This window comes from Bacillota bacterium (assembly GCA_023511455.1).
Taxonomy (GTDB): domain Bacteria; phylum Armatimonadota; class HRBIN16; order HRBIN16; family HRBIN16; genus HRBIN16.
The window spans coordinates 1-57,671 of sequence record JAIMBJ010000011.1 but is presented as its reverse complement, the minus strand read 5'-3'; the positions used below and the strand labels follow the sequence as shown (position 1 = coordinate 57,671).

Here is a 57,671-nt window from a genome sequence, read left to right as displayed (position 1 = left end):
GGTGGTGTGCTGGTGAACCAGGCGCCTCATGCACTGGACATGTTCTGCTGGCTGGCAGGGCTACCAGCGAAGGTCACGGCGTCCACGCGCACGCGCCTGCATGAGATCGAGGTAGAAGATGAGGCATTCGCCGTGCTGGAGTACGCCAACGGCGCGCACGGTTACCTGTATACCACCACCAACGAGGCTCCGGGCACCACGCGCTTTGAAATCGCTGGCGACAAGGGCAAGGTGGTGTATCAGGACGGACAGGTTACCATCCGGCGAGTCGTGCCGCCCATCCGCGAGTTTACCTTCACCGCGACCGATATGTGGTCGGGACCGCAGGTAGAGCCGGTAGAGGTGCAGGTAGAAGAGATGCCCGCCGGTCATGCGCAGATTACTCGCAACTTCGCACGGGCTATCCTCTATGGTGAACCGCTGATCGCGCCCGGAGAGGAAGGTATCTGGTGTGTGGAGCTTGCCAGCGCCATCATCCTTTCCAGCAAGCGGGGTAAGACGGTCACTCTGCCGGTAGACCGTGCCGAGTACGATGCCCTGCTCCGGGAGCTGAAAGCCAGCTCCAAACCCAAGAGCAGAGTGCTTGGTCAACGGGTATCCGACCCGAACATCGTCAGGTAGTGGTCTTCATGCAACGGGTGCGCTTTGGCGTCATTGGGGTGGGTGGTATGGGTGTGGCGCATGCCACCCTTGTCCAGCGTATCGAAGAGACCGAGCTCACCGCGGTCTGCTCCGCTTCGGCAGAACGCACCCGGCAGGTGGCACAACAGTTTGGCGTACCCGGCTTTACCGACTATCGGCAACTGCTGGGCAGTGGGCTGGTAGACGCGGTGCTTATCGCCACACCGCACCCGTTGCACGCGGAAATCGCCGAGTGCGCCTTCGAACACGGCGTGCATGTGCTCTGCGAAAAACCACTGGCGGTCAGTACTTCCGAAGGTCGCCGTATGGTGGAGTCGGCGCGTCAGCGCGGATGCCTGCTCGGTGCCATGCTGCAGATGCGCACCGAAAGGCACTATCGCATCGCGAGGCAAGCGGTGGAAGAGGGTATCGTGGGCAACCTGTTGCGAGCGCACACCATCGCCACCTGGTGCCGCAATGAGGCATATTACCGCTCAGCTGCATGGCGGGGCACGTGGGCAGGGGAAGGCGGAGGGGTGCTGATGAATCAAGCACCGCACCATCTGGATATCTTCTGCTGGCTGGCGGGAATGCCGTGCCGGGTGAACGCACAGATACGCACCCGTTACCACCAGATAGAGGTGGAAGATGAGGCATTCGCCCTGCTGGAGTACCCGAACGGAGCGCATGGCTACCTCTACGTGAATGTGAACGAGGTACCCCCTACCCGCTACTTTGAAATCGTCGGTGAGGCAGGCAAGGTGGTGATCGACGGCGAGCAGGTGACGGTCACGCGCATTGTTCCTCCCATCCCGCAATATATGCATGAGGCACAGGATATGTGGGAGCTCCCCGCAGCGCAACCTGTCGCTACCGAGTTGCCGGAAGCGGTTACCGGGCACGAAGCGGTCATCCGCAACTTCGCGCGGGTGCTGACGGGAACAGAACATCGTCTGATCGCCCCGGGAGAGGAGGCTTTGCGGAGCCTTGAGCTGGCAAACGCTATCATTCTCTCCGCAAAGAGAGAGAAGCCGGTGTCCCTGCCTCTAGATGGCGAGGAATACGACTCACTCCTTGCCGAGCTGCGCTCCGCCTCGCAGGCGAAGCCGGTGGCGCAAGAGATACGCCGCACCGACCCCAATATCGCCAGAGCCGTCTGCCTGGAGCAAAGCGTGCAGGAATGAGCAACGATACGCCTGTTGTCGTGCACATGGAAAATATCTGCAAGCGGTTTGGAGCGGTGCAGGCGAACAACCACATCACCGTCTCCGTCCGACAGGGCACTATCCATGCGATTGTGGGCGAAAACGGCGCGGGCAAAACCACCCTGATGAACATCCTGTACGGCGTCTTCCCACCGGATAGCGGCACGGTGTACCTGTATGCACAACCTGTGCGCTTCCGTTCGCCTGCGGAGGCATTGCAGGCAGGCGTGGGCATGGTCAGCCAGCACTATGCGCTCATCCCCCGACTGAGTGTGCTGGAGAACCTGATGCTCAGCGGCGAAGGAGCCTTGTTTTCTCGCCTGCCTCGCTCACAGGTGCGGGCGCGGGCGAAGGAGCTGGCTGAGGTCATTGGGCTGCAGGCGGACTGGGATGCTCCCGCAGGCTCACTATCGGTATCGCAGCAGCAGAAGGTGGAGATACTGAAGCTGCTGTTGCGCGACGCGCGCGTGCTTGTCTTCGATGAGCCAACCGCTGTTTTGCCTCCTGCCGACGCTGAGGCGTTCTTCGCGCTGTTGCACCGTTTCGCCGAGGAGGGACGCACGGTGCTGCTGGTCACGCACAAGCTGCAGGAGGTTCTGGAACATGCGGACGAGGTGACCGTATTGCGGGCTGGCGAGGTAGTTGCCACCATGACGGTGCGTGAAAAGCCGGGTGCGCCGCCGCAGGTCGACGCCCGCACGCTGGCAAGGCTCATCGTCGGCGAGGAGGGGGTGTTGCCCGAGGAAGAGATGCTGCAGGGCAAAAGGCTGAGCGACCAGCCTCGCTTGCGGGTAGAGGGGCTAACCGTGCCTCCCGTGCGCAGTCGGGCAGGGCTGAAAGGTGTCTCTTTGCAGGTCTACCCGGGCGAGGTGTTCGGTATCGCTGGCGTAGATGGTAGCGGTCAGGCTGAACTCATCGATGCCCTGATGGGGCTGGTATCCCCAACACAGGGGCGCATCTGGCTGGACGGTGAAGACATCACACACGCGCCTCCTGCCGTGCGCCTGCACAAAGGCGTACGCTACATCGCCGAGGACCGCCATCTGCGCGGGGCGATTCTGGAATGGTCGGTCGCAGAGAACGCGGCGCTGGGTCTTCAGCGAGAGGGCAGGTTCGGTTCGAGGTTTTCCCTGTCGTTTGCGCGCATGAAAGAGTTCGCTCAGAAGATTATCCACAGGTTCGCGGTGCGCGCGCCTGCCGCCGATGCGCCGTTCTCCGCCCTGTCCGGAGGCAACCAGCAGAAGGTGGTGGTCGGACGTGCGCTGATGGAACCCCCTGCCCTGCTCATCGCGGGACAACCGACGCGGGGACTGGATGCCGCCAGCACGCGAGCCGTTCACCATGCCATCCGCGACGCCTGTGGACAGGGAGCCTGCGCACTGGTGGTGTCGTTTGACCTGGACGAACTGCTTACCCTGTGTGACCGCGTGGGCGTGCTTTTTGATGGGCGCATGGTGGACGTGGTGGAAGGCGAGCGCAAACGGCGCGAGGAGATTGGCGCGTTGATGGTCGGCGCGGTCAAAGGAGGGGGCGCATGAGAACCGCGTGGCGCGCCGTTGTGCTCCCCGCCGTTGTGTTTGTGGTAGCGGTCATCGTCGCGGCGGTGGTCATCGCGCTGTCAGGCAGTCCTCCCCTACCCGCGCTGGCCGCATGGTGGGAAGGCGCGGTGTCTGCCCCGGGCGCTCTGCCCGAAAGCCTGCTGAACACCACTCCACTACTGTTTACCGGTCTGGCGGTGGCGGTCGGACTGCTGGCGGGACAGTTCAACATCGGCGTCGAGGGGCAACTGCTGGTAGGCGCGCTGGCGTCGGCATGGGTGGGGTTTGCGATATCGGGTCTGCCTGCGCCTTTGCATGTGGTGCTGGCGTTGCTGGCTGGCGCGCTGGCGGGCGCAATCTGGGGCTGGATACCGGGCATCCTGAAGGCGTGGCGAGGCGCGCACGAAGTCATCACCACCATCATGATGAACTACATTGCGATTTATCTCACGCAGTATCTGGTCACCAGGGTCTGGAAAGACCCCAATTCCATGTCGCCGCAGACACCTGAAGTGTTGCCCTCGGCGTGGCTGCCCACCCTGGTAGAAGGCACCCGGCTCAGTGTTGGACTGCTGATAGCGCTGGCGACCGCGCTGATACTGTGGTATTTGCTGAAGCGTACGGTGTGGGGCTATGAACTGCGGGCGGTGGGGGCAAACCCCGAGGCGGCGCGAGCGGCTGGCATCCAGGTCTCGCGCGTGATATGGACAAGCATGGCAATCAGCGGGGCGATAGGCGGTCTAGCGGGAGCGGTCGAGGTGCTGGGCGTGCACCATCGCTATTACGACCAGTTCTCGCCCGGCTACGGCTTCGACGGGATTGCGGTCGCCCTGCTGGGCAATAACCATCCGCTGGGTGCGGTGCTTGCTGCTTTTGTCTTTGGCGCGATGAAGAACGGCGCGGTGTATATGCAGTCGGTAACCGTTCCCGCCGTGCCCCGAGAGATTACCACCGTGGTGCAGGCGGTAATTATCTTCTTTCTGGCGGCGATGCGCTTCCGGCAGAGGAGTAGCTGATGGGCGAGGTGTTCGATATCGAACTGTTTCGCAGTGCGCTTCGGCTGGCAACCCCGCTTGCGCTGGCAGCGATGGGTGGCATCCTGTCCGAACGCAGCGGCGTGGTCAACATCGGCCTCGAGGGGCAGATGTTGATGGGCGCGTTCGTGGGCTGGGCAGCAGCGGTTGCACTGGGTAACGGCTGGCTGGGCGTGCTGTGCGGTATGCTGGCTGGTGCGCTACTGGGCTTTTTGCACGCCCTGCTCACCCAGAGGTTCCGCGCCAACCACGTGGTGGGCGGTATGGCGGTGAATCTCCTTGCAGCGGGGTTGACCGTGTTTCTGTTGCGCCGCTTCTTCGCCATGCCTCCGGGCGCAAGTGGTGTGCCCGAATGGAGTCTGCAATGGCTCCAGCCGATACCACTGCTGGGCGGCTTGCTATCCCGTCAAAGCCCGTTTGTGGTGCTGATGCTCGTCCTGCCGTTCGTGTTACACGGTTTGCTCTACCACACCATGTGGGGACTGCGCGTGCGAGCGGCGGGCGAAAGCGCACGCAAGAGCCGACTGGCAGGCATCGATGTCGCCGCCATCCGATACCGTTGCGTGATGTGGAGCGGTGCGCTGGCGGCGCTGGCGGGCACTTACCTCTCTTTGAGCCAGCTGAACGTCTTCACCGAAGGCATGAGCGCAGGTAAAGGCTTCATTGCACTGGCAGCGGTCATCTTCGGTAGATGGACTCCGCTGGGTGCTACCGCTGCCGCGCTGGGCTTCGGCTTTCTGGATGCACTGCAACAGCGATTGCAGGGCGAAACGCTGTTCGGGGTGCGCGTCCCTTCGGAAGTGCTGCTCTCCCTGCCCTACCTGCTCACCATCATCGCTTTAGCGGGACTGGTTGGTCGTTCCACCCCGCCGGAGGATTTGGGCAAGCAGGAAGAAGGAGAGTAACCGTCTTCCGTTGCCGAAACTACATGATTTGCACGTCGTGACTGCCGCGCTGCACTTCACCGATTAACGCCGCCTCCTCGCCCTGCACCTGCAGGAACTCCACCAGCGCGAGGCTCTGCTCGCGCGGCACAATCACCACCATGCCGATGCCCATGTTGAACGTGCGGAACATCTCGGGGTCGGGCACGTTGCCCTTCTCCTGAATCAGTCGGAAGATGAACGGCACCTCCCACGAACGGCGGTCGATAATCACCCGGCAGTCGCTGGGAAGCACGCGCGGGATATTATCATAGAAACCGCCGCCGGTGATGTGTGCCATCGCGTGGATGTCAAACTGTTGCAACGCCGCCGTGATGGGGCGCAGGTAGCATCGGTGCGGGCGTAACAGCTCCTCACCCAGCGAGGTTCCCAGCTCGGGCACATAACTATCCACGCGCATACCCGCCAGTTCGAACAGCACATACCGTGCCAGCGAGTAGCCGTTGGTGTGCAAGCCGTTCGAAGCCAGTCCAATCACGGCATCGCCGGGCTGCACGCGGCTACCGTCGATAATGGCATCCCGTTCGACAATACCCACAATCGTTCCGGCGAGGTCGTACTCCCCGTCCGCATACATGCCGGGCATCTCGGCGGTCTCACCGCCCAGCAGGGCACAGCCTGCTTCCTGACACGCCTCGGACAACCCCTTCGCGACCTCCACCAGCACCTCCGGCTGCAGTTTGCCGGTAGCGAAGTAGTCCAGAAAGAAAAGCGGTTGCGCCCCCTGCACGAGGATATCGTTCACACAATGGTTCACCAGGTCATGCCCGACGGTGTCATGACGTCCCATCATGAACGCCACCTTCAGCTTGGTGCCCACGCCATCCACGCTGGAAACCAGTACCGGTTGGCGGTAGCGGCTGATGTCCAGCTGAAACATCCCACCAAATGCGCCTACATCTGCCAGCACCTGCGGCGTTTGGGTGGCGCGAATCAGTTCCTTCATGCGCAGCAGTGCAGCATGTGCGGCGTCGATATCCACACCTGCCTGGCGGTAAGTCACCGGTTCCTCTGGCATCTCTATCGCCTCCCTGCAAATCGCTACGGGCACATTATAACCGCTGAAGCACGAGGCGTCAAATGGCGACGGGCAGGACATTGCCGGCTCTATGAGAGAAAGTAATGTCGAGGAGGTTACAGAACATGGCACTGTGTCAACTGCGCTTTTTCAGCCAGTCGCTGGGGAAAGCATCGGAGATGGTGGTCGTACTGCCGGACAGCGGCGAAGGACCTTTTCCAGTGCTTTACCTGTTGCACGGGTTATCCGACGATGCTTCTATCTGGCTTCGTCGCAGTCGGATTGAGTGGTATGTGCGCGACTTGCCATTGATTGTGGTGATGCCCGACGGGGGGAGAGGCTGGTACACCAACGCGGTGAACGGTGATTCCTGCGAGGACCATATCATGAAGGACGTGGTGGGACAAACGGAGCGGCTTTTCCCTGCCGCCCGAGACCGCCAGCACCGCGCCATCGCGGGGCTATCGATGGGTGGCTATGGCGCGATGAGCCTTGCCCTGCATCACCCCGAGAGTTTCGTCGCGGCTGCCAGTCTCTCGGGAGCAGTCGCCGTTGGACACAAGCCCATCACCGATGAGATGCCGCCAGACTTCAAGCGCATCTTCGGAGAGAACCCGCAGGGCTCCGACAAAGACCTTTTTGCGCTAATAGAGAAGGTGGACAGGTCACAGCTGCCCAAACTGTGGCTGGACTGCGGGGTAGAAGACTTTCTGATTGAGGACAATCGCGCCTTCCATGCACATCTGGAGTCACTGGGCATCCCGCATGTCTACCACGAGTTTCCGGGCGCGCACACGTGGGACTACTGGGACGAACATATTCAGCAGGTGTTACAGTTCGTGATGGAAGCGATGGGACAGTGAACCTTCCGCCGATATCGTCAGACGTTCGGCAGGAGCTGCTGGACATCACCTCCGGCGTAGAGGGGTGGTTGACCGCTGAAGAGGGCGAACTGCTGTACCGACTGGCGCGGGCTTGCACCGGCGAAGGAGTGATTGTGGAAATAGGCTCCTTCAAGGGCAAGTCCACCATCTGGCTGGCAAAGGGGTCGCTGGCAGGGGCACGAACCCGAGTGGTGGCTATCGACCCGCACACCGGCTCGACGGAACACCGGCACGGCGGCGCGCCGGTGTGGACGTATGACGAATTTCTGGCTAATCTGCGTCGGGCGGGGGTGGAAGCGGTGGTAGAACCCATCGTGGCTACCTCGGCCGAAGCGGCGGCATACTTCGACCAGCCGGTGGAACTGCTCTTCATCGATGGCGACCACCGCTACGAGATGGTGCGTCAGGATTTCGACCTGTGGTTCCCCAAACTGATGGAGCGCGGCTACCTGTTGATGCACGATACCATCCGGTGGGCAGGCCCCCGCCGGGTGGCACGGGAGTCGATCTACCGGTCGGAGAGCTTCCGACACGTGGGCTTTGTCCATTCCATCACTTTCGGGCAGAAGGTGACGCGGAACGCCCCCGCCGACCGCTGGCGCAACCGCTACCTGCTGCTGTTGCACACCGTGTATGACCGTTTGAGCTATGTTCCTGTTCCCTCAGCCCTCAAACGGTTAGCGAAGGCGGTCTTCGCGCGGTTGCAGGGGTGAGGCGGTGCCGACCTTTTATGCCTCACAGGGGGTATAACATAACGTCGCAGTGAAGCCGATATTTCACCGGGCAATGGGAGGCTTGAATAAGGTAGGAGTTGCGCCGTTGAAAGACTGTTCAGAAGCTTGCGGTATAAAGCATCGTAATGTGTCATTCTGAGCAAAGCGAAGAATCTCTTTTGAGGCTCTGAGATGCTTCGTTGACGCTCAGCATGACAGGAAGTTGTCTTTGCAGTTGGTGAAAAAGCATGACCTGCTACGTGTCCACCGCAACTGCGTAACTCCTATTAAAAAAAGTTGCGAGGTGACTGATGGGTTTCGACGTTTTCGGTATGTGCAATGCACTGGTAGACCTGCAGGCGCAGGCGGATGAGGCGTTGCTGGCGCAGCTGGCACTGGAGAAAGGAGGCATGTTCCTGATTGACGAGATGCAACGTCAGGAACTGCTGCAACGCCTATCGGGTCGGGTCATCCATTCGGAAGCGGGCGGTTCCGGCGCGAACACGATGATAGGGGTCGCGCTGCTGGGCGGCACGGCATGCTACACCAGTAAGGTCGCCGATGATGAGTATGGCGCGATTTACCGACGCAGTCTCAGCAACAAGGGGGTCAAGCCCAATCTTGCCGTCGGTGCGGGTAGCACAGGCGTATCCTTCATCCTGCTGACACCCGATGCTCAGCGCACCATGTGTACCTATCTGGGAGCCAGTCAGCTGCTGCGTCCCGAAGAGGTGAACATCGACGACCTGCGCCAGAGCCGTTATCTGTACATCACGGGTTACATGTGGGACACGGAAACCCAGAAGCAATCGGTGCTGCACGCCATGCACGAAGCCAACCGCGCGGGGGTGCGCGTGGTATTCAGCCTGTCGGACATCTTCTGCGTGCGCCGGCACAAAGCCGACTTTCAGCACCTGCTGGAGCAACACGTGGACGTGCTGATTGGCAACGCCGCAGAGGCGCAGGAGCTGAGCGACACCGACAACCCACACGACGCCGCGCGTCGACTGGCACAATATTGCGACGTCGCCGTGGTCACGATGGATAGCCGCGGCGCACTGATTCGACAGGGAAGCACGGCGGATGAGATCCCGGCGTTCCGCGTGCAGGCGGTAGACGCTACCGGCGCGGGCGACATGTACGCAGCGGGACTGCTGTATGGGTTGTGCCAGGGCTGGGCGCTGGACGTCGCAGGCAGGCTGGCGGCATACACGGCGGCGCAGGTGGTCACCAAGCTCGGCGCACGGCTGGACAGCATCGAGATACCATCGCACCTGCTTCCCTAGCGCGACTGTACGTGCTATAATGCAGGCAGAACGGTGCTGTCAGGTTCTGAAGGGATTTACCACAGCAGTGTGCTGGAAGGGTTGTGGCTGAAAGTAGAGTGGCTGTGGCAACAGCCAGAACCAGGCTTACTGGATATCATGCGAAAGTGGGAAATGCTCCCTGAACAAGACCCCGGAAGGAGATGAACATGCAAGAGCGACTGAGGGAGGTTCGGGTTACCGACTTCGGTGCCGTTCCTGACGACGGTAAGGACGATACGCAGGCAATCCTCGCCGCACTGGAAGAGTGCAAGCGGCGCGCCCCCTGTGTACTCGTTTTCCCCAAAGGACGGTATGACGTACACGCAGGCAGTAATCGGCGCAACCAGTGGGTGCTGTTCCCCGTGAGCGGCATCAACGGGCTGACGGTGGACGGCAAAGGCTCCACATTAATGGTTCACGGCATCACGGGACTGTTCTGGTTCGAAAAGTGCGATGACCTGACGCTGAGGAACCTGACGGTGGATTGCGCCCGCCCCGCCTTCTCGCAGGGAAAGGTCATCGCGGTGGACGGCAACCGATTCGACGTGGAGATACCGGCGGAGTATCCCGTCAAGGGCGGTGAGCCGGTCGGCGCATATATGGACTATGACCCCCAGACGCGCCTGCCGCTGCGCCACGGGCTGGACGAGTACGGCACCGTAGAGCGCACGGAGTTGATTCGTCCACAGGTGCTGCGCGTTCACCTGAGGCAACCTGCTCGCGTCAAGCCGGGCGTGCTGGTGGTGCTGCGCCATCAGGTGTACAGCTACAACGCCTTCGTGTGCGACCGTTGCACCGACGTGCGGGTGCAGGATGTCACCATCCACACGATACCGGGCATGGGGCTGGTGGCGACTGTCTGCACCAACTCACGGTCGAGCGGATGCGCGTCGTCCCAAAGCCGGGTTCCGGGCGCATCATGTCCACCACTGCCGATGCCACGCACTTCGGCGGCTGCAAGGGAACGATTCGCCTGAGCGACTGCCTGTTCGAGGCGATGGGCGACGACGGGGTAAACATCAAGTCCGGACTGTATCTGACGCTATTGCGCCGGCTCAATGCGAATACCATTGAGGCAAGGCACAATCTGCGCATGATGGATACCCCCGACCCGGGCGACGTGATGGAGATTTCGCATGTAGACGACCTGTTACCCTACGCCAAAGCCACCGTCAAGCGGGTGCAGGTGCTGGAGGACAGTGTGGTGCGCGTGGTCTTCGAGTCTGCCCTGCCCGCCGGGCTGCGCACGGGCGATGTGTTCGGCAATGCCACTCGCGTTCCCAAAGTGCGAATCAGTGACTGCGAAGTGCGCAATAACCGTGCGCGGGGAATGCTGATTCAGACGCGCGACGTGGTGATCGAAAACTGTCGTTTCCGCGGCTGCTCGAGCGCTGGCATCATCGTTCTAACGGAAGTGGCGCACTTTTTCGAGTCCATCGGCACGCGCGATGTGACGGTGCGCAATTGCCTGTTTGAGGGGGTGAACTACGGCGCGGCGATAGTGCCCGGCGCGCTGTGCGCGATGGCGTGGATGAAAGACTTTACCTACCCGCCCAAACCCGGCATCCACCGTAACGTGACCTTTGAAGAGAATACCATCCGGCAGACCGATAACTCCGCTATCTTCGTGGCTGGCGTGGACGGCATCACCCTGCGCAACAACCGCATCGAGCGTGCCTGCGACCGTCCCACCGAGGACACTGGCAGATACGCCATCTACGTGATGAGCAGCCGAAACGTGCGCCTGCAGGACAACCGCATCGCTGCGCCGCAGGGAGCAGGGTTCAAAGAAGCGGTCGGCTGGGGAGCGGGGGTGGAGAGGTAGTCTTCGAATGCTTTCATGAACCGCTGCTGCACTTCAGCGGTTATAGCAAGATACCCTCTTCCAGCGCAGTGCGCTTCTGGGTTGCACCAGCACGGTTCCTGTCTGTACAATAAAAGGCGTCATGGAGGTGGTACAGTGCAGGACGCAGTGAATCAGGCGAACGTGCTTGTTCAGGCGCTGCCGTACATGCAACGCTACAGTGGCAGGACCTTTGTGGTGAAGTACGGCGGCGCGGCGATGGTGGATGAACGTCTCAAGGCGCAGGTGATGCAGGACATCGTGCTGCTGCGCACGGTGGGTATCAAACCGGTGCTGGTGCACGGTGGTGGCAAAGAGGTCAGCGAGGTGATGCAGCGCATGGGCTTGCAGCCGCGCTTTGCAGGCGGGCTGCGTGTGACCGACGCCCAGACGATGGAGATTGTGGAGATGGTGCTGGCGGGTACCACCAACAAGGGCATCGTGTCGCTCATCCACCGTGCGGGCGGTAAAGCGGTGGGGCTGAGCGGCAAGGATGGCAACCTGTTAGTAGCACGCAAGCTGACCCCGGGCGGCAACGACATCGGTTACGTGGGCGAGGTAACGCAGGTGAACGCGGAGGTCATCGAGGTGCTTGCCGCCGCCGGATACATTCCCGTCATCTCCTCCGTTGCCATCGGCGAGGATGGCAAGAGCTACAACGTCAACGCCGACCACGCTGCCGGAGCCATCGCGGCCGCGCTATGTGCGGAGAAGCTGATTGTGCTGACAGACGTGCCCGGCGTGCTGGCAAACCTGAACGACCCGACCTCGCTGATTTCGGAGATGAGTGTCGGGCAGGCGGAGGAACTGCTGCGCAACGGCAAGGCGGAGAGCGGTATGGCGCCCAAGCTGGAAGCTTGTATCACCGCGCTGCGCAGCGGTGTGCAACGGGCACACATCATCGACGGACGGCAGCCCCATGCTATTCTCATGGAAGTGTTCACCGACCACGGCGTGGGCACGATGATTAAGCCGTGAGACGGTTTCCGCTTGCCATAGCCATCCTGCTCAGCCTGACCGCCGCGGCTCTCGCCCAACCGCCGACCACAGCTCTGGTCATCGTAGAGGGACTGACGTGGCAGCAGGTGGAGCGTGGAGAGATTGGCGGGCTGTATGTGCTATCGCAATACGGTGCGACAGGGCTGATGAGCATTGGTGCGTCCGGTAACGACGCCGCCAGCCGATTTGCCCTCACCCTGCAGACGGGAAGACGGCTTGTCCTGCCGCGCGAAGGCACTGTCGAGGCAGTGCGTCGGCGCTATCCGAAGGTACGCTGGCTGACGGATGAACTGGCGCGCGCGGGTGTGACGGTAACACTGCATCTGGAGACATCGCAACAGCAGGTGCGTGCGCTGCTGGCTCCGTCCTTTTCGCCTCCATCTCCTTCTGCGCAGCTGCAGATATGGTGGATAGCGGGGGAACCGGCTACCATCAGCCGCGCTCTGGAGCGCGCTATCAGCCCACTCAACCCCGAACGCGACCGCCTGCTCATCATCGGACTACCTCCTGCTGGCGAGCGATTGGCGCCTGTCATCGCGGCAGGTGGCGAATTGCGAACCGGCGTGCTGACTTCCCAAACCACGCGAACCGAAGGGCTGGTCTCGGATGTGGACATCGCCCCGACCCTTCTGCGCTGGCACGGGCTTGGCCCGCACGTGGGCGAACACCCGATGCGTGTGGTGGCTCAAGAGCCGTTGGTCACGGTCAAGCATCTCGCCCGCCTGAGCCGCTGGAACGCGCAGGGGCTGATTCCGCTCGGCGCTCTGCAGGTTGGGGGCGGGCTGCTGGCGGTGCTGGCGGCACTGCAGTTGATTCGGCAAAGACGTGTCCCCCAACGCGCCAGTTTAGTGCTGTCCGTGGCGATAGGAACCCTGCTGTCGCTGCCTGCGGGCACAGTGATTGCCCCTTACCTGCCCGCCGGTCGCTTCGCACAATATGCGGCGCATGTGCTGCTGTCGGCATGGGGGCTTTCCCTGCTGGCGCATTGGGGAGCATGGCACGAGCCGTTTCGCGCCTATGTGCGCGCCTGCGCGCTGAGCGTGCTGGTGGTTGTGGTAGATGCCGTGAGCGGGCAGCACGGGGTTCAGTCATCCGTATATAGTGCCTATGCCCTGTCTGGTATCCGCTTCTACGGCATCGGCAACGAGATGATGGGAGTGCTGGTGGGTTGCGCGCTGGCCTGGGGGCTATTCGGTCTGAAGGCGACATGGCGGGCAGTGGTCTGGTTCATCTCGGCACTGGTGCTGGCAACGCCTGTGTGGGGAGCGAATCTGGGCGGTCTGCTCACCGCGGCGACAGGGTTGGGCTGCACATGGGAATGGAGTCGGAAGCGCAGGATGCCCCGCCCGCAGCGATGTGCGCAGTGGCTGCTGATGGGTATGCTGGCGGCTTTCGGGATGATGTGGGTAGATAGCCTCAGTGCATCCCCCTCACACATCGGGGAAACATGGCTACGCTGGCAGGCGGAAGGCTTCACCGCCATCGTGGACACCCTGCTCTCCAAGCTGGCACTGATGAGCCGTGTGTTACTCAGTCCGTTTGCATGGGGAGTGTTGCTGGTTATCGGCGTGGCGTTATGGGCGATGGGGCGTTCGGGTACACTGACCGCCTGGCGCAACGGCTGGCGCGGAGAGTATCTACCGTGGCTGGTGTGCATGGGAGCCGCGTTCGTGTTCAACGACTCCGGCTTTGTGCCCGCGGCAGCCATTCTGGGCGTGGGTGTGGGCGCATTGCTCACGCGGAGACTGCAGGAGGTGCAACATGGTTCGTCTGCCTGACCTGGTGGGCTATCTGGATGATTATCTCGCCATCCGGGACATCCCCGACTATCCCAACGCCTTCAACGGTTTGCAGGTAGAGGGCAAGGAGGCGATTCACCGCGTGATGACGGCAGTGGACGTTTCGGTAGCGTCCGTGGAGGAGGCGGCAGCGTGGGGTGCCGATTTGCTTGTCGTGCATCACGGACTGTTCTGGGGCGGTTTACAGCCGGTGGTGGGACGCTATCGGCGGCGATTGCAGCCGCTATTGTGCGAGGGCATCAGTTTATACTCGGCACATCTGCCGCTGGACGTGCATCCCGAAGTGGGCAACAACGTGCAGCTGGCGCGCACGCTGGGGCTATCCCCTGTGGAACGGTTCGGGGATTATCAGGGCACGCCGATTGGGGTGCTTTGCGAAACCGAGCTTCCGCTTCAGGAACTGGTGTCCCGTCTGGAAGCAAGCCTGCACACACAGGTGAAAGCCCTCTGTTTCGGCAATGCAGTGGCACGGCGGGTGGGCGTCATCACCGGCAGCGCAGGGCAGACGCGCACCCTGATCGAGGCGCATCGGACGGGTATCGACACGCTCATCACGGGCGAAGGCGCGCACCATACCTATCTGGATGCTGAAGAGCTGGGCATCAACCTGCTATACGCCGGGCACTACGCCACCGAGACACTGGGCGTGCGCGCGCTGGGCGAACATCTGCAGCGGATGTTCGGTCTGGAACATCGCTTCTTTGACCACCCGACCGGTCTATGACTCCGCTTCCCGCTGCGCCACACGCCATGCCCACCACCACGTCAGCATCGACGCCGCAGCCACCACGCCGGAGTCGTTCAACACCAGCAGCAAAATCGCCCCTGCCCAAACCGGCGCGGGCGCGCCCCTCAAACCACACAATCCAAACAACAGGAGCGGCGTCCATGCACTGCTCAGCAGGAGGCTCAGATTCATCTGCGCTTTGCGTGCTATCGTGGGTAACCACAGCGACGGGTCTTGCAGGAACCTGCCCAGATGCGACGGATTGGGCGAGAGGAACTCCCAGAGCACCACAACCGCCAGTGCGCACAATAGCATCCCTGCTCCCCACCAGCGCCATCGGCGCAGGGCGTGGAGCATCGCCACACCAAATGCCGACAACATTGCTCCCGTATTCGCACCCCAGAACGGCGCGCCCATTGCCACGGCGGTCAGCGTCCAGCGCAACAGGCTCCAGGTCCCGCTCTCCGCGAGCAGAAACCCGCTCTGCGCCCCGAACAGGCTACCCGCCATCTCATTGCCCACACCGTAGAAACGCGCCCCTTCCTGCAGCACATAGCCGTAGCCGCTCCAGCGCAGCAGATTCCCGCCGTGCAGCAGGTCTACCCCTGCAAACACCAGGAGAACCGTGCCCAGACCACGCAGGCTCTGACTCAACGGCAAGCGCGACAGCGCAATGAGCAACCCTCCCGCGCTGATAAGCCAGATTGCCACTCGCGCCTGCCACGAGATGCCCCCCAGAGGCAGGCAGATGAGCACCGGTACCAGCGATATCCCCAGCACAGGCACTACGCAGGGAAACAACCACAACGAACGCACCACTCGCCGCCGCCACCACCACAACCATGCCACTACCAGCGCGACCAGCTGCACCGTCGGCAACGCGCCTATCGTATGGTTCCACCACGCCTGCCGCACCAGCGAGTCATACAGGCGTTGCATCGTCTGAGCAGGGCTGTCGTCGGGCGACACGCGAGCGGGCAACCCCACCGCCCCGGCAGGCATCTTTGTACAGCCAAAGTGCGACAGCCACGTTGCGGTAAGGTCAGGCAGGGTGATGTAGCCCGGCAGACGAGACGAACCTGAGACCAGCAAGCCCTCACCGTCTCTGCCCAGTCGCAGCACCCACCCCAGCTGGGAGCCTCTCGCCGCCTCGGAAGGGGATGGAATCGGCATCAGCAGATAGAGCACGTCGGTGGGTTGGGTGAGGACGGTTTGCAAACGCCGCACCAGCGGCTCCAGCTGAGCAGGCTCCACCGTGTCCGCATCTATCCATAGCATCAACCGCGAGTGCCCGCGCAAGACGAATTGCGCCACGGCAAACAGGGTTGCTGAATCCATAACGACGCGGGCATCCACCTCGGGAAAGGGCGCACCTGCCAGCAGCATCGGTGAGTCGCGACGGGTAGTCAGGTAGTGCAACCGTACTCCCCTTGCCTTCAGTTCCTCCGGAAGCAGTCCCACGACCACGGGATATCCCCAGCAACAGTTTATCTGCTCCAGCTGCCGCAGCCGTTCCATTCCGTTTGGTGAGAGGCTTTCGGTTACCCGAGCGCGCGTGCCCGCATTGAGGGTGAGGTATGCGCTGCGCTCCCATTGCTCACGAGACAGGAGGGAAGATGGTCGCCACGGCGAGGAAGCCACGCGACTGAGCAACAACGCCTGCGCGCCTGGCATTGTCGCAGTGTGACGAATCAGCAAGGGCACTTCAGTCGACCGCAGGCAAACCACCGCGACCCGCTGTGCTCCCGCTGGCAGCACACAAAACAACCAGCCTGTCAAACCCAGGCAGAACAGGACAAGCCTTATGCGCCGCATGTAAACCGGAAAAATAGCCTTTTGAGATAAGCACGTAAGGTAGCTGGTCATTTTGAGCGGACCAGGAACCTTGAAGACCCCGCGTTATCCTGCATTGCTCCGCTGAGCGACAGATTCGCCACCAGGAAGGACAGCACCTTTGGCGCGGGTGTTTGCATGGGATGCGCCGGTCAATCGAAATCGAAAAGGTCTTCCAGAAAGGATTTCAGCCGCTTGCGCTTCCGGCGTGGTTTGCCCTCATAGGAGTCATCGTCATACTCGTATGGCGGGTGCTGGGGAGAGGGAGGTACTCGGATTTCGCGTCCGCCTGCTCGCGCCAGAATCTTGTCCAGCTCCCCCCGGTCCAGCCACACGCCGCGGCAGTGCGGGCAGTAATCCAATTCCACCCCGTCTCTATCCACAGGAACCAGTATCTCCTGACACTTTGGACACAACAGCCTGCCTGATATAGGCATCGTCATCGTGCGTTCCTCCGTCGTTGCTTCATGGATATTGTACCAGAAACCGGGGTGTTATTGGGAGGGCAAACCTGCGCGTGAGCCGACACAACATACCAACCGGCCCGGCAGGAGCATCGCCCTCCAGATGATGTCCGTGCCAGCGTATCGGGCAACATCAGGCGTGTTATCAGCTAACCCCGAAGCAACGGATAATGGTTAACGCTCATCGATGGGCACGTAGTGCAGCCCATCGGGTCCGACATACCTGGCGCGGGGGCGTATCAACCGGTTGCTCGCCCACTGTTCCAGAATGTGCGCGGTCCACCCAACGACCCGACTGACAGCGAAGATGGGCGTGAACAGCTCGGACGGAATGTTCATCGCTTGATAGCAGATACCCGAATAGAGGTCTACGTTCGGGTAGACCTTGCTGTTCTCGCGCATGGTACGCTCTACCTCGACGCAGGTCTGGTAGAGCCACTCGTGCTGGGTACCTCGCGTGAGCTGCTCGGCGTAGCGACGCAAGATGCCTGCGCGAGGGTCATCGGTGCGATACACACGGTGTCCGAATCCGGGTACCTTTACTTTGTTTGCCAGTGCGTTCTTCACCCAAGCTTCTGCCTTGCCCGGATCGCCGATTTCGTGCAGCATCCGGATGACCTGCTCGTTGGCGCCGCCGTGCAGGGGTCCTTTCAATGCGCCGATAGCACCGGTTACCGCCGAGTACATGTCCGACATCGTCGCGGCAACCACACGTGCTGCGAATGTGGAAGCATTCAGCTCATGGTCCGCATGAAGGATGAGCGACACGTCAAAGGCGTGTACCCACTCTTCAGGTGGTTCCTCTCCGTGCAGAGTATAGAGGAAGTTATAAGCGATGCTCCTGCCGGGGATGGGATGAATGGGTTCCATACCCTGCCGCAGTCGCTGGTGTGCGGTCACCAGCTGGGGGATGCGTTCGGTCAGGCGGATTGCCTTGCGCAGGCAAGCATCCAGGCGGGTGTTACCGCTATCCGGGTCCCAGTGCCCCAACGACGATACCGACGTGCGCAACATCTCCATCGGGGTTGCCGTTTTGGGAAACATGCGCAGTATCATCACTGTTTCGATCGGCAGTTCCATGCTACCGGTGAAGCTATCGAGGAACGCCTCGAACTCCACTTTGCCGGGCAGTCGGCCGTACCACAGCAGGTAAGCAACCTCTTCGAAAGTGGACTTCTCGGCAAGCTCGACCACATCATAGCCCCGGTAGAGCAGTCTGCCTTTTTGCCCATCGATGAAGCAGATGCTGGACTCGGTGGCGATAACGTCCTGCAGTCCCATGTGCACTACCTGTTCTTCCGTTTTCTCACTCATGTAATCCACCTCCTGAGATAAACAAAAAGGCGACAACAAATTTGTTGCCGCCTTTGGCACAGGTTGCAATCTCTTCTACACCGCAGACGGAAGCCTGCGATGATAGATTGCGGCTGCGCGGGCTACTTCGCCAGCGCTTTCTTCGCGTATTCGCGAGCCGACTCGAGCTGTCCCGCTGAGCCGAGCAGTTCGTTGCGGCTGGCGATGAACTTGGCGTATTCCGCCATGAAGATTTTACCCGGCTCGCGCAGGTCGAATTTATCGCAGTGGTCGCGGAAGAACTCGCGATGCACACGGCACCAGACGAGGCGTCCGTCGGTGTCGATGTTAATCTTGCACACACCCAGTTTGGCAGCGGGCAGATACTGCGAGGGGTCCACGCCTTTGGTGCCTTTCAGGCAGCCGCCCGCGGCGTTGATACGCTCGACCTCCTCCTGCGGCACCGAGGACGAACCGTGCATCACCAGCGGGAAGCCGGGCAGACGCTTCTGAATCGCCTCCACGCGGTCCAGATGGATCCGCTGGGAGCCGCTGAACTTGTACGCGCCGTGGCTGGTGCCGATAGCCACTGCCAGACTATCGCACCCAGTGCGCTTGACGAACTCCTCCGCCTCAGCGGGGTCGGTCAGGCGGGCGTCCTTCTCGTCTACGGAGATGTGCTCTTCCACACCGCCCAGCATACCCAGCTCCGCCTCCACGCTGATGCCTTTGGCGTGTGCGGCTTCCACGACACGCTTCGTCACCGCGATGTTCTCCTCGAAGGGCAGGTGCGAGCCGTCGATCATCACCGACGAGTAGAACCCGCTCTCGATGCAGTCGTAGCATGTCTGCTCATCACCATGGTCCAGATGCACTGCGAACAGCGCGTCCGGCCATATCTGCTCCGCCGTGCGGATAATCGCTTCCAGCATCCGTTTATCGGTGTAGGAGCGTGCGCCTTTGCTAATCTGAATGATGAAAGGCGCCTGCGACTCCATGTTACCCCTGAACAGCCCCATTGCCTGCTCGAGGTTGTTGATGTTGTACGCGCCGAGCGCATACTTGCCGTATGCGTGCTCGAACAGAATACGGGTTGGAACAATCATCGTTCGGTCTCCTTATTCCTCCCTGGCAGGTTACACTACCCGGTGGTATGTTCGCCGGCGCTTGCGGTTTTTCCTGTGGACAGGACAACCAGCGCCTTGTGGCTTTTGCTTACCACGTGTATTATATCACGTTTGTGCCCGGCACAGGGAAACGGGTTATTGGGGCGGACGGGAGATTTCAGAACGGCGTCTTGTACTCGAGCGCGCCCGCCAGCTCATTGCGCGAAAGACCGTGCGGCACGCGGTGCTGGTAGTTGGTCAGGCGCAGGCTCAAGTTGAGGAAATGGTCATCGTCCAGTTGCCAGCCGTAGCGCAGGTGGAAGGAATGCGCTGTTCCCTTGTTGCCCTGGTAGTTCACCGAGTCCAGGCTGTAACCCACCTCACCACTGGAGAGGGCAGAGAGCCTGCCAGCCACGCTCAACAGCGCACGGCGGATAATCTGGCGTTTGGCGTAGTCGGTTTCGATTCGGTACTCCCCGTTCAGCACCTGGCGACTGTTCAGGCGCGTGCTCATTTTCCACACGTCCAGCCCTATCGGCTGCACGCGGTTATTGCCCTGCTCAGGCAGGGTCAGGAACTGATGGCTGATCGAGGTGTTCGGATTCAGCTGCCAGTCTAACGCGTAGCGGCGCACGTGCCATGTCCCCATATTCGGCTGTTCAATCATGCGGTAGTATATTTCCCCTTTGAAGTTGCTCATGGGGGCGACGGTGAACTGATACGTGCGCATCACCAAACGGTCGGCTGCCTGCGGGATAAAGGCGGAGGTGTATTCCGCCAGCAGGCTGTGCTTGCCCAGATTCGCGGTGATGCGCCCACTGCGCGTCTCTTTTTGCCAGGTTGCCCTGTCTGCCAGCGCAGCGTATGCACCGGTGAACTGGATGTTGGTCAAGCCCAGTGCGTTGAACGGCTTCAGCGACGAGACGGATATCTCGCTCTGCGCTTTGGTGTTCACGCGGTCCACGCGCAGTTCGTCGTACTTGCCTGTGACGTTGGCAAAGTTCAGCACCGGACCCGACAGCGCAAAGCTCTTCAGCAGGCTGCCGGTATCGGCGCTGGTGGTGCGGCGCGACAGGCTCATGGCAAAGGTCAGGTCTTTGCGCAGCAGCCACTGGGAGGATACCGTGCGTATCAACTCGGAAGGGCGATCGCTGCGCCCGAACCTCTGCTCGGTGAACTGCATGACAGCGCTCCTGGAGACGGGCGTTTGCACCTGCACGGTATCGGCGGTATCGTAGTAGCCGTCGGTGCGGCGCAGGTGTTTCTGCTCCACCACAAACCATACCGGTCGGCTCTTGTCGGATTCCACGCGCCAGAAGTTGGTCAACGAGGTGGTGGGTTCGAGCAGTACGCCCTCTTCCTCCACCCGATCGCGATACGCGGAGAACTTCAGCCCTTTTCCGAGCGCGTGGTCGATGGCGGTGGTCTCACGCCACTGGCGATGCAGTACTTCCGTTGCGCCATCGCGGTTGGTACGGTCGTTCAGGTGTGTAATGCGTGTGGTCGCCGCGGGTTGATACTGGAAGTACAGGCGCTGGCGTCGGTGCATCTGTTGCACCTGGGCGTTGTGCGAGTCGATCCAGAAGCCCTCAAACCACAGCGTTTTACTGACCTGCCATTGCGCCGCCATGTCGAAGTACTTGAAGCCCAGCAAACCGCTCAGGTCGTTGCGGTCGGTCTCGGTCAGGTCGCCAATGCGCGAGAAGGTGGGGTCTACCTGCTTGATATTGGCAAACAACGACAGGCGCGGCGTGCGCAGGGCGTAAGACTGTTTGATAATCGAACCCTGCGAATCGCGGATATTGCCGAACAGTGCGCTGATGGCGGTGTTCTTGTCCAGTGCGAGGCGCGTGCTGATGAGCCTCCGCGCGATACCCGTCTCCGCAGCGTACAGCTTGCGCTCGGGGTCGGTCAGGTCTCCCAGTCGGTTGAAACCTTCGCTGATGCTCTGCTGCTGATAAGCTACCTCGAACTTGGGGCTGGTGTAAGCGACCTGCATGCGCTTCACGTCACCACTGGCGTCTTCTACCGTTGTTTTCATGACGCTGACCTGTGTGTTGGCGGCTGCAGTCATGTTCATGCGCAGGGTCTCTCGCTGCAACCCCGCCTCGCGCAGAACCTGCTGCCTGTCTTTGTCGGTGACGGCGTTCGCGCCGGGTTCCACCTGCTGACGCGCCAGCAGTGCCATCTGGTTTATCTCTTCCGGCGTGAGGTTTGCCACCGCGAAACTGGGGTCGGTGCCGAGTCGGGTATAGTCCACCTGCACCGTCTGGGTGTTCAGCGATATCTGACGCAAGTTCAGGTTACCCGTCTCGGTACGGATGGTTTGCTGCATAAACAGGTTGGGCAGGTTCGTGCCTTTGAACGGAGGCAGCTCTGCCCTCAAGAAAGAGCGCACCCAGCCTCGCTCCTTCGCCCACTGTGCCCGCTGTCCCTCGGCAAGGTCGTTGAAGCGGGTGAACTCTTTATCGATGTCCTGTGTGCTGTAAGTGAGCTTCAGTCCGGCGGTTTGCAGCGCGTAGTTTGTCAGCTCGATGCTACTACCCGAATCGAGGATGCGCTGACGCTCAAAACCCAGCTGTGAGTTGCCGCTCAGGCGAAACAGGGCGGAGAGGGTGTCGCGCGTTAGTCCGCGCTCCTTCGCCCACTGTGCTCGCTGGTCTTCACGCAGGTCATTGAAGCGCTGGAATTGGGGATCGATCTTGGTCTCGCTGAAGCGCAGCTCCATCTGTTTGGTCTGCACGCTGTAATGCGTCTGTCGGATATCCCCCTTGCCATCGGTGATGCGGCTGACATCGGTCTGCAGGTTCATCCCGCCAGCCACGTAGCCCAGCCCGTAGCTCATGCGGCGCATCCCCCGCTCTTTCTCCAGCCAGCCGAGCAGCTGGTCGGGGGCAGCTTTTTGCTCGCGCAGAGCGGCGAAACCCGCGAAGCGCTGCCCTACGTCCTGATACATGCCTCGCAGCTGCAGCCCGCCCACGCTCCAGTTCAGGTTCTGCAGAATGAGCCGGTCGGAGCCGGCGGCGGCTTGCGTATTCGGACGTGAAGGCGCACCCGGTTGCAGGGTGGGGTCTGCCACCGCCTGTATTGCCCGCTGCGAGGAGAAGAACAGCAAGCCTTCCACAGCACTGTTGCTATTCAGATTCAGGCGGGTCTGCATACCGTAGGTATCGGTCTGCAGGGTGGTACCGTCCTCGCGGCGCAGGAACGCGCTGGAGCTGTACATCATGTTCAGCTGGCTCTGTCCGAACTGCAGCCTCATCGAGGGAGCCTGCAGCAATCCACGCTGTTCACTGGAGCCGGGCACGTAGCGGTAATACACCCGTATCGTCTGCGAGGTGCGCACCGGCTCGGTGAAGAAGATAGTGCCTGTCGTATAGTCAATGGTATAGTCCTGATTGCGCTGCAGGGTACGAGCGTCTACCATCACACGCTCGCTTTCGGGCACGATATTGCCGTAGCGCAGCAGGTAGCCGGCTCGCGTGCCATTGCCGCGCAGCAGGTCGGCGTTTGCCTGTCCCACCTGAGAACCAGCCGACGGCGATTTGGAGGCAGTAATACGCCCTTCCGCGAGGGGTATGGTGGGAGGTGTGTTATCCTGTCCCCACGCGGTCGCCATGACTGCGAAGGCGGCAGCCGCCAGCAATATGTAACGAACCGATAACCTCATCAGAACCGAACTTTGATAACGTCCAATTCGACCTGTTTGCGCTCGATCTTACGCTCCAGCTGCCCTTTCAGTTGTTCCGCACCCCGAATGCGGATTTGCTCCCGTAAAGACTCCAGTCCCTGCGTTGGAGAGGGCACGACTTCTGCCGGAAGAGTGAAGCGCGTCGCGACGGTTTTGCTGTCCTCCATCTCTTCCGGTTGTTCGGCAATCACATTGTCCGTACCCGCAGGCGGACTATTGACGTCGATGTGGGGCACGTCCTCTTCCATGACCGGCTCGCCCTGCAACGCATCGGTCGGAGCAGGAGCAGGGGTGATTCGCGCACGAGTCACTGCAGACCATTTTGCCTCGTTTTTCACCGACGGTGTCTTCGCAGGAGCTGCAGGTTGCTGTGCTACCGAACGCCGCACCGCACGAGTCCCCATATTCAACGAAGCCACACCGCCTTGCTTTTGGGCAGATAGAGAACCACTGAACCGCTGAGGCATGGCGGATGGCTGGCTCTGCGGGTTACGCAATGCGAGGGTGCTCACCATCTGAGGCACCTGTCGGGGGATAAACTGCCACACAAACATCGCTATCAATACCACGGCGGTCGTCAGCGCGGCACGCCATGCCATCCGTCGCCAGCCCATTGCCAGTCGTTCTGTCCATGTAGGTTGGTCCACCGTCGCCGACAGAATGCGTGCCTTCAGCATCGGCGGAGGCTCTTGTGGAGGCAAAAGGCTTACTACCCGTCGCAGTGACTGCAGATGCACCACCGCCTCCTGACATCCCGCGCACTGCTCCAGATGCGCTTCCACCTGCTCGCGTTCATCTGGCGGCAGGGCATTATCCACATACGCCGACAGCGCTGTCCACCACTCTACGCAGACCTTCATCGTCCCATCCCCCGGCTTGCTGTGAAATGGAGTGCCCACTTTTTCTCGTCCCACCTATTTAGATACTGATCCGCTTGCAATGTTTCATCTCTGACAACGCGCAGAATAAAAATTGTCGGAGTGCGAATCGCAACCTCTGTGCAGAGGTTCTTAGCAGGAGCATGTGCCACCCTCACAGAAAAGGTGCTTGGTGCGTTGGCTGGGGGGCGAACCTTCTGGTGAGGCGCCCCTACCCTACCTCCCTGCGGGCGGGGAGGCGAGTTTACGGCTCAAGGGGAGCCTCGCCCTGCATCAGGTCACACCACATCGTCATGGACAGGAGACACAGCGATGCCTCAAACACGGTGGCAGATAATACCGTTTGGATGGACGGTGCAGGATGACGGCACGGTGCGCGCGGAGATGCCCCAGGGTGCGCTGTTGCTGAAGGACAGCTTCTCGCAGGCGGGCGAACTGAACGCGACGGTGGTGGTGCATCGCGCTGTCACTAACCCGACCTACTGGAAAACGGTGGGCATCACCCTGTGGCAGGATGACCGCCACCACTGGCGGCTGAATCTGGTGGAAGCTCCCGAAAACCTGCAGTATCGCCACACCGCCGAATTGCACGAGCTGTACGGTGGCACCTGGCTGGCGGGCAATGAACCCGCTACCCGTCTCACCGTTAAGCAGAGCTTCAGCCTTCCCGACTGGAGCTGGGAGTACGGAAAGCCGTACTGCCTGCGCCTGATTTGGAACGCGCAAACTATCCGCGGAGAAATCTACGACGCGCAAAATACGCTCTGCTGGGCATACGAATGGGCACTGGATAATCCGAAGGCGGTGCGTGCGGGCTATCTGGGGTTGACCTGCAACGCTTTCGACGCCACCTTCTCGCAAATAGAGACGCGCAACACCGTACCTGCCGAGCCACCACGTCCCGAACAGAAGCCCCGACCAGCCTACAAGGTGGCGCACGTGGGCAGGAAGGTACGCCAGGCTACCGGCTTTTTCCGCGTGGAGGAGATAGACGGCGTCTGGTGGTTCATTGACCCCGAGGGGCGGCTCTTCTTCGCACTCGGTACCGACCACACCAGCTACTTTGTGCACTGGTGCGAGAAGCTGGGTTACGCCCCTTACCATGAGAATATGAAGAGGCGACACGGTTCCGAGCAGGCGTGGGCACAGGAAACCCTGCAGCGTCTGAAAAGCTGGAACTTCAATATCCTTGCCGCGAACCATTCGTCCTACCTCCGCCATCAGGGGCTGGCATACATCGATAACATTCTGGGCATGGGACAGGGCTTTGCCGCTATTGACGATTTGGTGAAACAGGTTCACTGGACGGGGTTTCCCAACGTATTCTCTCCGCGATGGCAGCAATGGTGTGACTGGATAGCCTACCAGCGTTGCGCTCCCCTGCGAGACGACCCCTGGCTTATCGGCTATTTTCTGGACAACGAGCTGGAGTGGTTCGGCAAGGATTACAAACCGTGGGGGATCGCCATCGAGGCGTTGAAACGTGCAAGGGGGCACGACTCTCGCGTGGCTCTGGCGCAGCTGCTGCGCGACCGCTATCGGGGCGATGTGCAGGCATTCAACCGCGCATGGGATGCCCGCATCCGCGATTTCGACGACATCGCGCACGGCGAGCAACCACCCACCATCCGCACAAAGGCGGCAGAGGAGGACGGCATCGCCTTCACCCGTCTGGCGGCGGAGCTCTATTTCCGAACCTGCGCGGAAGCCATCCGCAAGCACGACCCCAACCATCTGGTTCTGGGCTGCCGCTTCGCAGGGGAGGCGCCACCCATTCTGGACATCGCAGGGAAGTACTGCGACGTGGTGAGCATCAACACCTATCCCCGCATCGACCTGCGTGCAGGGTGTGTGCTGGACTGGGAAGAACGGCTGCGCGAATACTATCGGCAGTCCAGACGCCCCCTGATGATTACGGAATGGAGCTTCCCCGCGCTGGACAGTGGCCTTCCCTGCAAACACGGCGCGGGTATGCGGGTGGATACGCAGCAACAGCGGGCGGAGTGCTTCCGCATTTTCCAGTCTGCCGTGTTTCACCTGCCGTTTATGGTGGGGTCTAACTTCTTCATGTGGGTGGATGAGCCTGCACTGGGCATCAGCAGCACCTTCCCCGAAGACAGCAACTACGGGCTGGTGAACGAGCAGGGCGAACCGTATAAGATTCTCGTACAAACTGCAACAGAATTGCAGGCAAAGGTATACGCGATGCACACCGAATCCGTGCGATACCGCACGCGAAGCCCGCAACCACCGCCAGTTAGCAAGCCAGCATTCCCGCGTCGGCGGTGGAACATTCCCTCACAAGCTACGCTGGCGTGGCAGGTGGATTTGCAGAATACGAATCGACAGCCGTTCTCTGGCTGGATAGGGATCGACCTGCCCGAACATCCAATGGCGCAACAACAATCTGGCGAGTGGCGGTGTGTGAGCATGGACGGCAAGGCGGTGCGGTTCCACATCGAGCCGCTCTTCCGGCAACGGCTATGGCTGTATGTGCAGAACGTGCCACCGGGCAGGACGTGGAGTGGGCTGGTGCTGTTTGTGCCGGCACGCCAGGAACGCCGTCCGCAGGACTACACCATCGCTGCCGATTTCCAGCTGAAATCCCCAAACTTTGACCTGCTATTTGGAAACGAGCGGGCACCGATACGCACCATCTACTGGCAGGGGCAGCGGATAGGCAGCTACACCGTGCTGGTGCAGCAGAGCCTGTCGCAGATGCAATGGGTACCCCCCAATCGCCACGAAGGGGTGCAACTGGTGGGGACACCGTTTGGACACTACCTGCGCGGCTGGCTGACCCACCGCGATGGCTCCGCGATTACCGAAGTGAACCAGCAGACGGGGGTTTTTGCGGCACAGCAGGCACGTCCGCAAAGCTACCGCGTGGAATGGGAAATGGAGGTGCGTGAAGACCTGCTGCAGCCGATGCTGCTGGTGCGGATGCGTCGCCTGCAGAACCTGAGCGCAATTCCACTGCGCGTGGAGGCAGTGTACCACTATGCCCAGAGCCAGCTGCACGGCGACGGCAGGGATGACCAGCCTGCCGGAGTGCCCAATTATTACCTGAACGCGGGTGCATGGAGCCATACGCAGGCAGGGCTGTTCTACGGTTCAATGCCCTTCGAGTCGGAAAAGTGGAAGTGCACCTTCTGGAAAGACCCCGGCGGCGGACAGCATCCCGACCTTTGGCAGGATGTCAAGCAGGAAGTCAAACCGGGCGAAACCATCGCGCTGGACGGCGGCTGGGTTGCGCTGCTCATCGGCAGGGGCGACTTCGGCAAGGGGGACTGGGCGAACCTGACCGTGCAGGTGCAATCTCTTTCGGGAGTCCTGAGCGGCGTACAATGGCTGCGCCGAAGATAGGCGTTTTGGGAGGCTATGGCAGCACCGGCAGGTGGATTGCGGCGCTGCTGCTGGAACACACGAACGCGCATCTGGTTATTGCCGGACGTCATATCCTTCGCGCGCAGGAAGAGGCACGCGACTGGAGGTGTGTGGGGACTTCACCGGACAACGGCAGAACCTGATGACGGAATGCCTTTATCAACAGGCTCCTTTGCAGGGCGTCCGCCCCTTCTGTAAGCGGCAGGAGGGTTAACATGAACGTGAAGGCAAGGACGTTTGTTGCACCGAAAACAGAATCTCATTGGATAGGGACTCACTCGGTTTTGGGATACGTGATATGAGATGGGGTGACCTCATCGAGCAAATCATGCGGGAGAATAACGGGATAGCTTCCCTAACGCATCTGTATGAACGCGCACCGCTACATCGAGAGCGGATGCCCTCCGGCGACTGGCGTAAAACATTACGAGGTGTTCTATATCGGGAAGCAAAGGCTGGCAGATTCGTCAAAGTGGGTTTGGGAGTATATGCGCTGCCAGAAGCCCAAAAAGCAGAGCCGTCTTCTGCCTATCAGTACGCTCTCGATAAGCGTTCTTATCGGGACTATATCGGGAACAGACCTGACCTGCACGCTACCATCGAGGGTATGTTGATTGAAATCGGTAACTACCTGGATTACAACACCTACACTCCTGACGTCAACAGGCTGTTCGATGGTAAACGTCTTGGTGACCTGTGTGTGCTGCGGCAGGTGCCGGATTTCACCTATCAAGATGTGAAGGAGCGCGTGGGGCGGTGTGATGTCATCTGGTTTTCGCGCACTGCGCATCCCTTTCCAAAGTATGTTTTTGAGGTAGAAACCACCACAGATTTCGAACGCTCGATGCTCAAGATGTTCGCCCTCAAGGAATTCGAAACTCGTTTGGTGCTGGTGGCACATGAGAACCGACGCCATCTTTTCGAACAACGCATCAGCCATGAGCCGTTTGCCACGATATCAAGCAAGTTCTACTTTCGCTCAGTGGAGCTGGTGGCAGAGTTTTACTTCAACTGTGTGGAGCATTACGAGCTGCGCAGCAGATTCCTGGTGTGATTGAGGCAGATGAAAAGACGTTGGGGGGATTTAAAGTGTCACAAAACATAAACTGTCATCCTATCACTCCAACAAAAAACAGGGGGTGGGAATGAAACAAGCGTCCCTTCTGGTCGCTACGCTATGGGTGATAACGGTAGTTGATGCACAACAATACTCTGCGGAGAGGAATGCAACGATGAAGATAACCATCACTCTTCCAACCTCGCCGGCGAACCGTCATTACGCGGGCAACCGGGCGCCGCTGCTGCCCAGCCCGCTCATCAAACTGCCTGCCGGCTCTATCCGACCCGAGGGCTGGCTCCGTCATCAACTGGAACTGATGGCGGACGGCTTCACCGGGCATTTGACCGAAATCAGCTCATGGTGCCGGTTTGAGGGCAGTGCGTGGGCAAACCCGCAGGGGCAAGGTGAAAATGGCTGGGAGGAGCTCCCCTACTGGCTCAAGGGGTTTACCTCACTGGGCTACGTGCTGGGAGACCAGCGCATAATCACTGAAGCAAGACGGTGGATCGACGCCATTCTCGCCAGCCAGCGCGAAGACGGCTACTTCGGTCCAGAAAGCAACCGCGCCGCGATGGACCTCTGGCCGAACATGATTGCGCTGTACGCGCTGCGCACCCATTACGAAGCCACCGGCGACCCGCGCGTCATCCCCTTCATGCTCAAATACTTCCGCTGGCAGATGACCGTGCCGCTGGAGAAGTTCCTGCCCGGCAGCTGGCAGAAAGTGCGCGGCGGCGACAACCTGGACACCATCCACTGGCTGTACAACCTCACGGGGGAGAAGTGGATGCTGGACGCCGCGCGGGTTACCCATGAACGCACCGCGGATTGGGTGGGTGACATCCCCACCTGGCACGGGGTGAATATCTGCCAGGGCTTCCGCGAACCCGCCCAGTACTACCAGCAAACCGGTGATATTCGCTACCTGCGGGCTACCGAGCGCGTGTACGATACGGTCATGGGCATCTATGGGCAGGTGCCAGGCGGGATGTTCGGTGCGGATGAGAACGCTCGCCCTGGCTTCACCGGTCCCCGGCAGGCGGCGGAGACCTGTTCGATGGTGGAGATGATGTACAGCCACCAGCTGCTCACGCGCATCACCGGTGACGGCAAGTGGGCAGACCGGTGCGAGGAAGTCGCCTTCAACTCACTGCCCGCTGCCATGACGCCCGACCTGAAGGGGCTGCACTACCTCACCGCGCCCAACATGGTGCAACTCGACCGTCAGAGCAAAGCGCCACTGCTGCAAAACGGCGGCGACATGCTTTCCTATAACCCCTACGACTACCGCTGTTGCCAGCATAACGTGGCGTTCGGATGGCCCTACTTCGCGGAGCACCTGTGGATGGCAACGCCGGGCAACGGGCTGGCAGCTGTCTTTTACGCGCCCTGCCGGGTGGAGGCGAAAGTTGCCGATGGCACGACGGTGGAAATCGTGGAAGAGACCGATTACCCCTTCGGAGAGGAGGTGCAGTTGACCATCCGCACGCCAAAATCGGTGCGGTTCCCACTCACCCTGCGCGTGCCCGGCTGGTGCGAAACGCCACGCGTGGAGGTGAACGGACAGTCACAGCGACTACCCTCACCGGCGAAAGGCTGGATACTCCTGCAGCGCGAATGGCGCGACGGTGACCGTGTCAGGCTAACCCTGACTATGCCACTATTTGTTAAAGTATGGGACAAAAACCGTAACACTGTCTCCGTTTACCTCGGCCCGCTGGCTTTCTCCCTGCGGATAGGCGAACGATGGGAACGCTACGGGGGCACCGACCGCTTCCCCGCGTACGAAGTTTTCCCCACCACCGCGTGGAACTACGGGCTGATAGTGGACTTGAGCAACCCGCAGATGTCGTTTGAGGTCGTCAGGAAGCCAGACAAGGTTGCCGCACAACCCTTCACTCCAGAGAACGCGCCCGTCCTGCTCAGGGCGAAAGGCAAACGCATCCCGCAGTGGCGTCTGGAGGCGAACGGGCTGATTGGAGAGGTACAGGAATCACCGGTGCGCTCGGACGAGCCTGTGGAGGACATCATCCTGATTCCCATGGGATGTGCCCGATTGCGTGTGTCGGCTTTCCCACAGATAGGCGAGGGCCCGAACGCCAACGTCTGGCAGGAGACGAATACGGTCATTGCAGAGGCTTCGCACTGCTGGCACGCCGACACGGTGCTCGCGCTGAACGATGGGCTTTTGCCCTCTTCGTCTGCAGATTGGAGCATCCCGCGCTTCACCTGGTGGGACCACACGGGCACCACCGAGTGGGTGCAATACGTGTTTGCCCGCCCGCGCCGCATCTCGTGGTGTGAGGTCTACTGGTTTGACGACGAGCCGGCTGGCGGACAGTGCCGTCTTCCGGAGTCGTGGCGCGTGCTGTGGTCCGACGGTCAGCAGTGGTATCCGGTGAAGGTCACTCACAGCGAAGAAACACGTAAGGACGCTTTCAACCGCGTCGAGTTCGAGCCGGTAGTGGCTGCGGCGTTGCGGTTAGAGGTCAAGCTCAGGGCAGGATACTCTGCTGGCATTCTGGAGTGGCGCGTGGGCGAGTAGCTGCACTCTCTCGGCGATATTCACTGGTGGTGAGGTTTCCGCCGAGCCGTTCGGCGTCATGGTGGGGGAAAGAGAGGGAATCTCCTCCCCTTCTGGTTCGTCTTATCCGTTTAGAAGGGATATGGGTGGGTACCATGTTCGAACGGGACAATCAACTGGTGGAACGCGCCAGAGCGGGTGACGTAGACGCCTTTGGCGATCTGTATCAGCACACCCACCGGCGCATCTATCAGTATATCCGCCAGATGGTACCCACCTCAGAGGACGCCGAAGACCTGATGCAGGAGGTCTACCTGCGCGCGTGGAGTGGGCTGAAGCAACTGCAGGCGAACGAAGCCTTCTGGGTGTGGTTACATCGCATCGCACGCAACGCGGTGCTGGACTGGAGAAAGCGCAAACAGCTCACTACCGTTTCTCTGGAGAGCACCTTCACCGATGATGAAGATGGAGAGACAGAGCCAGTGGAGGCGGCTGACTGGTCGGAGAACCCGGAGCAGATTGCCCTCTCCGAGGCGATGCAGGAGGCGGTATGGCAGGCAGTGCGCTCTCTGCCCGAGAATCACCGCGAGGTGGTGACCATGTACTATCTGGAAGATATGGGCATCTCTGAAGTGGCACAGGTACTGGGGGTGCCGAAAAACACGGTGCTGTCGCGACTGGCGCGGGCGCGCGAGACGCTACGGCGCAAGCTGAGCTATCTGGTGGACGCGAAATGAGGCGATGAACATGGAGTGCACAAAAATCAAAGCGAAATTAGCCGATTACTCGGTGGGGCTGCTGGCTGAGCGAGAGAAACAAATGGTTGAGGCACACCTGGCGCAATGCCCCTCCTGTGCTGCGGAGCTGCGCGCGCTGGAACGGGTGGACAGGGTGTTGAGAACAGTGGAACCCGAGGAACCGCCCGCGCATCTCTGGAACAGCATCCGGGCGCGTATAGAGGCGGAACCCCAGAGGGTACAGATACCCTTCTGGCAACGATGGTTTTCCGTGCCTCGCTTGGCTTTAGGTGGCGCAGCGGCAGCAGCGGTGCTGGTAGCGATAGCCTATTTCAGCCTGCCTCGCTCGCCAGAAGGAGATGCTCCCCAGCACGACAACGCCGAGCAGTTGATGCACACCCACCAGATGATGTCCTGGGGCGACCCGCTGAGTGACAAAGCCGCTCTAGGCGTGATGCTTGCCAGCCGCTCACAGCCTCAGGAGGTGCCCTGATGCTGAACCGCTGGCTGAAAATAGCCGTTCTCTTTGCGGCAACGATGGGCGTGGCGTTCGCCCAGAAGCCCGACCCGGCACAGCGCGTGAGGGCGGCATATCAGGCAGAAAGCAGGGTCACGCTGAGTGGGGTCATGCGTACCACCAGTACCGTTCAGGCAACCGAAATCAGCTCGGAGGTGGTCGTCTACCGAAAAGCGGGCATGACGCGCTACGAGTATCGCTCGCCCGAAATGCGTGGACTGGTGCTTATCGATAAGGGCGATACGCTGATACGCCTCGACCCCACCACCCGTACGGCAACGGTAGAGACCGTGCACCGCTCGCCTGCTACGGTAGACCTTGTGCTGAAAAACTATCGGGCGGAGCTTGCTGGGCAGGAGCAGTTGCTCGGACGGCAAACAGACGTGATCACCCTCACGCCCCGGCAGGGAAGCGGTCCCACGCGCAAGCTGTGGATCGACCGCGCGACAGGCGTGGTGCTTCGCACCGAGCAGTACAACTCCGGCGGCAAGCTGGTGTCGCGTTCGTTCTACTCATCGGTGGACTGGAAAGCCTCCCCACCGGACAGCCTGTTCACTGTACCAGAGGGCTGGCGGCAGGTAGCCGCCCCGGTGCAGACGGAGCGACACTGGCAGAAAGAAGACCTCTCCCGTAGACTTGGCTTCACCATCCGCGAGCCGGGCTACGTTCCGCCGGGCTTCGTGCTGGACGGCTTTCATCTGGTAGTACGTCCGAACGCACAGCCATCGGCGCACATCCGTTATGTCGATGGCTTAAACAGTATCTCCATCTTTGAACACCGCTGCCCGCCCGGTCGCGGACGAGGCTTCCAGTGGGGGCGGCGCATGGGCAGACGCGGTAACTGCGAGTTTTTCACCAGCAACGAAGGCAACGTGCTGGTCAAAGAGGTCGGTGGTATCCGCTTCATCGTCGTCGGTGACCTGCCCGAGAACGAGCTGCAGAAGGTCATCGATAGCCTGAGATAGTCTCACGCCAGTTCTCATCCATTTTCCACAATACCACCTGAAATACCGGGAATCTTCCCTTCCTTTGCATCTTCTTATCTTATAGATACACTTTATGGAGGAGGTTCGGTGATGAAAACCGTCAGGATGTTGATTCTCAGTACGGTACTGTTGTTGGGGCTATCCATTCTGCCTTCCCTGATGGCACCCATTGCCCCGCAACACGCGAGGTCATGGAGCGCCGCAGCGCAGAACGTGGCGATTGTGGAAGGCAAGGTGGTAAGCATCGGGGAGGACAGCTTCGTGATGCAGGTGCGCCGCGTGCGTAATTGCGACCTCAAAGGGCTGACCGTCACCGTCGTCTGGGACGAGCATACGCAGTGGACGCGCGGTAAGCGTGCTGCTTCTCCAGATGAACTGTGGGTTGGCGCTGCGGTCACCGTATCCGGCATCGTAGAAGACAGTGTGCTTTACGCACAAACCGTACAGATTGGCGGGGCACATCCGGCAAGAAGGTAGCAGGTCGCTAACACAACGTCGAGGAAGCCGCCCTATCGGGCGGCTTTTCTGCTATGAGCCTTTTTATCGCTTCCGTCCACCTTCAGGGCAGGTTTTCTCTAGCCTCGCAAGGAATATTCTCCCGATAAGAGCCGATGCCAGGGGAAAACAAACCGTGACTACCGCCTGTGAAGCCTTCAGGAGCATCCATTCCTTGCCACAATCAGTCCAGACGTGGAACCGCGCCGCTGCGCTGGGCAGCCTGTGGGCGGCGTTCGAGATTGTGGTGGGAAGTTTCCTGCACAATCTGCGTGTGCCCTTCGCGGGTACCGTGATGGCGACGGCAAGCGTCTTCCTGATTACCGCCGCTGCACAGGTGTGGACAGACAAAGGTCTTATCTGGCGCACGGCGCTGGTGTGCGCACTGATGAAGTCGGTATCCCCCAGCGCGGTTCTGCTCAGCCCGATGATTGGCATCTTTGTCGAAGGGGTTATCCTGCAGGTGTCTCTGCGCCTTCTGGGGCGAGGTTGGCTGGGTTGCGCCGCAGGAGGCGCGCTGGCGGTGAGCTACACACTCCTGCAGAAGCTGGTTTCGTTGACCATCATCTACGGCATCGACCTGATGCGTGTGTTCACGGAGCTGGTGCAGTTCGCCTCTCAGCGAACAGGCTGGCAGGGTTTGCAACCGGGTGGCGTACTCCTTGTGCTGGTATCTCTACAAAGCGTATTGGGGATAACGGCAGGGCTTACCGGCTGGTATGTGGGCAGGCGTGTTCGGGACACGTATGCCACCAGTGCGGAGGATGTTGACCGGGCAGTTAACAGGCAGCGCATGGTTCAGCAAGGCGGTGTGGAGTTCAACCGCTCCCTTCCGTTACTGGCTGTTTGGTTAATGCTTTTACCTGCCGGTTTGTGGCTGGTGGGCTCGGCTCCGCTTTCCCTGAGCGCGCCGGCGGTCGCTGTGGTGGCTATTGCCATACTCGTACGCTACCGCCAGCTGGCAAAACGGCTCCACAATCCCCGTCTATGGGCGGAGATACTACTGCTGGCATTGCTCTCCGGGCTGGTGTTGGGTTCGGTAAGTGGAGACACGGCAGGGGGACTGCTGGCAGGCGTACGGATGGCTTTGCGGGCGGCGCTGATGGTGCTTCTGTTTACAGCCATCGGCGTGGAGGTCGCGCATCCACGCATCCTGCGCCAGCTCTCGAGGGGGCGTCTGGCAGTGTTGCACACAGCCATCCAATCCGCTGTCTGTGCCCTGCCCGACTTCCTCGCGAGTATCCCCAATCTGAAGGATGTTCTGAGGGGGCCGGTACAGACGATGGCGCGCCTTTTTCGGCTTGTCGACAGGTGGCAGGAACGCCTCTCGGCACGCCGACGGTTGATACTGACTGGAGGCAGAGGCGAGGGCAAAACGACCCTCTGCCTTGCTCTGGCAGAACGCGCACGTCGTGCAGGGTGGAAGGTGGGTGGCATCGTCTCGCCCTGTTACGGCAACAGCGGAGAACGCGATCTCTTCCTGGTCAAAGACCTGCAGTCGGGAGAGGAACATGTGCTGGCGCGGCGGTCAGAACAGGTGGGCACCATTCGAGCGGGAGCTTTCGCTTTTGAACCCGACGGCATCGCCTTCGGGCGACAGGCTCTGGAATCGGCGAAGGAGGCGAACGTACAGCTGCTGATTGTGGACGAGGTGGGACCGCTGGAGTTGCAGGGCGATGGATGGGCGCCCGTCCTCGATCGTCTACTTGCGGACGTGTTCGGCGTCATGGTATGGGTGGTGCGCCCGGAGCTGGTGGAAGAGGTGCGCAAACGGTATCCTTTGCTCGTTCACACCGAAGTAGTCCGCGCTGCAGAGGCGGGAGTCGAAGACCTCTGGAACCGAATCTCTGGAACAGGATAGGCAGGCACCCGAATCCGCCCGCTGTAACAGGGCGAAGATGAATCGCCACTCCTTTGTCGGGACTGAGACGGCTACCTGCTCAAGCGGATGGCATCCATGTAGATTTCACCCGAAGGCTGTTCGGCATACCACATGAGCTCGGTGACCGCCGACAGGTCTATCTGTCCCTTAATGGAGGAAAGGTCGTACTTCAGGGTGTTGGCGCCGGGTGGTATCCGCGTGTTCCATATCCAGTAGCGTTTTTGATGCACATCGGTAAGGCGCAGGTTGACGGCGATGGGTGAGCCTTTTCGGAACACATCCAGCTTCAGCGTCCGCCACCCACGCCAGTCCATCGGGAAACCGCCAGTGTCCAGAATGACTGTCTCGTGGCGTGGGGAAAGCTTCAGGCGCAGCGAATGTTTTCCCTCAGTGGCGTATTCCGCAACAATCGAGCGTGGCGCAGTGCCACCGACCATTGGCAACATCGTCCTGCGCTCGAAAGAGAACAGCAGATGTTCCCCTGACGGGAGACTCGCCCGGTGATGACCGCTGCTGCACGCCGAGAGTAACCAGAGCGTGGCAGCAGATATACCGATGGTCTGCACACACATACGGACGAGGTGTGGGGACTGCAACGCTTTCCACATGGGCGTCCTGTCATACGCACCCGATACGGTGTCTGCTTTTCGGCACACTATCGGTCTGCTTACTCATGGCTGCTTAGCCGCATCATACGGGAAACGCGCTTCTCCAGAATGGGCGAGGTGCCCCATAAGACCGCTGCCAGCAGAGCCAGCCACACCATCACTGCCCCCTCGGCGCATTGAGCGATTCCTGCAGCAGGCGCGCGCTTTCCACATGCCATATCGGCTGTATCTCGAACTCGGTCACATTCAGCGGGCTTTCGATCTGCACCCGTGCCACATATCGGTCGTCAACGGCAATGACCAGCGTGCGCCCCACGTTCTTTGCGGAAAACTTCCACAGCCTGCGCCGCCCCTCTTCGGTCAGACGTACTTTGACAATACCGTAGTCGCCCGTAAGAGGTGGCGGAGCAGGCAAGGTACGCAGCTCCGCGCCCGGTGCAAACTGCGCTTCGGTAAGCACGATAGGGGCGCGATCGAGCAGTTGCTCCACCATAATCGCTCTAGCGCCTGGGCGGATGGCGGGTTCCTCGCCTGCCGCGAAGGACTTCGCCTGCACATCCTCCTTGCGATACACGTAAACGGTTTTATTCGCCACGATGGCGGTTAAATTATCGGGCAGGGCGATGAACATCACGCGAGACCGCTGTAGCGGGGATTCTTCAATGCGCTGCAGCTGCCACTGCGTGAAAAAGTGACTGCCGACATACCACAGCGCAATCAGCAGGATAACCGGTATGACAAATCGCAGCGATGGTAAAGCACGGAACATGCCTCTGGTTCCTTTCTTCGTTCTGTCGGTTGGTTCATATTTGCGCGAGCCTCACCGGCACACCTCGCTCATGTAGGTAGGTTTTGAGTTCCGCAACCGTATAGTGCCCATCATGCACAATGCTGGCGACCAGCGCGGCATCCGCCAGTCCCTCTGTCAGCGCATCGTACAGGTGCTCGGGCTTGCCCGCCCCGCCGGAAGCGATTACGGGAATGCTCACCGCCTGAGCTACCGCCCGCGTCAGCTCGATGTCATAGCCGATCTGCGTGCCGTCGCGGTCCATGCTGGTCAGCAGGATTTCACCTGCCCCCAGCTGCTCCACCCGCTGAGCCCACTCGATGGCGTCCAGTCCCGTTGGTTTGCGGCCGCCGTGTGTGTATACTTCCCAGTACGGTGTGCCATCTGATTTGGTTCCCACCCGTCGCGGGTCTATAGCGACCACCACGCACTGGCTGCCGAACCGCTCCGATGCCTCGCGGATAAGGTCAGGGTTCTGCACCGCAGCGGTGTTGATGCTGATTTTGTCCGCGCCCGCCTTCAGGATACGCCGAAAATCTTCTACAGTGCGAATGCCCCCTCCTACGGTAAAGGGGATGAAAACCTGTTCCGCCACCCGTGCCGCCATCTCCGCCACGATGTCGCGCTGTTCGTGGCTGGCGGTGATGTCCAGAAAAACCAGCTCATCTGCACCCTGCGCGTCATACAGTGCACCCAGCTCCACCGGGTCGCCCGCATCGCGCAGGTTCACAAAGTTGACACCCTTTACCACCCTGCCGTCTTTCACATCCAGGCAGGGAATAATGCGTTTGACCAGCATTGTTGACCCCTCAGGTGATACCACCTCTATTGTACCGCTTTTAGAGGAGGATGTCATGCGGAAATGAGAGTGTTCGGGAATTGTTGAGAAGTTGGTTGCAGCGCAAGGAGAGAGGCGGTCTTGCTTTACCTCACCCCCTCTCCTACGAGGAGAGGGGCGTTCCCCCCTTTCCTCGCAGGGAAGAGGGCAAGGTGGTTAGGTGATCTGTTCATTCTAACCACCCATTTCGAACACCCTCTGCGGAAATGCGGTATAAGGATGCGGGTGATGCCAGATGGTGACGTTAACCATGCTACACATCGGTGCGATGCGTTCCTCACCAACGAAGTACGGTTGAAACAAGTAGATGCCGTTTGCGTACTGGTGCTGGACGATTTAGCAGAAGAGGTGCCGAGGGACCGACCCCCTTGCCGAGGTCAGTCCTGTGAAGGGGTCACGTCGCTGAAGAAAGGCAGGTAGTTGCGCCACACCTCGTTCTTTGCGCCCTCGATATACTTACTCAGGCTGATGTAGGGCACGTAGCGTGGGCGGCGGGGCTGGCGCAACAGCGTCATGCCCGTCTGATGCAGGGGTTTATCTCCCTTTTTCAGGTTGCACTTACGGCAACAGGTCACCAGGTTTTCCCAGTCGTCGCTACCGCCCAGGCGCTTGGGCACCACGTGGTCTACCGTCAAATCTTTGCCGCGGTAGCCGCAGTACTGGCAGGTGTAGTCGTCGCGGGCGAAGATGGTGCGCCGCGTGAGCTTGAGTTCAGGCAGGGGGCGCTTGACGTGATAGCGCAGCTTCACCACCGACGGCACCTGAATCACTCTGTCCACGGTGCGCAGACGAACGCCATCCACGTGCAGCACCTCTGCTTTGCCCAGCAGCACGAGCACCAGCGCGCGCCGCACGTTGCACACATTCAGCGGCTCGTAGTCATTGTTCAGTACCAGAACCTGTCTGTCCGTCTCCCACATGATTGTTTCCCTGTTACTACGGTAACGAAAAAACCCGCTGCGGACACGGCAGCGGGCTTGCGCGATTAGCTGTATCGGATACGCATCACGTGTCCGAAGCGATGATGACGCCAGTGCTTATCCTGTTGCACCGCAATCCCCCAGTAATGCCATCGCCCGGTGGCTAATCTAAGGTTAACATTATATCGTCCAAATGGTATCACTTTACCTCACCCAAGTAATGCAATTGTATTATAGCCACAATCTGGCGTTCTTGTCAAGAGAACCCTTGACGAAGAGGGGTTTCTCTGATACCATGTAACAGGAAATGTACGAATCGCTACGAGACAGGCACGGCGGTTCGTCGCGAATCTTGCACCAAGAAGGAGGAGAGTCATGGCGGTTAAAGTCGGAATTAACGGCTTCGGGCGCATCGGACGACTGGTTCTGCGCGCGATACTGGCGAAGTACCCCAACGATATCGAAGTGGTTGCCATCAACGACATTGTGGACGCCCGCACCAACGCCCACCTGCTGAAATACGATACCAACTACCGAACGCTTCCCAACGAGGTCACAGCGGACGACGAGAACATCTACGTTGATGGCAAAGCTATCCGCAGCTTCGCTATCAAAGACCCCGCGACCATTCCGTGGGGCGAAGTGGGTGCGCAAATTGTGGTGGAGAGCACCGGCTTGTTCACCGATGCGGAGAAAGCCAGGGCGCACCTGCGCGACACGGTGAAGAAGGTCATCATCACCGCGCCCGCCAAGAACGAGGATGTGACCATCGTGATGGGCGTCAACCACGAGATGTATGACCCTGCCAATCACCACATTGTCTCCAACGCATCCTGCACCACCAACTGCCTCGCACCGGTGATGCGGGTGCTGCAGGATAGCTTCGGCGTGGAGAAAGGCTTAATGACCACCGTGCACGCCTACACGAACGACCAGCGTGTCGCCGACCAGGCGCATAAGGACCTGCGACGCGCCCGTGCCGCGGCGATGAATATTATCCCCACCTCTACCGGCGCAGCGAAAGCCATCCACCTGGTCGTGCCCGAATTGAAGGGTAAGATGCACGGTATCGCGCTGCGTGTACCCGTCGCGACCGTGTCGGTGGTAGACCTTGCGGTGCAGTTGAGCAAGGAAGCTACCGAAACCGAGATCAACGACGCCCTGCGAGCGGCGGCGAACGGGCGCATGAAGGGTGTGCTGAAAGTGGTGGACGACCCCGTCGTCTCCAGCGACTTTATTGGCGACGACCACTCGTCGATCGTAGACGCCCCCTCCACCATGGTGCTGGGCGGTAACATGGCAAAGGTACTCGCCTGGTACGACAACGAGTGGGCATACTCGGTGCGCGTCGCCGACCTGATTGACTACATGGTGCAGAAAGGGCTGTAACCACCCCACAGACAGGGCGGGGTAAACCCGCCCTTTTTGATGTCAAGCACGGGAGGTGCAACCATGAACAAGAAGACCATTGAAGATATCGACGTCAAAGGCAAGCGCGTGCTGGTGCGCGTGGATTTCAACGTGCCACAGGATGAAACGGGAAAAATCACCGATGACCGGCGTATCCGCGCGGCACTGCCCACTATCCAGTACCTGATGAACCAGGGCGCGAAGGTCATCCTTGTCTCGCATCTGGGGCGCCCCAAAGGTAAACCTGAAGACAGGGAGAAGTTCACCCTGAAGCCCGTCGCCGAGCGATTGAGCGAGCTGCTGGGCAAGCACGTGACCCTCGCCCCTGATTGCGTGGGACCGGAAGTAGAGAAGATGGTGCAGGCGATGGAGGATGGCGATGTTCTGCTGCTGGAGAACGTGCGCTTCCATCCCGAGGAAGAGAAGAACGACCCCGAGTTTGCCAAACAGCTGGCTTCGCTGGCAGAGGTGTACGTCAACGACGCTTTCGGTACCGCACACCGCGCCCACGCCTCCACGGAAGGGGTCACCCAATATCTGCCCGGCGTCGCAGGCTACCTGATGCAAAAAGAGATCGAATATCTGGGCGGCGCACTGGCGAATCCCAAACGCCCCTTCATCGCGGTGCTGGGCGGCGCGAAGGTGAAAGATAAAATCCCCGTCATCGAGAACCTGGTGAACAAAGTGGACAAACTCATCATCGGTGGCGGGATGGCATACACCTTCCTGAAGGCGCAGGGCAAAGAAATCGGGCAGTCGCTGCTGGACGCCGACTCGCTGGACTTCTGCCGCGAGATGCTGGCGAAGGCGGGCGATAAAATCCTGCTGCCCGTGGACGTGGTGGTCGCCGACGGCAACCCCTTTGAGAAGGGACCCGATGCCGTGCAAACGAAGGTGGTGTCGGTAGACGCCATCCCAGCCGACTGGCAGGGCGTGGACATCGGTCCCGAGACCCAGAAGCGCTTCGCCGAGGCGGTGAAAGGGGCAGGAACGGTCGTGTGGAACGGACCGATGGGCATCTTCGAGTTCGAGAAGTTTGCCGTCGGAACGCGAGCGATGGCGCAGGCCCTGGCGGATTCCGGCGCGGTAACCATTGTGGGCGGCGGCGATTCCGCCGCGGCAGTGGAGCAGCTGGGCTTTGCCGATAAAATGACGCATATCTCCACCGGCGGTGGTGCGTCGCTGGAGTTCCTGGAGGGCAGGGTTCTGCCCGGCGTAGCGGCGCTGCAGGATAAGTAGCGTCCGTGTGCACAAAACCCCGAGGGCGAAGCTTCCGGTGAGCCGAACCCCCCGCGGGCGGGGATGAGTTTACGGCTCGGTGGGAGCTTCGCTCTCCAGAAGGTGAATGGCTGATTGACCACCCCCATGCTCTGCTTGACATCGGGCAAATCTGGGCATATAATAACATGGTGAGTTTGCTCTGGCACCGCAGTCACAAACTCACTCTCTTCCCAACACGGTATCACTTCGTTAAGAATACAGGAGGATAGGAGGCAGCGATGCATTTGACAATACGAGCGGGACGCAAGAATGCTGCTCTGTTTGCGTCTGCGCTGTTCGCGTTGCTGACCGTCTCACGAGCACATGCCGCTGAAGCCATCGACCTTCCCCCCTTCGGGCCAACCGAGCGTTTGGTGCTGTGGGTAGTGCTGCTGTTCGCCTTGCTGGCGATTGGCTTCGGCTTGTGGCTGCGCGCGTGGACGCTGAAGCAAAGCCCTGGCAACGAGAGAATGCAGGAGGTCGGACGCGCCATTCAGGACGGTGCGTATGCTTACCTGAAGCGGCAGGCGAAGACCATGATCTGGTTCGTGCTGCTCATCACGGTGGGCTTGTGGCTGCTGTACACGCCTGTCTACTCCGACAAGCCCATCCTTGCCGTCGGTGTGGCGATAGCCTTCTTTATGGGCGTTGCCGCGTCATACTTCGCGGGCGTGGTGGGGATGGACATGGCGGTGAAGGGCAACATGCGCACCGCCAATCAGGCGTTGACCACCTTCAAAGGCGCGCTGGAGACCGCCTTCCGTGCAGGCGCGGTTTCCGGCATGGCGACCGTCGGTCTGGGATTGCTGGGCGCGATTATCATCTTCCTGCTGTTTAAGGAAGATGCGATGAAAGTGCTGGTGGGCTTCGGGTTTGGGGGGAGCCTTGCCGCACTGTTCATGCGCGTGGGCGGTGGTATCTACACCAAAGCCGCCGACGTGGGTGCAGACCTGGTGGGTAAGGTAGAAGCCGGCATCCCCGAAGACGACCCGCGCAACCCCGCCACCATCGCCGACAACGTGGGCGACAACGTGGGTGACTGCGCAGGTATGGCAGCGGACGTGTTTGAGTCCTACGAGGTCACCCTCGTGGCGGCGATTATCCTGGGCGCGGCGACCGCCAGCGTACTGACCGGTCCGTCTGTGCTGAAGCTCATTGTCTACGCCCTGCTGGTGCGTGCGGTAGGCGTTATCGCCTCCATCATTGGCGTGCTGGGCGTGCGTGGCGAAGACCGCGAGGACCTCGACCCGATGCGCCCGATCAACGTGGGCTTCAATATCTCGTGGTGGGTCGCGCTGGCAGGCTTCGCGGTGGTCAGCTACTTCCTGATGAACGATATCGCCCTCAAGCCAGAGCTGGGCGGCAGACAGGTGGAATGGTGGCGATTCTTCCTCGCCAACGCCGCCGGTCTGGTGATGGCGCTACTCATCGAACGCCTCACCGAGTACTTCACCTCCACCCAGAAGAAACCCGTCACCGAAATCGCCTACTCGTCCAAGACCGGTCCCGCCACCATGATTATCGAAGGCTTTGCCACCGGTCTGGAGAGTAGCGTGTGGGCAGTGGGCGCGATCGTGATCGCGCTGTTGTTGCCGCTGTTCATCTTCCCGCCGGCGCTGTTTGGCGGCACGATACTGTCCTTCTACGGTATCGCGCTGACCGGTTTGGGACTGCTGGCGACCACGGGCTTCATTCTGGCAATGGACACCTTCGGTCCCATCGCCGACAACGCCAACGGCATCTTCGAGATGTCCGGCGCGCTGAAGGAGCAGAAGGTGGTGCCCGGAAAGTTGAGCGGTGACCGCATCGTGCACCGTCTGGACTCGGTGGGCAACACCACCAAAGCGTTGACCAAAGGCTTCGCCATCGCGACCGCAGTGGTGGCAGCGGTCGCTTTGTTCCACTCGTTTGTGGAAGATGCCCGCCTGTATGACCCTGTGATGACTCGAAACACACTGCCGGGATTGCCCATCGACCTGCCGGAAATCTTCATCGGCTTGTTGATTGGTGGCGCGGCGCCGTTCCTGTTCTCGGCGTTCTCCATCAAAGCGGTGGGACGTGCCGCCTTTGAGCTGATCGAAGAGGTGCGCCGGCAGTTCCGCGAGCGACCGGGCATCATGGCGGGTACCGAAAAACCCGACTACGGACGCAGCGTGGCTATCGTGACCGCCGCCGCCCAGAAGGAGCTGCTCGGCCCTGGCGTGCTGGCAATCGCTCTGCCGGTGCTGGTGGGCTTTGGCATGGGCTTCAGCGACCCGATTAAGGGCGCACAGGCGCTGGGGGGTTATCTCGCGGGTGCAATCCTTACGGGACAGCTGATGGCGGTGATGCTGGCGAACTCTGGCGGTGCGTGGGACAACGCCAAGAAGAAGATCGAAGATGGCCTGTTCGGCGGCAAAGGCACCGAGTATCACAAGGCGGGGGTCATCTGCGATACCGTTGGCGACCCGTTCAAGGATACCGCCGGTCCCGCGCTGAACCCGCTCATTAAGGTCATGAACCTCGTGGGCATCCTGATTGCACCGGTGGTCATCCAGCCCATCGCTCCCTGGATACGCGCGGCGATTGTGCTAGTGGCTGTGGGTGCGCTGGCGTTCGCGGTCTACTGGAGCAAGCGAGGCTCTATCGTGGAGCAGGTAGAGGCAGCAGCGGTAACAGCTCCTGTTCCTACACCGGGCAAAGACGGATAAAGCAATCCGCTGCAAAGGGCGAGCAGGTGACTGCTCGCCCTTTTTTAGTCAGAGGATACGATGGAAAGGCTGGTGCAACATCTTCAACAGATAGCAAACCACCACGACCTGGCGCAGCTCCACCAGTGGCTGTGCACCTACATGCTCTACGCGCAATCGGGTACGTCTCCCACCGTGGAGGTTGTTACCCATGACCCGCGCATCTCTCTCCTTCGCAGCTTGCGCTGGAAAGGGCTTCACCTGATGGTGCCAGGCAGGGCTTTGCAGGAGGTGCCCGCCCGACATCTGGCGTTATTGGCTGTGAGGGGTTATCTGGAGGCTCAGGCGAGACGGCGGTTAACCATACGCTCCATCCTGCTGACCCTGTTGATTGTGTTTACCATCCCGCCGCTGATTTACCACCTTGCCCCGCCCACACACGACAAGGTCTACCACTGGATGTTCCACCTGCTCGTGATAGTGCCCATTGAACGGGTGTGGGCATGGCACCGCAGCATCGCCCAGCGCATCGACCGCGAGATAGTCAAAAGCACAGGGGAAACCGAAGTCTTCCTGCAGGCTCTGGCTACGGTCATCAAAGCAGATATTAAAATCAAAGGTATGGACAAAAATGTCAAGGAACTTATGGGCAGGTTGAACTCGCTGTGCAGGGAGAACGGCTATCCCGAGGTGACAATGGAAGAGCTGATGCCTCCACCGCCTTCGGATGACGATGGACACAAGCATCCGTCCCGCCCGCCTATCGACAAGGGCGATTTCCTGCTACGACATCCCCCGGACGAGTATAATAAGGTGGATAAGGTCAGGATGTAAGTTTAGCCAATGGAAAACAACCAGAGGAATCAGCAAAGCCTACCCGAATATCCGGTTCTGGAAAGCAACCACCCCTTTGTGCAATGGCTGCACACCTACCTGTTGTGGGGGCAAATCATGGGAGTGAACCCCATGGTATTCACCTTTCCTGCGGATGGCGAACCATCGGTGGAGGACAACCTGCGCTGGCAAAAGAACGCCCTTTGGGTAAGCGACGACCTGCTGGAGCGAATATCCCCACGCCTGTTAGCCATTCTTGCCGTGCGCAACTATATGGAGCGACAGATATGGCACGGCTATCTGGTGCTGGTGGTGTTGACGATTGTTGCGGCGCTGATAATTACTCTGGCGGTGACCGACTATGTCCGAAGATTGCTGGGGGTCAATCCGCTGTGGGACCTGGTACACCTGCTCGTACTGCCTGTTTTACTGGACGTCCCATCTCTCCTTCGCGACTTCGCCCGTCGGCGGACAGACGAAGAGGCGTTTGAACGGCTGGGCGAGCCTCAGATGTTCCTGCAGGCGATGCAAACCGCTCTCGAAGAGAGCTACCGGCAGGGTGAAACCGACAAGCAGCTCCGGAAGATGCTCAAAAGGTTGAACAGGTTGAGGGCAAAGGCAGGGGAACCACCCCTCACCCTGCAAGAGGTGAAACAGCAAGCCGGACAGCCGCGGGCAACGACAGAGGAACTGCAGGAAGAGAGCCCCCTTGCGGTGAACAATGGGATACAGGAGGAGGAACAGGCGCGATAATATGCCACGCATCAAACCACCAGCTCTATGTCCGGGCGATACCATCGGCGTCGTGTCGCCCAGCAGTTACAAAGCCCCTGAAGCCCTGCAACCGGGCATTGAAAAGATTCAAAGGCGCGGATACAAACTCGTTTTCGGCGAACATGCTTTTGACCGCCGCGGCTATCTGGCAGGCGAAGACCGCGACCGAGCCGCCGACCTGAACGCCATGTTCGCCCGCGAGGACGTGAAAGCCGTTCTCTGCACGCGAGGTGGCTACGGAGCGTCACGCATTCTGGACTACCTGGACTGGGATACCATCCGCGCCCATCCGAAACCCCTTATCGGCTACAGCGACATTACCACGCTACATATCGCCTTCCTTCGTTATACCGATATGGTGGTGTATCATGCACCGATGATTATTACCCTCTCGCGCGATGTCTCTGAACATGCCATCCAGAATATGTTTGACATTCTGGAGAAGCCAGAACCGCTGGGCACCTACGATACCCGTGAGGGAAACGTTCAGACGCTGGTGCCCGGCATTGCGGAAGGCGAACTGACCGGCGGCTGCCTGTGTCTGGTCACCGCTACCTGCGGTACTCCCGAACAAATCGATGCCAAAGGCAAGATTCTGGTGATTGAGGACGTGGACGAAGCCCCCTATGCGGTAGACCGGATGCTGACGCAGCTGAAACGAAGCGGTGTGCTGGATGAAGCGGCTGGCTTTGTGATAGGAGAAATCACCGATTGGCAGAAGCATGTTTCTGACCCTGCAGAGAGCCTGACCATCGAGCAGGTCTGGCAGGACATCATTGTGCCGCTGGGGAAGCCCGCGATTATCGGTTTTCCCTTCGGGCACGTCGAGAACCCGCTGACTTTACCGCTGGGCGTTCGAGCGAGACTGGACGCAACGGCAGGCACCCTCACCCTGCTGGAGCCAGCGGTATCAAAGGCATGAACATCACCCCCTAGCCGCACCCTTGAGGCGTTGGGATGATACAAAAGGCACTGGCTGTGCTTGCCTTCGCGAGCAAGCTACAGAACCAGCGCCTGACTATTCAAGAGGTCATGTGCGAGAATAAACTTTCTATGCCCGCCGTTGACAGGAGAATAGTCTATCTTAGTGGCACCCGCAGCTGCCGCAACCGCAACCCTCGTCGCTGGAGTCACCACAGGCGCAGGATGCAACGGCGTTCGGATTGTCGATTTTGAAACCACCACCCTGACTATCCTCTACGAAATCCACTTCCGAACCCGTGATGTAGCCCAGACTCAACGGGTCCACCACAATCTTCACGCCGTGCGAGTCGAAAACCTGGTCGCCCTCGTCCACGATGTCGTCGATCGCCATGCCGTACTGTAAACCAGAGCAACCACCGCCTGCCACGAACACCCGGAGCATGGCGTCGGTCTTGCCCTGCGCCTCCATGATGTTGCGAATCTCGGTTGCTGCTCGTTCGGTTAGTGTGATCATCGCGCAGTTACCACCCCTTACTTCATCGTCGGACTGGAATAGTATACCTCATCCGCCTCCCGCCCATGTGCGCAACCGTTCACATTCTCCTGTATCCGGCGTGGGAGGCGCGAATATTTAGCATATCAAATTATACCTTACTTTCACACAGGATTCAAGCGGGAAGGGCAACATCCCCCTCCCGCTGCGCCAAAATGGGTTACTCAATACCCTGTGCTGCCAGCCATCGCTCGGCGTCAATCGCTGCCATACAGCCGGAGCCTGCGGCGGTCACCGCCTGCCGATAAACATGGTCGGCAACGTCGCCTGCGGCAAAAACCCCTTCCACGCTGGTGAAAGTGCCCCGCCGCAGGACGATATAACCTTGCTCGTCCATCTCCACCTGCCCGGCGAAGATTTCCGTGTTGGGCTTGTGACCGATAGCCATAAACACGCCGTCAATCGGTTTGTCCCACACCTCGTTCGTCTTCACATTGCGCAGGCGCACGCCCGTCACCCTGCCCACGTTCACATCGTAGATGTCTTCCACTACGGTGTTCCAGATAAACTCAATCTTCGGGTTTTCGAAGGCACGTTGCTGCATAATCTTGCTGGCGCGCAGCTGGTCGCGCCGGTGTACGACATACACTCTGGTGGCGAATTTGGTGAGGAAGAGTGCCTCTTCCATGGCTGTATCGCCGCCGCCGACCACAATGACCTCCTTGCCCCGGAAGAAGAAGCCATCGCAGGTCGCACAGGCGGATACTCCCTTGCCCTGCAGTTTCTGCTCCGCTTCCAGTCCCAGCCACTTCGCGCTGGCTCCGGTGGCGATGATGACCGCGTGCGCCTCGTACAGGTTCTCCGCGCTGTCCCACAGCTTGAACGGTCGCGAGGAGAAGTCCACCCGGGTGATGGCATCGGTGATTATCTGCGTACCGAAGCGTTCCGCCTGCTGTCGAAACAGCTGCATCAACTCCGGTCCCTGAATACCTTCCGGAAAGCCGGGGTAGTTTTCCACCTCCGAGGTAATGGTGAGCTGCCCGCCCGGCTGTAACCCCTCGAACAGGAGAGGTTGCAAATTCGCCCGCGCGGCGTAGATGGCGGCGGTGTAGCCCGCCGGTCCCGAACCGATGATGATGAGTTTATGAGTCATGCGATACACCTCCTCACGTTTAGATACGCAACTGCTACGGGTAGATTCCGCGTGTGATGATGGCATCGGCGACCCTGCCCACGCCGATAATATACGCAGCGGTGCGCATATCCACCTTGCGCGTCTTCGCCGTGCGCACCACCTCGTCAAAGGCGTCGATCAGAATGCGCTCCAGACGCTGGTTGACTTCGTCTTCGCTCCAGAAGAAGCTTTGCAGGTCCTGCACCCACTCGAAGTATGAGACAATAACCCCGCCTGCGTTTGCCAGGATATCGGGTACAAGGAAGACGCCAGCCTCGTTCAGGATGCGGTCTGCCTCTGGCGTGGTGGGTCCGTTCGCCCCCTCGATGATCACCCTTGCCCGAATGCGCGCGGCGTTTTCGCTGGTAATCTGGTTACCCAGCGCGGCAGGCACCAGGAAATCACAGGGCAGTTCCAGCATTTCCCTGTTGGTCAAAACCTCGCCTTCCGCGTACTGAGGCAGAGTGCCCTCACGTCGGACACAGTGTTTCAACAGCAAGGGGATATCCAGCCCTTTGGGATTATAGACTGCGTTCAGGGCGTCACTGACAGCCACAACCTTCGCGCCCGCTTCGTGAAAGAATTTCGCTGCCGAGCTGCCCACGTTGCCAAAGCCCTGGATGACCACCCGTGCCCCTTGCAGTGGGATATTCAGTATCTGCGAGCAACGATTGGCTATCATCACCAGCCCGCGCCCCGTTGCTTCGATACGTCCCTCCGAACCACCTATCGGTATCGGTTTGCCCGTCACCACAGCGGGTACCGTGTAGCCTTTGTGCATGCTGTAGGTGTCCATAATCCACGCCATAACCTGCGGGTCGGTACCCACGTCGGGTGCGGGGATGTCGCTCTCCGGTCCGATGATAACGCTGATTTCGGTGGCATAACGCCGGGTCAGGCGTTCCAGCTCTTTCAGTGACAGTTTCTTGGGGTCGCACATCACGCCGCCCTTTGCCCCACCATACGGAATGTTTACCACCGCGCACTTCCACGTCATCCACATCGCCAGAGCGCGCACTTCGTTGATGTCGGCTTCGGGGTGATAGCGGATGCCTCCCTTTGAAGGTCCTCGCGCCCGGTTGTGCTGCACCCGGTAGCCTGTGAAGATGCGCACCGAGCCATCGTCCATCTGCACCGGGAAATGCACCGTCAGCTCGCGCTCGGGGTATTTGAGAAACTCATGGATATTGGGGTCCACGTTCAGCAGTTCCGCCACAATCGCCAGCTGCTCCAGTGCCATCTGGTAAGGGTTCGCTCCGTTGCGTCCCTTGTCGTGCGTTGTGGTCATCGCTTTCCTCCGTTTGAGCAAGTTATGATGCGTACACCAGCCCCGGTCCCGACGGCAAAATACGCCTCACCCACAGGGCGATTGGCAAGACAAACAGCAGGTTGTAGATGCTCTCGCCTGCCGCCTGATACACCCACTGCGACACGTTCGGCTGTGGCGAGAACAGGAAGAACACCGCCTCACACAGCATACTGCCCGTCAGGGCGGAGAATATCAGTACCACCGGATGATGGCGAAAGACCCGCAGCTCCAGCAGACCCAGCGATGCTCCCAGCACCATCCGGCTGACCAGGTAGCTGCCCACAGACATCCCCACCACCGTGCCCATGAGCCAGCCTGACAGGAAACCACAGGCTGTGGCGACATGTACGGGAGTGTTGACCGCGATGCAGATAAGCACCACTTTATTGAAATCGGGTTGCACGCCGCGAAACTGCAGGTGATGGGCGAAACTTCCCTGCACGGCGGTAGCAAACAGCATCAGCAACATCAGCTTCAGCCACACGGGCATCTTCATGAAGGTGGTGTCTCCCCGCGAGTAAGCAGTACCTCTTCTATCTGCATCACATTCACGAAAGGCTTCACACGCGCCTCGCGCATACCCGCCTGTTTCTGTTCCATGACCTGTTCGACAGTGCCGATGGGAATACCTGCGGGGTATACCCCTCCCAGTCCCGATGTGATGACCACGTCGCCGGGTCGTACATCGGCATCTTTGGACAGGAAGGTTAACACCAGATAATCCTCTCCGCGCCCCCGACAGACGCCCACCGCCCGCGATTCCGCACGCTGTATCCGCGCGCCAACGCTGGCATTCGGGTCGGTAATCAGCAAAACGTGTGCGGTGTGGCGTGTCACCAGATACACCAGTCCCACCAGTCCTCTGTCCGTCACCGCCACCATGCGCGGGCGCACCCCTTCTGCCTGACCACGGTTCACGATCAATGTGTGGAAGTAGGCAGAGGGCTGGATCGCCAGCACACGCGCTACCAGAGGGCGAATCTTCCTGGATTGGGCAAACTGCAACAGCTGGCGCAGTCGCTCGTTTTCCTGTCGCAGTTCTTCGAGCGTGGTCTGCGCGGTGCGTAAAGCCTCTATCTCTCTCTGCAGCTGCTGGTTCTGCTCGCGTAACCGTCGCCCGTGCACTACCCCGTAACCGAAGTCCGAGAGGAAATCTCCGGTGGAACGCAGGGCAGACTGCACGGGAGCCACCAGAGCCATCACTGCTTCTGCGAACGGGTTAGCCGCCCCTCGCTGCATTGCACGATTGTGCTGGATGCCAGCGAACAGAGCCAGTACAGCAAGCACAACGATGATCCGGAACCGGTTGTCCCGCCACAGGTTGCGCATAGAGAAACACGCTCGCGATTAGTAAGAGCGATTGGTACCGATAAGCACCTTGCGCAGGCTGGGATTGGTCTCAATCTCCTCCAGCACTCGTCCTGTGCCTATCACCACGCAGCTGAGCGGGTCGGGCGCCACATGCACGGGCATTCCCGTCTCTTTGGAGATAAGGCAGTCCAGCCCCCGCAACAACGCGCCACCACCAGCCAACGTGATGCCCCGGTTGATGATATCCGATGCGAGTTCGGGTGGAGTCATCTCCAATGTCAGCTTGACCGCCTCCACGATAGCGTTGACCGGCTCCTGAATGGCATGCCTTATCTCCTCGGAGGAGATGACCGCACTGCGCGGCAGTCCGGTAATCAAATCCCGCCCCCGCACCTCCATCTGGGTCTCCTCCTCCAGCGGGTAGGCGGAACCAATCTGGATTTTAGCCTCTTCGGCGGTGCGATCGCCGATATACAGGTTGTAGGTACGACGCACGTAAGCGGCGATGGCTTCGTCGATCTCATCACCTGCGATACGGATGGAACGGCTTGCCACGATACCCGAGAGTGAGATGACTGCTACCTCGGTGGTGCCACCGCCGATGTCCACAATCATCGAACCAGTCGCATCCCCAACAGGCAAGCCCGCTCCAATCGCTGCTGCCATCGGCTCTTCAATCAGGTAAGATACTTTCGCCCCCGCCTTTTTGCAGGCGTCCATCACCGCGCGACGCTCTACCTCGGTCACCCCGCTGGGAATGCCCACCACCACCGTCGGCGCCGCCCACGAACGCCGGTGCACTTTCTGGATAAAGTAACGGAGCATCTTCTCGGTCTGGTCGAAGTCGGCAATCACTCCATCTTTCAGGGGACGAATAGCGATGATATTGCCCGGTGTTCGCCCCAGCATCCTTTTGGCTTCTTCGCCGACTGCCAGTACCTTTTTGGTGTCTTTCTCGATAGCGACTACAGAAGGCTCACGGAGGAGAATACCTTTCCCTCGCACGTGCACCAGTGTGTTTGCCGTGCCGAGGTCGATACCCATATCCCGCGAGAAACGTCCCAGTAATCTTTTCCAAATCGCCATGCGAACCTTTTCACTCCTCCATCCTGCGCAATACCCAGTATATCATAACATAAAACGTCGGTAGGGGCGAATGGTGTTTCACCCCTACCGGGCGAGGGAGCAAAGCACGCAGGGCTAAACGCGCCTAGCCACTTCCACCCCCGCCTTCGCCGCTGCCTTCCAGTCGAATGGCACGGTAGCCACCCTTCGACCGATAGTACAGGAACTGCAAGCCGAACAGGAACACCAGTATCACCGGCAGGATCGCCACGTAGCGGATGGCCATTGCTGCGCCCTGCTTCAGGGCTTCCTTAATCACCTTCGCCTGCTCCGCGGCGGTTGGGTCACCCTGTTTTGCCCGGTCTTCTATCTCTTTCGCCTTCTCCGGGCTGAACTTGCTATCCACCACCACCATCTGCCGGATTTCGGGGGTCAGGTGCTGTATCGTGTGGTGGTCATAGATGCGCCCCATCACCGGCCCGGCAATGCCGGCAGCAATCATACCAGTTGCGCCCATCACCGCCAGCAGGAACTCGCCGCCACGCGGGTAGCGCTCGGAGGTAACGCCCAGCATGGTGGGCCAGAAATACGCTTTACCGATGCCAAACAGGGTTGCCGCCGCAAACGCCACACCAGCAGCAAACGCATGGCTCAGCCAGTACAGACCGACTGCCGCCAGTGCGGCACAAATCGCCAGCAGCCCAACCGGCGTGAAGGTCCTGGCAAGCGGTCCGGCGAACAACCGCAAGACAAACATCAGTCCCGCCGTATACACGAGGAACAGGATGCCGCGAATACCCACCGTGTCGGTCAGCACCGACCCTACCCACTGGTCGGGTCCCAGCTCGGTAATCGCGGTCATACACATGCACAGCATTAACAACAGCACGCCCGGACGTAGAATCTCCTTGAACATCTCGGCGGTAGAGACCCCTGAAGCGGCGCGCTCGGTGGGCGGGAACTTCTCCGTCCATATCATCGCCCCGTAGATAACGGCAGGGATGATAATGGTGCCGATGCGCACCTGCCAGCTGGCGTTGAAGAACTCCGCCAGCGCGGTGGTCAGCAAGCCGCCGATGACCAGTCCGCCGGGCCACCACGCATGAAGCACGTTCAGCTTGTGGGTTTTGTCCTCCGGGTACATGGAGGCGGCAAGCGGGTTAATCACCCCCTCGACCGTGCCGTTTGCCAGACCAACCAGCAGGGTGGACGCCAGCAGCACGGGGAACCCATACTGCGGCGACAGGATGGTGAAGACAATGCCCAGAATGTGCCCGATGCAGGCAAGCTTCAGCAGCCTGCCCATGCCGATGATGTTACACAGGGGACCCACAATCAGGATGGCGATGGGGAACCCCCAGATGCCCATCAGGTTCACGAAGCCCTGTTGCTCGTGGCTGATGTTGAAGGTAACACCCAGCTCCTTCAGGATGTCTGCGCGGATGGAGAATGCCATCGCGGTGGTCACCAGCGCAATGCAGCTGGCGATGAACAGCTTCTCGCGACGGTACGTTCCAGACGAACCCTGTGCGCTCAACTTCCTACCTCCTTTGACGGAAATGATTTGAAGCGCTGATTTGGTAATATCATAAATCGCTTATATATTCTCGTCAATACGTGGACTACCTTCACCGGTTGCGCAGCCGCGAAAACTCATGTTAAAATGGTGGTGACTACAGGAGGTTCTGGAACACAATGCCCACGATTGAACACAGCATCTGGATTAACGCACCGGTAGAAAAGGTCTATGCCGTTGCCAGAGAGGTCGAGCGGTTTCCCGAGGTGATGCCCGACCTCGAATCGGTAAAGGTTTTGGAGCGGAGCGAAGACGGTTCGCGCACCATCACCGAGTGGACGGGGCTGGTACGAGAGTTCAACAACATGCACGTGAAATGGACAGAAGAGGACATCTGGAACGATGCGGAACACACCTGCCACTTCCGCCTGATTAAGGGTGACATGCAACGCATGGAGGGCGAATGGCGATTTGTGGAAGAAGAGGGCGGCACACGCTTTTACTCGCGGCTGGATTACGATTATAACGTGCCATTGCTGGGTGCGCTGGTAAAGAACCTCATCCACAAGAAGCTGGAAGAGAACGTACAGATGGTGCTGGAAGGGATACGCTCTCGCGCGGAAGGGGCGTAGTTCTCAGTTTTCCTGTTCCACCTCGTTGAGAATCTTTCGCACCTCGTCCAGAATGGAGACGATTTTGTCTGCTGCCTCCAGGATGCGCTGCACGTAGGCTTGCTGCTCTGGAGGAAGGTTTTCGTCGGCAAGCAGTTCTGCAAAACCCACGATGGCGGTCAGCGGGGCGCGCAGGTCGTGGTTGAGACGCGAGGAGATAAGGTGCCGCGCCTCACGCCAGCGTGCCAGCTGTTGGGTCAGTGATTCAAGAGTGTCGTCGGGCACGCGGAACCTCCTGGGCAAAACTGGCTTCTGAATAAGAGTATAACATGTTGCAACGGGTTTAGCCAGCGGTTCGGTAACGAGAGAAGCGGAGAGCAGTATGAGCAACAGGGAGCAGCTCCGGTGGTGGCAGGTTCTTCTGGTGCCCCTTTCGGTACTGTACAGTATCGGGTTAAAAGTATATCTGTGGTGGAGGTTGCCCCGCCAGAGCAGGGCGAAAGCGGTGGTCATCTCCGCAGGCAACCTTTCGGTTGGGGGCACGGGTAAGACGCCTGTCGTCATTGCTATCTGCCGCTATTTGCAGAGCAAAGGCTTCCGGGTAGCCGTGCTGAGCCGGGGATACGGAGGCACGATGAGCCACGCAGGCGGTGTGGTGTCCGATGGCGAGCATATCTTCGCTAACTCCGCGCAGGCAGGCGACGAACCGCTGTTGATCGCCCGCAAACTGCCCGGTGTGGTGGTGCTGGTGGGCAAGGACCGCCGCAAGACCGCACGACAAGCCACCGAACAGTTCGGATGCAACGTGCTGGTGCTGGACGACGGCTTTCAGTACTGGCAGCTGCACCGCGACGTGGACCTGGTGTTGCTGGATGGAGAGCGTCCGTTCGGCAACGGCTGGACGTTACCCGCCGGCATCCTGCGTGAGCCTGTGGAACACCTGCGGCGAGCCGATGCTTTGCTGGTGCAGGGCGAGGGTGAGCGGTGCACAACTCTCACACAAATGTTTCCTTTTACTCCCTGCTTCACCTGGCAAAAGTCGGGCGAAGGCATCCGGCAACTGTATCATGCGGACGCCCACTGGCGAGCCGACCTGCTGTCCGGTAAGCGCGTTTATGCGCTGGCGGCAATTGCCAGTTTCGAATCGTTCCGGCAAACGCTGACGCAGCTGGGCGCACAGGTCGTCGGCACGCGAAGTCTGCCCGACCATCACCGTTATTCGCCTGCAGACGTTCTGGAAGCCCAGCGTCTTGCCCGCGAGTGCGGCGCCGAGGTGATCGTGGTCACCGAGAAGGACGCCGTGAAACTGGAAGAGATGCCAGCCATGTTGCTGGAACCCCCCATGTGGGCACTGGATATCGAGGCGTGCTTCTCGGAAAGTTTCTGGCAATGGCTGAACGCACAGGTACGGGCGGCTCAACGTCTCCGTTCAAGCCAGGTCTCCGCGACAGAAGGGGCACTCTGAGCCTTCACCGGGGTGCAGGCATCCGCAGCGTACGCACTCTCGCCATCCCAGCTGCCGGCGTATCTGAGCCAGACGATGGTACGCGACCAGGTACTCGGTTACTTTCGCGCGAAGCTCTGCATCGGTAATCGGCTCGGTGAGGCTGTGCAGGCGCGCGATGGTGGCAGCGTCCAGCTCCGGCTCCACGATGGGAGGTTGTTCGGGCTGCGGGTCGCCTCTGGAGGTTTTGCGCGAACGTGGTTTCACGCGGAAGACCAGCTCGTTGAAAATGGGGGATCCCGCATATTCGTTCAGCCGTTGCAGGATGGTCTGCTGATGGAAGCGCAGTTCCTGTATCCATGCGTTGCTCTTCACGGCGATGAAAACTTTGCCCTCTTTCAACGCTTCGGGTTGCGCTGCCGCGGCGACCGTTTTGCCCACCACCTCTTCCCAGTTGAGCAGCGCACGAATCGCCCTCAGCCTCTCGCGCAGACCCAGCGCGTCTACCGTTTCATCCAGAATATCGCGTATCAGGTCAGGTTGCATTGCCCTTGTCCAGAACCTCGATGCGACCGCTTTCCACCCGGTACATTCGGGCAGCGGCAAGGATTTCCTGTGGGAAGGTTTCGGCGGAGGTGGCGGTGATGAACGCCTGCGCTCCTCGCAGAGCCATACGCAGCAGCTGGGTGCGCCTCAGGTCGTCTAAATCGGACATCACGTCATCCAGCAGCACGATGGGCGGCTCCTGACGCTCCTGCAGGGTGAGTTCAAACTCCGCCCGCTTCAGGCTCAGCATCACTGTGCGCTGCTGTCCCTGTGAGGCGTAAGTGCGCGCCTCTTTGCCGTCCACAAACAATAGCAGGTCGTCACGCTGTGGGCCGACCAGGGTGGTACCGCGCCGCAGCTCCTCCTCGCGCATTTTGCACAGCTGCTCCCGAAAACAGTGCGCTACCTGCTCCCGCTCTCCCTGCGCCCCCTCTACAGCCGGGGCGTAGCGGATGTCCAGCGATTCCCGTCCTTCGGAAAGCTCTGCATGAGCCGCCTGCGCCAGCGGACTTAATGCACTGATGAAACGTTCACGTGCTATCATCACACTGCTGCCGTAGCGCACCAGCTGCTCGTCCCATGCGTCCAGCAGGTCTATCATCGACGGGGTCCATGCGCCGCCGCTCTCACGGATGCTTTTCAGAAGGCGGTTGCGCTGCTCTAAGGCGCGGCGGTAACCTGCAAGTGCCCGTGCATACGCAGGACTGAGCATACTGATTTCCACGTCCAGATAGCGGCGCCGGTCTGCCGGCTGCCCGCGTACCACCTCGAGGTCCATCGCGCTGAAGATGACCACGTTAAACTGCCCCAGCGCAATAGCGGCGCGGTGCGCCTGACCATCCACCATCATCACCCGGGGATGGTTGCGCGAGAGGTGTGCCTCTACCTCCACGTCCAGCGACTGCTGCCGGTGGATGCGCGCGCGAACTGTCGCCTCCTCCGTGCCCCAGCGGATGAGTTCTTCCTCTCTGCTTGCACGCAGCGGTCTGCCCGTTGCCAGCAGGTAGATGGCTTCCAGCAGATTGGTTTTGCCCTGAGCGTTTGCACCGGTGATAAGGTTCAATCCCGCATCCGGCAACAGATGCAGGCTTTCGTAGTTGCGGAAGTTCAACAAGTCAATCTCTAACAGTCGCATGATTGGACGTTCGTTTGGGATGGAAATTCAGTACCATTGTACCTCCACATGGTTCATCTGCAAAGACATGACGCGGATGCTGAGTTGCGGGGAACCAGCGTCCCCAGTTTTGCTCAGGCTAAAGCCCGCGGCTACGCGACGTTTCGTAACATCCCTCCATCGCAGCGTGGTGTAACCCAACCCCCAGCCCCCTTCCCTGCAAGGGAAGGGCGAGTATCAACGCCCCTCTCCTCGCAGGAGAGGGGAAGGGGGTGAGGTCACACTCCCCTCCCGCAGCGTCGGGAGAAGGGCAGGGGGTGAGGGCAAACCTCTACCTTCGCCAGAAGATTTTTTCAAAAATTTCCCGCCGACCCCCCGCAAAAATGCCTTGACAACCGCAACACAAACTTGATAGATTGACTGCAGTAGAGCATCTTTGCAGAAGGTGGCGTCTGGAAGTTCTTGAAGACTTTCAAAACCATCACAAAGGGAGGGTGCTGGAAAAATGCTACGACGGTTTCCGTACCTGCGCACACTGGCTACGGTGTGCATCCTGAGCCTCACCGTGCAGGTGGCGGC

General features: G+C 60.0%; 51 protein-coding genes (1 of these 51 running past the window's edge). 30 read left to right on the top strand and 21 right to left on the bottom strand.

What is annotated here, in order from left to right:
- The 5 genes in view from K6U75_08320 to K6U75_08300 are tightly spaced (at most 8 nt apart) and all read left to right on the top strand, a layout consistent with a single transcriptional unit that may run on beyond the window.
- On the top strand, nucleotides 1-621 hold the 3' portion of the coding sequence (locus K6U75_08320; GenBank protein MCL6475041.1) for a Gfo/Idh/MocA family oxidoreductase. Its footprint begins 522 nt before the window's first position; the window shows 621 of its 1,143 coding nt (coding positions 523-1,143); its start codon lies beyond the left edge, outside the window; its stop codon occupies nucleotides 619-621.
- Nucleotides 622-629: 8 nt separating this feature from the next.
- A complete protein-coding gene (locus K6U75_08315; GenBank protein MCL6475040.1) occupies nucleotides 630-1,805 on the top strand; it encodes a Gfo/Idh/MocA family oxidoreductase in 1,176 nt (391 codons plus the stop codon).
- Nucleotides 1,802-3,364 carry an ABC transporter ATP-binding protein gene (locus K6U75_08310; GenBank protein MCL6475039.1) on the top strand — a complete coding sequence of 521 codons (1,563 nt, stop codon included), beginning with the start codon at nucleotides 1,802-1,804 and terminating at the stop codon, nucleotides 3,362-3,364. Before K6U75_08315 ends, K6U75_08310 begins: the two co-directional genes overlap by 4 nt.
- Complete coding sequence (locus K6U75_08305) at nucleotides 3,361-4,380, top strand: ABC transporter permease (GenBank protein ID MCL6475038.1); 1,020 nt, start codon at nucleotides 3,361-3,363, stop codon at nucleotides 4,378-4,380. Before K6U75_08310 ends, K6U75_08305 begins: the two co-directional genes overlap by 4 nt.
- Entirely contained in the window at nucleotides 4,380-5,303 is a 924-nt protein-coding gene (locus K6U75_08300) for an ABC transporter permease (protein MCL6475037.1), read from the top strand. The genes K6U75_08305 and K6U75_08300 overlap by 1 nt, the downstream gene beginning before the upstream one ends.
- A 19-nt stretch (nucleotides 5,304-5,322) precedes the next feature.
- On the opposite strand, the gene purM is transcribed toward K6U75_08300, so the two are convergent.
- On the bottom strand, nucleotides 5,323-6,360 hold the full coding sequence (gene purM, locus K6U75_08295) for a phosphoribosylformylglycinamidine cyclo-ligase (GenBank protein ID MCL6475036.1): 1,038 nt from the start codon (nucleotides 6,358-6,360) through the stop codon (nucleotides 5,323-5,325).
- Between the two features lie 125 nt (nucleotides 6,361-6,485).
- Between purM and K6U75_08290 the strand changes: the two genes are divergently transcribed.
- From K6U75_08290 to K6U75_08255, 8 genes are all read left to right on the top strand, one after another.
- Entirely contained in the window at nucleotides 6,486-7,223 is a 738-nt protein-coding gene (locus K6U75_08290) for an esterase family protein (protein ID MCL6475035.1), read from the top strand.
- Nucleotides 7,220-7,957, top strand: coding sequence for a class I SAM-dependent methyltransferase (locus tag K6U75_08285; GenBank protein ID MCL6475034.1), 738 nt, complete (start codon nucleotides 7,220-7,222; stop codon nucleotides 7,955-7,957). Before K6U75_08290 ends, K6U75_08285 begins: the two co-directional genes overlap by 4 nt.
- 311 nt (nucleotides 7,958-8,268) lie before the next feature.
- Nucleotides 8,269-9,243 carry an adenosine kinase gene (locus tag K6U75_08280; GenBank protein MCL6475033.1) on the top strand — a complete coding sequence of 325 codons (975 nt, stop codon included), beginning with the start codon at nucleotides 8,269-8,271 and terminating at the stop codon, nucleotides 9,241-9,243.
- Nucleotides 9,244-9,431: 188 nt separating this feature from the next.
- Complete coding sequence (locus K6U75_08275; protein ID MCL6475032.1) at nucleotides 9,432-10,241, top strand: hypothetical protein; 810 nt, start codon at nucleotides 9,432-9,434, stop codon at nucleotides 10,239-10,241.
- Complete coding sequence (locus tag K6U75_08270) at nucleotides 10,148-11,089, top strand: right-handed parallel beta-helix repeat-containing protein (GenBank protein ID MCL6475031.1); 942 nt, start codon at nucleotides 10,148-10,150, stop codon at nucleotides 11,087-11,089. The genes K6U75_08275 and K6U75_08270 overlap by 94 nt, the downstream gene beginning before the upstream one ends.
- Nucleotides 11,090-11,191: 102 nt before the next feature.
- Entirely contained in the window at nucleotides 11,192-12,085 is an 894-nt protein-coding gene (gene argB / locus K6U75_08265) for an acetylglutamate kinase (GenBank protein ID MCL6475030.1), read from the top strand.
- Nucleotides 12,082-13,884: a hypothetical protein gene (locus tag K6U75_08260; protein MCL6475029.1), complete on the top strand. Its 1,803-nt coding sequence runs from the start codon at nucleotides 12,082-12,084 to the stop codon at nucleotides 13,882-13,884. The genes argB and K6U75_08260 overlap by 4 nt, the downstream gene beginning before the upstream one ends.
- Complete coding sequence (locus K6U75_08255) at nucleotides 13,868-14,629, top strand: Nif3-like dinuclear metal center hexameric protein (protein ID MCL6475028.1); 762 nt, start codon at nucleotides 13,868-13,870, stop codon at nucleotides 14,627-14,629. Before K6U75_08260 ends, K6U75_08255 begins: the two co-directional genes overlap by 17 nt.
- On the opposite strand, the gene K6U75_08250 is transcribed toward K6U75_08255, so the two are convergent.
- The 6 genes from K6U75_08250 to K6U75_08225 form a co-directional block, all read right to left on the bottom strand.
- Nucleotides 14,624-16,360, bottom strand: coding sequence for a hypothetical protein (locus K6U75_08250; GenBank protein ID MCL6475027.1), 1,737 nt, complete (start codon nucleotides 16,358-16,360; stop codon nucleotides 14,624-14,626). The genes K6U75_08255 and K6U75_08250 overlap by 6 nt on opposite strands.
- A 257-nt stretch (nucleotides 16,361-16,617) precedes the next feature.
- Nucleotides 16,618-16,908, bottom strand: a complete 291-nt coding sequence (locus K6U75_08245; protein ID MCL6475026.1) for a zf-TFIIB domain-containing protein — start codon at nucleotides 16,906-16,908, stop codon at nucleotides 16,618-16,620.
- Nucleotides 16,909-17,103: 195 nt separating this feature from the next.
- Nucleotides 17,104-18,243, bottom strand: coding sequence for a citrate synthase (locus K6U75_08240; GenBank protein MCL6475025.1), 1,140 nt, complete (start codon nucleotides 18,241-18,243; stop codon nucleotides 17,104-17,106).
- Nucleotides 18,244-18,365: 122 nt separating this feature from the next.
- On the bottom strand, nucleotides 18,366-19,328 hold the full coding sequence (locus K6U75_08235; GenBank protein ID MCL6475024.1) for a ketose-bisphosphate aldolase: 963 nt from the start codon (nucleotides 19,326-19,328) through the stop codon (nucleotides 18,366-18,368).
- Nucleotides 19,329-19,506: 178 nt separating this feature from the next.
- On the bottom strand, nucleotides 19,507-22,998 hold the full coding sequence (locus K6U75_08230; GenBank protein MCL6475023.1) for a hypothetical protein: 3,492 nt from the start codon (nucleotides 22,996-22,998) through the stop codon (nucleotides 19,507-19,509).
- Entirely contained in the window at nucleotides 22,998-23,879 is an 882-nt protein-coding gene (locus tag K6U75_08225) for a zf-HC2 domain-containing protein (GenBank protein ID MCL6475022.1), read from the bottom strand. The genes K6U75_08230 and K6U75_08225 overlap by 1 nt, the downstream gene beginning before the upstream one ends.
- Before the next feature lie 330 nt (nucleotides 23,880-24,209).
- Between K6U75_08225 and K6U75_08220 the strand changes: the two genes are divergently transcribed.
- The 9 genes from K6U75_08220 to K6U75_08180 all read left to right on the top strand — a co-directional run bounded on the left by K6U75_08220 (nucleotide 24,210) and on the right by K6U75_08180 (nucleotide 35,464).
- The gene (locus tag K6U75_08220; protein ID MCL6475021.1) at nucleotides 24,210-27,263 is read left to right on the top strand and encodes a hypothetical protein; all 3,054 of its coding nucleotides are present in this window, start codon (nucleotides 24,210-24,212) and stop codon (nucleotides 27,261-27,263) included.
- On the top strand, nucleotides 27,245-27,427 hold the full coding sequence (locus K6U75_08215; GenBank protein MCL6475020.1) for a hypothetical protein: 183 nt from the start codon (nucleotides 27,245-27,247) through the stop codon (nucleotides 27,425-27,427). The genes K6U75_08220 and K6U75_08215 overlap by 19 nt, the downstream gene beginning before the upstream one ends.
- Nucleotides 27,428-27,582: 155 nt before the next feature.
- Nucleotides 27,583-28,338, top strand: coding sequence for a hypothetical protein (locus K6U75_08210; protein ID MCL6475019.1), 756 nt, complete (start codon nucleotides 27,583-27,585; stop codon nucleotides 28,336-28,338).
- Between the two features lie 91 nt (nucleotides 28,339-28,429).
- Entirely contained in the window at nucleotides 28,430-30,889 is a 2,460-nt protein-coding gene (locus tag K6U75_08205) for a glycoside hydrolase family 127 protein (GenBank protein ID MCL6475018.1), read from the top strand.
- Between the two features lie 134 nt (nucleotides 30,890-31,023).
- Nucleotides 31,024-31,605 carry a sigma-70 family RNA polymerase sigma factor gene (locus K6U75_08200; GenBank protein MCL6475017.1) on the top strand — a complete coding sequence of 194 codons (582 nt, stop codon included), beginning with the start codon at nucleotides 31,024-31,026 and terminating at the stop codon, nucleotides 31,603-31,605.
- 10 nt (nucleotides 31,606-31,615) lie between these two features.
- The gene (locus tag K6U75_08195; GenBank protein ID MCL6475016.1) at nucleotides 31,616-32,098 is read left to right on the top strand and encodes a zf-HC2 domain-containing protein; all 483 of its coding nucleotides are present in this window, start codon (nucleotides 31,616-31,618) and stop codon (nucleotides 32,096-32,098) included.
- Nucleotides 32,098-33,087 carry a hypothetical protein gene (locus tag K6U75_08190; GenBank protein ID MCL6475015.1) on the top strand — a complete coding sequence of 330 codons (990 nt, stop codon included), beginning with the start codon at nucleotides 32,098-32,100 and terminating at the stop codon, nucleotides 33,085-33,087. Before K6U75_08195 ends, K6U75_08190 begins: the two co-directional genes overlap by 1 nt.
- A gap of 111 nt (nucleotides 33,088-33,198) precedes the next feature.
- Nucleotides 33,199-33,585 carry a DUF5666 domain-containing protein gene (locus K6U75_08185; GenBank protein ID MCL6475014.1) on the top strand — a complete coding sequence of 129 codons (387 nt, stop codon included), beginning with the start codon at nucleotides 33,199-33,201 and terminating at the stop codon, nucleotides 33,583-33,585.
- 193 nt (nucleotides 33,586-33,778) lie between these two features.
- Nucleotides 33,779-35,464: a nucleoside-triphosphatase gene (locus tag K6U75_08180; protein ID MCL6475013.1), complete on the top strand. Its 1,686-nt coding sequence runs from the start codon at nucleotides 33,779-33,781 to the stop codon at nucleotides 35,462-35,464.
- 71 nt (nucleotides 35,465-35,535) lie between these two features.
- Here the strand turns inward: K6U75_08180 and K6U75_08175 are convergent, their stop codons facing one another.
- The 4 genes from K6U75_08175 to K6U75_08160 form a co-directional block, all read right to left on the bottom strand.
- On the bottom strand, nucleotides 35,536-36,141 hold the full coding sequence (locus tag K6U75_08175; GenBank protein ID MCL6475012.1) for a hypothetical protein: 606 nt from the start codon (nucleotides 36,139-36,141) through the stop codon (nucleotides 35,536-35,538).
- A gap of 109 nt (nucleotides 36,142-36,250) precedes the next feature.
- The gene (locus K6U75_08170) at nucleotides 36,251-36,862 is read right to left on the bottom strand and encodes a hypothetical protein (GenBank protein MCL6475011.1); all 612 of its coding nucleotides are present in this window, start codon (nucleotides 36,860-36,862) and stop codon (nucleotides 36,251-36,253) included.
- Between the two features lie 34 nt (nucleotides 36,863-36,896).
- The gene (gene hisF / locus K6U75_08165; protein MCL6475010.1) at nucleotides 36,897-37,679 is read right to left on the bottom strand and encodes an imidazole glycerol phosphate synthase subunit HisF; all 783 of its coding nucleotides are present in this window, start codon (nucleotides 37,677-37,679) and stop codon (nucleotides 36,897-36,899) included.
- 416 nt (nucleotides 37,680-38,095) lie between these two features.
- Entirely contained in the window at nucleotides 38,096-38,638 is a 543-nt protein-coding gene (locus K6U75_08160) for an HNH endonuclease (GenBank protein ID MCL6475009.1), read from the bottom strand.
- A gap of 375 nt (nucleotides 38,639-39,013) precedes the next feature.
- Here K6U75_08160 and gap point away from each other — a divergent pair, with 375 nt between their 5' ends.
- The 6 genes from gap to K6U75_08130 all read left to right on the top strand — a co-directional run bounded on the left by gap (nucleotide 39,014) and on the right by K6U75_08130 (nucleotide 46,507).
- Nucleotides 39,014-40,027: a type I glyceraldehyde-3-phosphate dehydrogenase gene (gene gap / locus K6U75_08155; protein MCL6475008.1), complete on the top strand. Its 1,014-nt coding sequence runs from the start codon at nucleotides 39,014-39,016 to the stop codon at nucleotides 40,025-40,027.
- A gap of 63 nt (nucleotides 40,028-40,090) precedes the next feature.
- Nucleotides 40,091-41,287: a phosphoglycerate kinase gene (locus tag K6U75_08150; GenBank protein MCL6475007.1), complete on the top strand. Its 1,197-nt coding sequence runs from the start codon at nucleotides 40,091-40,093 to the stop codon at nucleotides 41,285-41,287.
- Between the two features lie 260 nt (nucleotides 41,288-41,547).
- Nucleotides 41,548-43,998 (top strand): sodium-translocating pyrophosphatase, encoded by a 2,451-nt coding sequence (locus K6U75_08145; GenBank protein ID MCL6475006.1) that lies wholly within the window; start codon nucleotides 41,548-41,550, stop codon nucleotides 43,996-43,998.
- Between the two features lie 60 nt (nucleotides 43,999-44,058).
- On the top strand, nucleotides 44,059-44,811 hold the full coding sequence (locus tag K6U75_08140) for a hypothetical protein (GenBank protein ID MCL6475005.1): 753 nt from the start codon (nucleotides 44,059-44,061) through the stop codon (nucleotides 44,809-44,811).
- A 9-nt stretch (nucleotides 44,812-44,820) separates the two neighbouring features.
- Nucleotides 44,821-45,564: a hypothetical protein gene (locus K6U75_08135; protein MCL6475004.1), complete on the top strand. Its 744-nt coding sequence runs from the start codon at nucleotides 44,821-44,823 to the stop codon at nucleotides 45,562-45,564.
- Nucleotide 45,565: 1 nt separating this feature from the next.
- Complete coding sequence (locus tag K6U75_08130) at nucleotides 45,566-46,507, top strand: LD-carboxypeptidase (GenBank protein ID MCL6475003.1); 942 nt, start codon at nucleotides 45,566-45,568, stop codon at nucleotides 46,505-46,507.
- 162 nt (nucleotides 46,508-46,669) lie between these two features.
- Here K6U75_08130 and erpA read toward each other — a convergent pair whose 3' ends face one another.
- The 7 genes from erpA to K6U75_08095 all read right to left on the bottom strand — a co-directional run bounded on the left by erpA (nucleotide 46,670) and on the right by K6U75_08095 (nucleotide 53,317).
- Nucleotides 46,670-47,023: an iron-sulfur cluster insertion protein ErpA gene (erpA, locus tag K6U75_08125; protein MCL6475002.1), complete on the bottom strand. Its 354-nt coding sequence runs from the start codon at nucleotides 47,021-47,023 to the stop codon at nucleotides 46,670-46,672.
- Nucleotides 47,024-47,222: 199 nt separating this feature from the next.
- Nucleotides 47,223-48,155 (bottom strand): thioredoxin-disulfide reductase, encoded by a 933-nt coding sequence (gene trxB, locus K6U75_08120; protein MCL6475001.1) that lies wholly within the window; start codon nucleotides 48,153-48,155, stop codon nucleotides 47,223-47,225.
- A 34-nt stretch (nucleotides 48,156-48,189) separates the two neighbouring features.
- Complete coding sequence (locus K6U75_08115) at nucleotides 48,190-49,464, bottom strand: Glu/Leu/Phe/Val dehydrogenase (protein MCL6475000.1); 1,275 nt, start codon at nucleotides 49,462-49,464, stop codon at nucleotides 48,190-48,192.
- Between the two features lie 22 nt (nucleotides 49,465-49,486).
- A complete protein-coding gene (gene mreD, locus K6U75_08110; GenBank protein MCL6474999.1) occupies nucleotides 49,487-49,981 on the bottom strand; it encodes a rod shape-determining protein MreD in 495 nt (164 codons plus the stop codon).
- Complete coding sequence (gene mreC / locus K6U75_08105) at nucleotides 49,978-50,814, bottom strand: rod shape-determining protein MreC (GenBank protein MCL6474998.1); 837 nt, start codon at nucleotides 50,812-50,814, stop codon at nucleotides 49,978-49,980. The genes mreD and mreC overlap by 4 nt, the downstream gene beginning before the upstream one ends.
- Nucleotides 50,815-50,832: 18 nt before the next feature.
- Complete coding sequence (locus K6U75_08100; protein MCL6474997.1) at nucleotides 50,833-51,876, bottom strand: rod shape-determining protein; 1,044 nt, start codon at nucleotides 51,874-51,876, stop codon at nucleotides 50,833-50,835.
- A 130-nt stretch (nucleotides 51,877-52,006) separates the two neighbouring features.
- A complete protein-coding gene (locus K6U75_08095) occupies nucleotides 52,007-53,317 on the bottom strand; it encodes an MFS transporter (protein MCL6474996.1) in 1,311 nt (436 codons plus the stop codon).
- A gap of 239 nt (nucleotides 53,318-53,556) precedes the next feature.
- Here K6U75_08095 and K6U75_08090 point away from each other — a divergent pair, with 239 nt between their 5' ends.
- Entirely contained in the window at nucleotides 53,557-54,009 is a 453-nt protein-coding gene (locus tag K6U75_08090) for an SRPBCC family protein (protein ID MCL6474995.1), read from the top strand.
- A 3-nt stretch (nucleotides 54,010-54,012) separates the two neighbouring features.
- Here the strand turns inward: K6U75_08090 and K6U75_08085 are convergent, their stop codons facing one another.
- The gene (locus K6U75_08085) at nucleotides 54,013-54,273 is read right to left on the bottom strand and encodes a hypothetical protein (protein MCL6474994.1); all 261 of its coding nucleotides are present in this window, start codon (nucleotides 54,271-54,273) and stop codon (nucleotides 54,013-54,015) included.
- A gap of 97 nt (nucleotides 54,274-54,370) precedes the next feature.
- Here K6U75_08085 and lpxK point away from each other — a divergent pair, with 97 nt between their 5' ends.
- Entirely contained in the window at nucleotides 54,371-55,453 is a 1,083-nt protein-coding gene (lpxK, locus tag K6U75_08080) for a tetraacyldisaccharide 4'-kinase (protein ID MCL6474993.1), read from the top strand.
- Here lpxK and K6U75_08075 read toward each other — a convergent pair.
- Both K6U75_08075 and recF read right to left on the bottom strand, forming a co-directional pair.
- Nucleotides 55,418-55,978 (bottom strand): DUF721 domain-containing protein, encoded by a 561-nt coding sequence (locus K6U75_08075; GenBank protein MCL6474992.1) that lies wholly within the window; start codon nucleotides 55,976-55,978, stop codon nucleotides 55,418-55,420. The two genes, lpxK and K6U75_08075, sit on opposite strands and share 36 nt — an antisense overlap.
- On the bottom strand, nucleotides 55,968-57,113 hold the full coding sequence (gene recF, locus K6U75_08070; protein MCL6474991.1) for a DNA replication/repair protein RecF: 1,146 nt from the start codon (nucleotides 57,111-57,113) through the stop codon (nucleotides 55,968-55,970). The genes K6U75_08075 and recF overlap by 11 nt, the downstream gene beginning before the upstream one ends.
- Between the last annotated feature and the right edge of the window lie 558 nt (nucleotides 57,114-57,671).

Excerpts from the sequence above, each read along its gene's own strand:
- K6U75_08090 (MCL6474995.1), top strand. The coding sequence starts at position 53,557 with ATGCCCACGATTGAACACAGCATCTGGATTAACGCACCGGTAGAAAAG.
- K6U75_08280 (MCL6475033.1), top strand. The coding sequence starts at position 8,269 with ATGGGTTTCGACGTTTTCGGTATGTGCAATGCACTGGTAGACCTGCAG.
- K6U75_08205 (MCL6475018.1), top strand. The coding sequence starts at position 28,430 with ATGAAACAAGCGTCCCTTCTGGTCGCTACGCTATGGGTGATAACGGTA.
- K6U75_08230 (MCL6475023.1), bottom strand. The coding sequence starts at position 22,998 with ATGAGGTTATCGGTTCGTTACATATTGCTGGCGGCTGCCGCCTTCGCA.
- K6U75_08225 (MCL6475022.1), bottom strand. The coding sequence starts at position 23,879 with ATGAAGGTCTGCGTAGAGTGGTGGACAGCGCTGTCGGCGTATGTGGAT.
- K6U75_08140 (MCL6475005.1), top strand. The coding sequence starts at position 44,059 with ATGGAAAGGCTGGTGCAACATCTTCAACAGATAGCAAACCACCACGAC.
- K6U75_08075 (MCL6474992.1), bottom strand. The coding sequence starts at position 55,978 with ATGCAACCTGACCTGATACGCGATATTCTGGATGAAACGGTAGACGCG.
- K6U75_08310 (MCL6475039.1), top strand. The coding sequence starts at position 1,802 with ATGAGCAACGATACGCCTGTTGTCGTGCACATGGAAAATATCTGCAAG.
- K6U75_08235 (MCL6475024.1), bottom strand. The coding sequence starts at position 19,328 with ATGATTGTTCCAACCCGTATTCTGTTCGAGCACGCATACGGCAAGTAT.
- lpxK (MCL6474993.1), top strand. The coding sequence starts at position 54,371 with ATGAGCAACAGGGAGCAGCTCCGGTGGTGGCAGGTTCTTCTGGTGCCC.
- K6U75_08245 (MCL6475026.1), bottom strand. The coding sequence starts at position 16,908 with ATGACGATGCCTATATCAGGCAGGCTGTTGTGTCCAAAGTGTCAGGAG.
- K6U75_08190 (MCL6475015.1), top strand. The coding sequence starts at position 32,098 with ATGCTGAACCGCTGGCTGAAAATAGCCGTTCTCTTTGCGGCAACGATG.
- K6U75_08215 (MCL6475020.1), top strand. The coding sequence starts at position 27,245 with ATGGCTGCGCCGAAGATAGGCGTTTTGGGAGGCTATGGCAGCACCGGC.
- K6U75_08130 (MCL6475003.1), top strand. The coding sequence starts at position 45,566 with ATGCCACGCATCAAACCACCAGCTCTATGTCCGGGCGATACCATCGGC.
- K6U75_08210 (MCL6475019.1), top strand. The coding sequence starts at position 27,583 with ATGAGATGGGGTGACCTCATCGAGCAAATCATGCGGGAGAATAACGGG.
- K6U75_08275 (MCL6475032.1), top strand. The coding sequence starts at position 9,432 with ATGCAAGAGCGACTGAGGGAGGTTCGGGTTACCGACTTCGGTGCCGTT.
- mreD (MCL6474999.1), bottom strand. The coding sequence starts at position 49,981 with ATGAAGATGCCCGTGTGGCTGAAGCTGATGTTGCTGATGCTGTTTGCT.
- gap (MCL6475008.1), top strand. The coding sequence starts at position 39,014 with ATGGCGGTTAAAGTCGGAATTAACGGCTTCGGGCGCATCGGACGACTG.
- mreC (MCL6474998.1), bottom strand. The coding sequence starts at position 50,814 with ATGCGCAACCTGTGGCGGGACAACCGGTTCCGGATCATCGTTGTGCTT.
- recF (MCL6474991.1), bottom strand. The coding sequence starts at position 57,113 with ATGCGACTGTTAGAGATTGACTTGTTGAACTTCCGCAACTACGAAAGC.
- hisF (MCL6475010.1), bottom strand. The coding sequence starts at position 37,679 with ATGCTGGTCAAACGCATTATTCCCTGCCTGGATGTGAAAGACGGCAGG.
- K6U75_08135 (MCL6475004.1), top strand. The coding sequence starts at position 44,821 with ATGGAAAACAACCAGAGGAATCAGCAAAGCCTACCCGAATATCCGGTT.
- K6U75_08315 (MCL6475040.1), top strand. The coding sequence starts at position 630 with ATGCAACGGGTGCGCTTTGGCGTCATTGGGGTGGGTGGTATGGGTGTG.
- K6U75_08255 (MCL6475028.1), top strand. The coding sequence starts at position 13,868 with ATGGTTCGTCTGCCTGACCTGGTGGGCTATCTGGATGATTATCTCGCC.
- purM (MCL6475036.1), bottom strand. The coding sequence starts at position 6,360 with ATGCCAGAGGAACCGGTGACTTACCGCCAGGCAGGTGTGGATATCGAC.
- K6U75_08305 (MCL6475038.1), top strand. The coding sequence starts at position 3,361 with ATGAGAACCGCGTGGCGCGCCGTTGTGCTCCCCGCCGTTGTGTTTGTG.
- K6U75_08160 (MCL6475009.1), bottom strand. The coding sequence starts at position 38,638 with ATGTGGGAGACGGACAGACAGGTTCTGGTACTGAACAATGACTACGAG.
- K6U75_08185 (MCL6475014.1), top strand. The coding sequence starts at position 33,199 with ATGAAAACCGTCAGGATGTTGATTCTCAGTACGGTACTGTTGTTGGGG.
- trxB (MCL6475001.1), bottom strand. The coding sequence starts at position 48,155 with ATGACTCATAAACTCATCATCATCGGTTCGGGACCGGCGGGCTACACC.
- K6U75_08290 (MCL6475035.1), top strand. The coding sequence starts at position 6,486 with ATGGCACTGTGTCAACTGCGCTTTTTCAGCCAGTCGCTGGGGAAAGCA.
- K6U75_08300 (MCL6475037.1), top strand. The coding sequence starts at position 4,380 with ATGGGCGAGGTGTTCGATATCGAACTGTTTCGCAGTGCGCTTCGGCTG.
- K6U75_08240 (MCL6475025.1), bottom strand. The coding sequence starts at position 18,243 with ATGAGTGAGAAAACGGAAGAACAGGTAGTGCACATGGGACTGCAGGAC.
- K6U75_08095 (MCL6474996.1), bottom strand. The coding sequence starts at position 53,317 with ATGGCATTCTCCATCCGCGCAGACATCCTGAAGGAGCTGGGTGTTACC.
- erpA (MCL6475002.1), bottom strand. The coding sequence starts at position 47,023 with ATGATCACACTAACCGAACGAGCAGCAACCGAGATTCGCAACATCATG.
- K6U75_08220 (MCL6475021.1), top strand. The coding sequence starts at position 24,210 with ATGCCTCAAACACGGTGGCAGATAATACCGTTTGGATGGACGGTGCAG.
- K6U75_08270 (MCL6475031.1), top strand. The coding sequence starts at position 10,148 with ATGCGCGTCGTCCCAAAGCCGGGTTCCGGGCGCATCATGTCCACCACT.
- K6U75_08200 (MCL6475017.1), top strand. The coding sequence starts at position 31,024 with ATGTTCGAACGGGACAATCAACTGGTGGAACGCGCCAGAGCGGGTGAC.
- K6U75_08145 (MCL6475006.1), top strand. The coding sequence starts at position 41,548 with ATGCATTTGACAATACGAGCGGGACGCAAGAATGCTGCTCTGTTTGCG.
- K6U75_08150 (MCL6475007.1), top strand. The coding sequence starts at position 40,091 with ATGAACAAGAAGACCATTGAAGATATCGACGTCAAAGGCAAGCGCGTG.
- K6U75_08115 (MCL6475000.1), bottom strand. The coding sequence starts at position 49,464 with ATGACCACAACGCACGACAAGGGACGCAACGGAGCGAACCCTTACCAG.
- K6U75_08195 (MCL6475016.1), top strand. The coding sequence starts at position 31,616 with ATGGAGTGCACAAAAATCAAAGCGAAATTAGCCGATTACTCGGTGGGG.
- K6U75_08170 (MCL6475011.1), bottom strand. The coding sequence starts at position 36,862 with ATGTTCCGTGCTTTACCATCGCTGCGATTTGTCATACCGGTTATCCTG.